Genomic DNA, 56,186 nt, shown 5'->3' with positions numbered 1-56,186 from the left:
TCGCCCCCTGGAACTTCCCCATGCCGATCGCCGCCTGGGGCTCCTTCCCGGCCCTGGCCGCGGGCAACGCGGTCCTGCTCAAACCCGCCGAGACCACCCCGCTCACCGCCCTGCGCCTGGCGGAACTCGCCCTGGAGGCGGGCCTGCCCGAGCACCTGTTCCAGGTACTGCCCGGACACGGCCGCGTCGCGGGCCGCGCGCTGGTCGACCACCCCGGCGTGGCGAAGATCGTCTTCACCGGCTCCACCCGCACCGGCCGCGAGATCATGGAGCGCTGCGCCCGGCACGTCAAACCCGTCACCCTCGAACTGGGCGGCAAGAGCCCCAGCATCGTCTTCGCCGACGCCGACCTGAGGGCCGCCGCCGACCCGTCCTCCTTCCTGGACAACGCCGGACAGGACTGCTGCGCCCGCACCCGCGTCCTCGTCCAGGAGTCCGCCTACGACGAGGTGCACGCGCTGCTCGCCGAGGCGCTGGCCGCCGTCGTGGTGGGCGACCCGGCCGACGAGAAGACCGGGATGGGCCCGCTGATCTCCCGCGCGCAGCGGGACCGCGTACGGGCCTACGCGCCGCCCGGAGCACCGGCGCTGCGCGGCACCGCGCCCGGCGGACCCGGCTTCTGGTTCCCGCCGACCGTGCTCACCGGGGAGCGGCCGGACTCCGCCGCCGCCCGCGAGGAGATCTTCGGCCCGGTCGCCGTCCTGCTGTCCTTCACCGACGAACAGGACGCGATCCGCCTCGCGAACGACACCCCGTACGGCCTGTCCGGCTCCGTGTGGACCCGGGACGTGGGCCGCGCCCTGCGCGTCGCCCAGGGCGTCCGGGCCGGGAACCTGTCCGTCAACTCGCATGCCAGCGTGCGCTACTGGACACCGTTCGGCGGGGCCAAGCAGTCCGGTCTCGGCCGCGAACTCGGCCCCGACGCCCTGACCGCCTTCACCGAGACCAAGAACGTCTTCCTCAGCACGGAGGGGCCCGCACAGTGAGCGAAGAGACAGCGCAAGAGGCAGCGCAAGAAACCGCGGGAGACACAGCGGAAGAGACAGCTCCCGCGGCCGTCTGCCGGCGGCTGGTCGGGCGTACCGCCGTCGTCACCGGCGCGGGCAGCGGCATCGGCCTCGCCGCCGCGCGCCGCCTCGCCGCCGAGGGCGCGCACGTCGTCTGCGGCGACATCGACGAGCGGAGCGGCAAGGCCGCGGCCGAGGCCGTCGGCGGACTGTTCGTCCAGGTCGACGTCACCGACCCCGGCCAGGTCGAGGCGCTGTTCCGGGCGGCGTACGACACCTACGGCAGCGTCGACGTCGCCTTCAACAACGCCGGTATCTCCCCGCCCGACGACGACTCCATCCTGGAGACCGGCCTGGAGGCGTGGAAGCGCGTCCAGGACGTCAACCTCACCTCCGTCTACCTGTGCTGCAAGGCGGCCCTGCCCTACATGCGGCGCCAGGGCCGGGGCTCCATCATCAACACCGCCTCCTTCGTGGCCCGGATGGGCGCCGCCACCTCGCAGATCTCCTACACCGCCTCCAAGGGCGGCGTGCTGGCCATGTCCCGGGAACTGGGCGTGCAGTTCGCCCGTGAGGGCATCCGGGTGAACGCGCTGTGCCCCGGACCGGTCAACACCCCTCTGTTGCGGGAGCTGTTCGCCAAGGACCCGGAGCGCGCCGCGCGCCGCCTCGTGCACATTCCGCTCGGCCGGTTCGCCGAGGCCGAGGAGATCGCCGCCGCCGTCGCCTTCCTCGCCAGCGACGACTCCTCCTTCGTCAACGCCACCGACTTCCTGGTGGACGGCGGCATCTCGGGGGCGTACGTCACCCCGCTCTAGAGGTGCTGTCCGGGGGAAGCGGCCCGGGTGTCGGCCCGGATCCCCGGGCGGGTCCTCGTCGCGCTCACCACCCGGCGGCCACCTGTGACGGCGGGGCGATCCGCCCTACAGTGCCGGGGTGAGCATGACGCCCCCGGCCGGCTGGTACCGCGACCCGTCGGCCCCGCACCTGGAACGCTGGTGGGACGGGACCGCCTGGAGCGAGCACCGGCGCTCACCGGAGACCGTGCCGCTCCCGCTGGTCGTCCCGGCCGCCCGGCGCCCGGCACGCGCCAGGGCGGTGGCGCTGGCCGCCGCCGGGTCCGTCCTGGCCGCCGCGATCGTCACCGGGGCGGTCCTGCTCCACGACGGCGGTGGCGGCGGTGACCGTGGTGACGGCGCGACGCGCACCGCCCCCGGCGGCCCGGCCGCGACGGACACCGCCACCGCTCCTGCCCCGGCCGCCCCGGCCACCCCGCCGGACTCGTCCGGTCCGTCCGACGCGTCCGTGGTGGTCGACCAGCTCAACGGCATCACCCTGCCGCTCCCCACCGGCTGGGAGGCACCGCGCGACGTCTCCCAGGACGACGTCGTCATGACCACCCACGGCGTCTACGACTGTCCGGCGGGGCGAGGCCTGTGCCGCCACGGCTTGGTCAGCACCCTGACCCCCGCCTCGTCCGAGGGCGCCCGGCCGGAGAGCCTGGCCCGGAACGACATCGCCGACGCGGCCGACGCCGCCTACGGGCGGAACGCCGCGGGCGACACCCCCTACGACGGCATCACCGCCCACCAGGACGTCGCCGCCGGGCCGGTGGCCGTCGCGGGCCGGGCGGGCTACTTCGTGCGCCGCCGGGTCCGTACCGCCAAGGGGCCCGGCGGCTATGTGGAGTCGCTGGCCTTCTCCTCCAGCACGGGCGTCGAGGCGCCCGTCGTCGTCCGCTTCGTCCTCGACGCGGGCCCGGACGGGCCGCCCCTGGCCGACATCGACCGGATCACCAAGGGCATCCGGCCGATCGGCGCCACCGGCGCGGACGGCGGTGTCGGCAGCAGCATCGGCCCGTCGTCGGACTGAGCCCGACAGGAGTCCGACCGGACTCGGAGGCAGGAGCCCGGCCGGGCTCAGAGGAAGGTGTGGCCCTCGCCGCGGTACGTCGGCACGGTCGCCGTCACCCGGTCGCCCTCGACGAGGTGCAGCGCGTCGAACCGCTCGCACAGCTCACCGGCCTTGGCGTGCCGGAACCACACCTTGTCGCCGATCAGCAGGTCGTCGGCGGGCGGGCCGAGCAGCGGGGTCTGCACCTCGCCGGGCCCCTCCTGCGGGTCGTAGCGCAGGCCCTCGGGCAGATACGGCACCGGCAGCCGGTCCGCTCCGGCCGCCCCCGACGCGGGGTAGCCGCCGCCGAGCACGGTGACCACCCCGACCCCCGGGCGCCGCACCACGGGCTGGGCGAACAGCGCCGCCGGACGGCCCCGGAAGGACGTGTAGTTGTCGAACAGGCGCGGCACGTAGAGCCCGGAGCCCGCGGCGATCTCGGTCACCGCCGCCTCCGCCGCGGTGTGCTGCACACTGCCCGTGCCGCCGCCGTTGACGAACTCCAGGTCCGGCGCCACCGCGCGGACCGCCCGCACCACGGCGGCCCGCCGCTCGGCCAGTTCGCGGCGCGCCGCCGACTGCATCAGCCGGATCGCCCGCGACCGCAGCGGCCGCCCCGCCACCGCGTCGCCCACGCCCGCGACATGCCCCTCGTACGCCATGATCCCGACCAGCCGGAACCCCGGCCGCCGGGCCACCGCGCGGGCCATCTCGGCGATCTGGGCGGGGGAGTGCAGCGGGGAGCGGAGCGCGCCGACGCGGAACCGGCCGCCGAACATCCGCAGCGACGTGTCCAGTTCCAGGCACACCCGCACGGTCTCGCCGCCGCCCTCGCGACAGGCGTCGATCAGGTCGAGCTGGGCCGGGTCGTCGACCATCACCGTGACGGCGGCGGCCGGCTTGGGATCGGAGGCCAGTTCGGCGAAACCGGCGCGGTCGGCGGACGGATAGGCGAGCAGGACGTCCTCGAACCCGGACCGGGCCAGCCACAGCGACTCGGCGAGCGTGAACGACATGATGCCTGCGAAGCCGTCCTTGGCCAGGGCCCGTTCGAGCAGGGCCCGGCAGCGCACGGACTTGCTGGCCACCCGGACCGGTTTGCCGCCGGCCCGGCGCAGCAGATCGTCGGCGTTGGCGTCGAAGGCGTCCAGGTCGACGATCGCGACGGGGGCGTCGAGATGGGCGGTGGCCCGGTCGTAGCGGGCCCGGTCGGCGGCGCGTGCGGTCATGCACGCAGCCTGCCAGACAGGATTACCGCAGGGTAGGGGGACGTTACGGGCAGATCCCCCCGGGCCCGCGGTCCGGTTCCCGCCGTCGCGCGCCCAGCCCGTAGAGTGACGCGCACGTGCGGCACGGGGGCGGCACGATCCCGGCCGCGCGGGCGAGCCGGGATGGCTCCTCGTCCGTACGGGTATGCGTGTCCGGTGACGACCAGTCGGCGCCGGGCGGGGCGACGAGGACGACGGCCGGGCACGAGAGCACGGCTCCGGCACAGCGAAACGGGGGGTGCATGAGCACGGAAGCACGCCACGCTCCGATACCTCCGCGCCCCGCGCACCCGCCCCGCACTCCGGCGCATCCGGCCGATGAACCCCGCGCCCCCCGAAGCGACGCCACGACGCCCCCGGGCACCCAGCCGGTGCAGCCGGTGCAGTCGGCCCCGACCGCCTCTCCGGCGCCGGGCGCGCGTCCGGCCCAGGGCGCGGCCACGGCCGTGGGCGGGGCCGTGGGCGGTGCCGTGGGCGGTGCCGTCCCGGACAGTCCGCCTCCGCCGCCCGCCTCGGCCCGCTTCCCCGACGCCCCGCCCCGCGTCGGACGCGCGGACGCCGTGCGCGGCGGCGGGGCCGACCCGTCCGCCGGGGGCGGCGCGGGGGCGCGGGCCGCCTCCCCGCGCGCGCCGCATCTCTCGGCGGGCGCCACGACCGGCACCCGCGGCGAGGACGGCCACCCGCGACCGTCCTACGCCCCGCCCCACCCAGCCCGCCCGACGGCACCGTCGACCGCCGTGCCCCCGCACGGCACGCGGCGCGCGGCCGCCGTGCCCCCGGGCTCCGACACCGGCCCGGACCAGGGGCCGCTCCCGGCCGCCGGGCCTCCTCCCGGCGCGGACGCCGCCCCCCGTACCCCGCCCGTCCCGGGCGCCCCCTTCGTGCCGACGACGCCCGGCCACGGCGTACCGCCCGCTCCGGCCGCCCGGCCGTCCCGCCCCGGGCCGCCGCGCCCGGCCGTCCCGCCCGCCCGGTACCCCGGCCGCCCCGGCCCACGACCGGCCCACGACGATTTCCCCGGCACCGGCACCGGCACCGGCACCGGCACCGGCACCGCCACCGGCATCAACAACGGCACCGGCGAGGCCCCCGCCGCGCCCGGCCCCGCGCTGCCGTGGACCACTTCCGGCGCGTCCGGCACACCCGCGGCACCCGGGACACGTACGGCACCCGGGACGCGTACGGCACCCGGGAGGCGTACGGCATCCGCCGCCCCGACCGCCCCCGGCGCGTACCCCGGCCCGGCGCGCCCCTACGTCCTGTTCGGCGAGCCGGAGGGCTACGACGCGCGCGGGCGCGGGCGTGCCCTCGGTGTGCGGATCCGGCCCCGGGCCGCGCTGGCCGCCGCGTGCGTGGTCCTCGGACTCGGACTCATCGGCGGTGCCCTGACCGGCAGTTGGCTCACCGGCGACTCGGGCGACGGCGGCGGCGCCGGTACCTTCGCCGCGGCGGGCACCCTGTGGCACAGCATCCCGGTCGACCGGCTCTTCCCGCCCACCGTGGACGGCCGGGGCGCCGGACCCGGCGGCGCCGACCGCACCTGGACCCGGATCGCCGTCGCCCCCGACAGCGGCTGCGCCGACGCCTTCGACCCGCTGCTGCGCAAGGCCCTCTCCCCGGTCGGCTGCACCCGCCTGCTGCGCGCCACCTACACCGACGCCACCCAGAGCTTCGTCACCACGGTCGGCCTGCTCTTCACCAAGGCCGACGCCCCGGCCATGCGTTCCCTGGCCGTCCGCTTCCGCGACGAGGGGCTCGACCGGCGCACCGACCTGCTGCCCCGCCCCTATGCCGCACCGGGCACCGTCGCCGCCGCCTTCGGCGACCGGCAGCGCGCGTCCTGGACGGTGTCCGTGCTGACGGAGGCCCCCGTGGTGGTGTACGCCGTCTCCGGCTGGGCCGACGGCCGCGCGGCCGACGCACCGCAGCCCGCCGCCGACGCGATGAAGGCGGGCGCCGCCACGCCCGCCGCCCAGGCGGGACTCGGCCACGAGGCGAAGGGCCTGGCCGACCGCATCGAACGCGGCTTCCGCACCACCGCGGGCCAGGCCACGGAGAAGCCCTCGTGAGCCCCGCCCTCCGGCGCCGCGGCGGCGCCCTGAGCCTGTTCCTGGCCGCCGCGCTCGCGCTCGTCCCGGCCACCGCCGCGCACGCGGACGGCATCCGCGCCCAGCAGTGGGCCCTGGACGCCCTGCACACCCAGGACCTGTGGCACCACACCCGGGGCAACGGTGTGACCGTCGCCGTCCTGGACACCGGCGTCGAGGCCGACCACCCCGACCTCGCGGGCAACGTCCTGCCGGTCAAGGACCTGATCGGGTTCGGCGCGCGGCGCGGTGACGGCACCTGGGCCCGGCACGGCACCGCCATGGCCGGCATCATCGCCGGGCACGGACACGGCTCCGGCGGCTCCGACGGCGTCATGGGCATCGCCCCCGAGGCGAAGATCCTCCCCGTCCGGGTGATCCTGGAGGACGACGACAAGGCACGCGCCCAGGCGCGCACCACCCGGGGCAACGCGCTCGCCGACGGCATCCGCTGGGCCGCCGACCACGGCGCCGACGTCATCAACCTCTCCCTCGGCGACGACTCGGACTCCGCGCACCCCGAGCCCGCCGAGGACGAGGCCGTCCAGTACGCGCTGAGGAAGGGCACCGTCGTCGTCGCCTCGGCGGGCAACGCCGGCGACAAGGGCGACCACGTCTCCTACCCGGCCGCCTACCCGGGCGTGATCGCGGTGACCGCCGTGGACCGCTACGGCACCCGGGCCGCCTTCTCCACCCGCCGCTGGTACGCCACCGTCAGCGCGCCCGGCGTCGACATCGTCATCGCCGACCCGGACCACAAGTACTACAAGGGCTGGGGCACGAGCGCGGCCTCCGCCTTCGTCTCGGGCGTCGTCGCCCTCATCGAGGCGGCGCACCCGGGGCTGGCCCCGGCCCAGATCAAGAAGGTCCTGGAGGACACGGCCCGGGACGCCCCGGTCGGCGGACGCGACGACTCCCGCGGCTTCGGCATGATCGACCCCGTCGCCGCCGTCGAGGCCGCCGGCCGGCTGAAGCCCGCGGGCCTGCGCACGGCGGCCTACGGCGGACGGTACTTCGGCCCCGGCCCCGACCCGGCGGGCTCGGACGGCGGGACCGACTGGGCGGGCCTCCTCGCGGGCGGCACAGGCGGCGTGCTGCTGGTCGCGGCGGTCCTCCTGTGGCGCGGCCGACGCGCGCGCGACACCCCAGACTCCGCCGACACCGCCATCGGCTTCCAGCCGTAGGCCCCCCGGCTTCCAGCCGTATACCCCCGGGCTTCCGGCCGCAGGAACCACAGGAACCAGGGGCGAGCCCCCTGACGCGGTCAGCCTGCGACGGACGGCGGGGCGGCCGGAGAAGGGGAAGGGGGAGGAGGAGAGGGAGGTGGGGGAGCACCCGGGGCGAACACCGACACCGCCGCCCGCGCCGCCTCCTCCACCAGCAGGACGCCCTCCTCCTTCGTCGCGTTGCCGTGCGACAGCACCGCCACCAGCCGGTCGGCGCCGCCCGCCGTCACCCGGCCGATGCTGTTGACCACCCACAGCCCGGTGGTGCCGCGCGGCAGCCAGCCGTTCTTCAGGGCCCAGGCGGAGCCGTCGGCCGCGGCGGACACCCCCCAGTCCTGGCCCTGCGCGATCCGCCCCATCAGCTCCTGGACGTACGCGCGCGAAGCGGCGTCCAGGGGCGAGGGCGATCCGGCCGTCCCGAAGACCTGCCGGAGCAGGGTGACCTGGTCGGCGGCGGTGGTCCGGGTCAGCCCCCACAGCGGGCCCTCGCCGCCCGTGGTCCCCGTCAGCCCGAGCCGGCGGTGCGCCGCGTCCAGCCCGGCGGCCCCGCCGATGCCCCGCCACAGCGCCGAGGCCGCGTCGTTGTCGCTGTGCCCGATCATGGCGGCCGCGTACGTCCGCTCCCGCGCGCTCGGCGGCCGTCCCGCGTCCTGCGCCCGCAGCAGCACGGCGGCCAGGATGCCGACCTTGACGATGCTCGCCGTCTCGAACGCCCCGTCCCCGTACCGGGCGCTCTCCCCGGAGGCCGGGTCGCGGACCGCCACCGAGACGGCGGCACCGTCGCCCACCGCCACGGACCGCATCGCCGCCCCCAGCAGCGCGCCGCGGTCCGCCACCGGCTCCCGCACGGCCCCACCTCCGCCCTCCCGCCCGACCCCGCCGCCGACGATACGCGGCCCCGGATAGGCTCGGAGCCGTGGCGAACAAGAACATCCCGGACCCCGGATTCTCCGACGACGACGGCTCGGCCGACCCCGCGCTGAGCGCGGCGCTCGCCGCCTGGGCGCAGGACCGCACCGCCGTGGACGGCGTGCTGCGCGCCCTCAAGGGCGCCCGGCTGCTGGTGCCCGTCGTGGCCGTCCTCGGCGAGGTGGAGGAGGACGAGAACGGGCTGCGCCGCGAGAAGACCAGCGACATGGCCGTACCGACCCTGAAGGCCGGGCACCGCACCGCGCTGCCCGCCTTCACCTCCACCGCCTCGCTGGCCCGCTGGGACCCGGCGGCCCGCCCGGTCGCCGTACCGCTGCACCAGGCGCTCCAGGCCGCCGCGCACGAGAAGGCCGACACGGTGGTGCTGGACCTGGCCGGGCCGGTGGCGTTCGAGCTGACCGGGGCCGCGCTGCGCGCGCTCGCGGAGGGCCGCACGACGGCCGATCCGCTCGCCGACCCGGCGGTCCTGGCGGCCGTACGGGACGCGGTGGCCGCCGAACCTGCGGTGCTGAGCGCCCGCCTGGGGCCGGGGCAGGCGGACGGCACCCTCGCGCTCGTCCTCGACCCGGCCGCCACCCAGGCCCCGGCCGACACCGCCCGCGCGGTCGCCGGCCGCCTGGCCGCCAGCGACGCGCTGAGGGCCCGCCTGGTGCGCGGCCTCGACCTGGCACTGCTGCCGGCCGGGGCGACGCCGCCGGGCGAGCCCTTGTACGTGCGGGGGTAGTCCCCTTGTACGTGCGGGGGTAATCTCCGCTGCCCGCGGGGAAGCCCTGGTACGCCTCCCGCGGCCGCGGCGCGCGGGTCAGCCGTAGACCGGGCCCGTGTACTTCTCGCCCGGACCCTGGCCCGGCTCGTCCGGCACGACCGACGCCTCGCGGAACGCCAGCTGCAACGACTTCAGGCCGTCCCGCAGCGGCGCCGCGTGGAAGGAGCTGATCTCGGTCGCGCTCGCGTCCAGCAGTCCGGCGAGGGCCGTCACCAGCTTGCGGGCCTCGTCCAGGTCCTTGTACGTGTCACCCTCGTCCGTCAGGCCGAGCTTCACCGCGGCGGCGCTCATCAGGTTGACGGCGACCGTCACGATCACCTCGACCGCGGGGACCTCCGCGATGTCTCGGGTCATGGCGTCGAAATCGGGGGTCTCAGGAGGGGTCTCACTCATGCCCCACACGATAGGCGGTCCCGCCCGCCGCGCCCCGATTGGCCCTGGTCCGGCCGGGCTGCTAGTCTGGTGGGCGACCGGCTGGACACGCATGCCCCACGGCGAGCGGGCCCGGCCCACAAGTGGAGGCTTCGAGCTCCCACCCGACCGCCCCCCGGGCGGCGGGTCACCGGTCAGACGGCCCCGTCCCAGTGGCGGCGATCCGTCCGAATGCGCGCCCCGCGGCCATCGCGGCGGTCGCTCCGGTAGTTCGAGGAGCCCCGCCTGTGATCGTCCGGGGCATTTTTGTTGCTGCGGCGCGGTTAGGTCTTACGAACACAGACGTACGCGGCTGTCCGCCAGACCGCCGCGTGGTGCTACCGAGGAGGATCCATCAGCGCCGAGCCCCGCATCAACGACCGGATTCGCGTTCCCGAGGTGCGACTTGTCGGTCCCAGTGGCGAGCAGGTGGGCATCGTCCCGCTGGCCAAGGCACTGGAGCTTGCGCAGGAGTACGACCTGGACCTGGTCGAGGTCGCGGCGAACGCCCGTCCGCCCGTGTGCAAGCTCATGGACTACGGGAAGTTCAAGTACGAGTCGGCCATGAAGGCCCGTGAGGCGCGCAAGAACCAGGCGCACACGGTCATCAAGGAGATGAAGCTCCGGCCGAAGATCGACCCGCACGACTATGACACCAAGAAGGGTCACGTCGTCCGGTTCCTCAAGCAGGGCGACAAGGTCAAGATCACGATCATGTTCCGTGGTCGCGAGCAGTCCCGGCCCGAGCTGGGCTACCGGCTGCTCCAGCGCCTCGCGGAGGACGTCCAGGACCTCGGTTTCGTCGAGTCGAACCCGAAGCAGGACGGCCGCAACATGATCATGGTCCTCGGTCCGCACAAGAAGAAGACCGAGGCGATGGCCGAGGCCCGCCAGGCGCAGGAAGCCCGCAAGGCAGACGCGAAGGCCAACCCCGGCAAGTCGCAGAACGCCGCGGACGCCGAGACGCCTGCCGAGGAGCCCGCCGAGGAGCACGCCGAGGCGTGACCTCCGGGGACCCCGCGTCCCAGGTTGTAACCGAAACAAGAGCGACGCTCCATCGTGCCCGGTTCTCGCGACCGGGCACCGGAGCGCCACCGACGAGGAGAGAACGGCGCTATGCCGAAGAACAAGTCGCACAGCGGTGCCAGCAAGCGCTTCAAGGTCACCGGCTCCGGCAAGGTGCTCCGTGAGCGCGCCGGCAAGCGCCACCTGCTCGAGCACAAGTCGTCCCGTCTGACGCGTCGCCTCACCGGCAACGCCGAGATGGCCCCGGGCGACGCCAAGAAGATCAAGAAGCTTCTCGGCAAGTGATGTCGCGGCGCCCGATCGGCTGATCAGGCGCACCGCACGTCAGGACCGGGACCCAATCGTTTCCGGGCCGTGTGAAGACCCCCACGGCCCCGCTACAAGGAGTCAAACAAGTGGCACGCGTCAAGCGGGCAGTCAACGCCCACAAGAAGCGCCGGGCGATCCTCGAGCAGGCCTCCGGCTACCGCGGTCAGCGCTCGCGCCTGTACCGCAAGGCCAAGGAGCAGGTCACCCACTCGCTGGTCTACAACTACAACGACCGCAAGAAGCGCAAGGGTGACTTCCGCCAGCTGTGGATCCAGCGCATCAACGCCGCTGCCCGCGCCAACGGCATCACGTACAACCGCTTCATCCAGGGTCTGAAGGCCGCCAACGTCGAGGTCGACCGCAAGATCCTCGCCGAGCTGGCCGTGAACGACGCGAACGCGTTCGCCGCGCTCGTCGAGGTCGCGCAGAAGGCTCTGCCCAGCGACGTCAACGCGCCGAAGGCCGCGTGACGCCGCACCGGACCTGAGCCGGTGACCGAAGGACCCGCAGGCTTCACGGCTTGCGGGTCCTGCTGTTGGGGGCCCACGCGCGGCGCATCCGCCACGAGACTTCCTCCGAGAGCGATTCTCCCGAGAGCCATTCGTCCGAAAGCAATTCGTCCGAAAGCAAGAGGATGCCGCCCGCCACTCCCGAGCTGATCTCCCCCCGCTCCGCCCGCGTCAGCGCCGCCCGGCGGCTCGCCAAGCGGAACTTCCGGGGCAAGGACCGGCTGTTCCTGGCCGAGGGACCGCAGGCCGTGCGGGAGGCCGCCGCGCACCGGACACCGGCCGGCGACGCCACGCTCGTGGAGCTGTTCGCCACCGTCGAGGCCGCCGAGCGCTACCCCGACATCGTGGGCGAGGTCCGCGCCGCCGGTGCCCGGGTGCACCTCGCCGCCGACGACGTCATCGCCGACATCTCCACCACCGTCACCCCGCAGGGCCTCGTCGGCATCTGCCGGTTCCTGGACACCCCGTTCGAGGAGATCCTCGCCGCCCGGCCCCGCCTCGTCGCCGTCCTCGCCCACGTACGCGACCCCGGCAACGCCGGTACCGTGCTGCGCTGCGCGGACGCCGCCGGAGCCGACGCCGTCGTCCTCACCGACGCCTCCGTCGACCTGTACAACCCGAAGGCCGTACGCGCCTCCGTCGGCTCGCTGTTCCATCTGCCGGTCGCCGTCGGCGTCCCCGTCGAAGCGGCGGTCGCCGGGCTGAAGGGCACCGGGGTGCGCATCCTCGCCGCCGACGGCGCGGGCGGCGACGACCTCGACGACGAGCTGGACAAGGGCACCATGGGCGGCCCCACCGCCTGGGTCTTCGGCAACGAGGCCTGGGGGCTGCCCGAGGAGACCCGGGCCCTGGCCGACGCCGTCGTGCGCGTCCCCATCCACGGCAGGGCGGAGAGCCTGAACCTCGCCACCGCCGCCGCCGTGTGCCTCTACGCGTCGGCCCGCGCACAGCGCGCCCCCGGAGGATGCCGCTCCGTCACCTCCGGCTAGGGCCTGTCGTCACATTGCCGTCGTCCGCCCGGAGGGCGGGCCTCGCGGCGTCAGGTGCGTGCTCTCGGAGTGCCGGGTCCTGACCCGCGTACTGGACGTACTCGGGTCGGGTCCCGGTGCGGCGAGAGTGCGTGCATGGCGTCGCGGGGCAGGCGGGAATTTGACGACAGGCCCTAGTAGGGTGACCAGCTCGGGGGCCCGCTGCACCATCGGGAAGGTGGGGTAAGGGATGAGTGTCGGCACGAGCGGGGCGATTCCGGGCACACACGGCGTACCCCGGCCGTCCGTGCCACCGGACGCGGCCGCCGCGGGGACGGGACCCGACCCCGACGAGCTGCCCGACGGCCTGGTGATCGCCGACGAAACCGGCCGCGTCACCTGTTTCAACGCCGCGGCCGCCCGCATCACCGCCGTCCCCGCCGACCAGGCCCTCGGCCGGCACCTGGAGAAGGCCCTGCCGCTGGAGGACCTGGAGGGCCGCCGCTGGTGGCAGCTCACCGACCCCTACGGCGGCCTCGCCATCCGGGTCGCCCAGCCCGAGCGCAACCTGCTGCTGCCCGGCGGCCGCGAGGTCCTGGTCTCCGCCCGGTACGTCCGCGACCGCCCCGCCGGACCGGTCCGCCGCGTCGTCGTCTGCCTGCGGGACACCGAGGCCCGCCGCCGCACCGAGCGCAGCCACGCCGAGCTGATCGCCACCGTCGCCCACGAACTGCGCTCCCCGCTGACCTCGGTCAAGGGCTTCACCGCGACGCTGCTCGCCAAGTGGGAGCGGTTCACCGACGACCAGAAGCGGCTGATGCTGGAGACGGTGGACGCCGACGCCGACCGCGTCACCCGGCTCATCGCCGAACTGCTCGACATCTCCCGCATCGACTCCGGCCGCCTGGAGGTGCGCCGCCAGCTCGTCGACATAGGGGCGGCGGTCGGCCGCCACGTCCAGGCGTACGTGGCCGCGGGCCAGCCCGCCGACCGGTTCCTGGTCCGCCTGGAGCAGCCGCTGCCCGTCCTGTGGGCCGACCCCGACAAGATCGACCAGGTGCTGAGCAACCTCATCGAAAACGCGGTGCGCCACGGCGAGGGAACCGTCACCATTGACGTCACGCCCGCGGTGTCCCCCCGAGAGGGAGAGGACGCCGGCACGTCGGTCACGGTGAGCGACGAGGGGCCCGGCATCCCGGAGGAGTCCATGAACCGCGTCTTCACCCGCTTCTGGCGGGGCAGCAAGCGCGGCGGCACCGGACTCGGGCTCTACATCGTCAAGGGCATCGTGGAGGCCCACGGCGGCACCATCACGGTCGGCCGCGCGCCGGGCGCCGGCGCGCGGTTCCGATTTACCCTGCCCGTGGGCACCCCGGCACACCTGCTCTGAGCACCGGCCGAGGACCCACGGGCGCATTCGCTTTCCCCCGCCCCGTTAGACTCGGCCTTTGGCACCTTTGCGTCCCAGAAACGGAGACGATTCGTCCATGGGTCGGTGACGGGGACCGTCAGCCTGGTGGCACCTCCCAGCGGCAGCTGGAAGACAATCGGAAGCACGGGAAGAGATGTCGGCACCGAATAAGTCGTACGACCCTGTCGAGGTCGAGGCGTTGAAACCGGAAGAGATCGAGCGCATGCGGGACGAGGCGCTCGCCGCCTTCGCCGCCGCGGACTCGCTCGACGCGCTCCACGAGGCCAAGGTCGCCCACACCGGCCCGGCCTCGCCGCTGGCGCTCGCCAACCGGGAGATCGGCGCCCTGCCCCCGCACGCCAAGGCGGAGGCGGGCAAGCGCGTCGGCATGGCCCGCGGCGCGGTGAACAAGGCCCTCGCCGCCCGCCAGGGCGAGCTGGAGGCCGAGCGGGACACCCGCGTCCTGGTCGAGGAGGCCGTCGACGTCACGCTGCCCTACGACCGCGTACCGGCCGGCGCCCGCCACCCGCTGACCACGCTCTCGGAGCGCATCGAGGACATCTTCGTCGCCATGGGCTACGAGGTCGCCGAGGGCCCCGAGGTCGAGGCGGAGTGGTTCAACTTCGACGCCCTGAACATCGGCCCGGACCACCCGGCGCGCAGCGAGCACGACACGTTCTTCGTGCGCGGCGCCGACGAGGGCTCCGGCGCCGCCGACTCCGGACTCGTCCTGCGCACCCACACCTCGCCCGTGCAGGCCCGCTCCCTGCTGGAGCGCGAACTGCCGGTCTATGTGATCTGCCCCGGCCGGGTGTACCGCACCGACGAGCTGGACGCCACCCACACCCCGGTCTTCCACCAGGTCGAGCTGCTGGCCGTGGACGAGGGCCTGACCATGGCCGACCTCAAGGGCACCCTGGATCACATGGTCCAGTCGCTGTTCGGCGAGGGCATGAAGACCCGGCTGCGGCCGAACTTCTTCCCGTTCACCGAGCCGTCCGCCGAGATGGACATGGTGTGCTACGTCTGCCGCGGCGAGTCCGTCGGCAACCCCGACCGCCCCTGCCGCACCTGCTCCTCCGAGGGCTGGATCGAGCTGGGCGGCTGCGGCATGGTCAACCCCCGGGTGCTCACCGCCTGCGGTGTGGACCCCGAGAAGTACAGCGGATTCGCCTTCGGGTTCGGCATCGAGCGGATGCTGATGTTCCGCCACAACGTCGAAGACATGCGAGACATGGTCGAGGGTGACGTCCGGTTCACCCGGCCGTTCGGGATGGAGATCTGATGCGGGTCCCGCTTTCTTGGCTGCGGGAGTACGTCGACCTGCCGGCGACGGAGACCGGGCGCGACGTCCAGGCCAAGCTCATTCCGGCCGGCCTGGAGGTCGAGACCGTCGAGCAGCTCGGCGCCGACCTCAAGGGGCCGCTCGTCGTCGGCCAGGTGCTCACCATCGAGGAGCTGGAGGGCTTCAAGAAGCCGATCCGCTTCTGCACCGTCGACGTCGGCCGGGCCAACGGCACCGGCGAGCCGCAGGAGATCGTCTGCGGCGCCCGCAACTTCGCCGTCGGCGACAAGGTCGTCGTCGTGCTGCCCGGCGCCACCCTGCCCGGCGGCTTCTCGATCAGCGCCCGCAAGACCTACGGCAGGGTCTCGCACGGCATGATCTGCTCCGCCGACGAACTCGGCATGGGCGACGACGGCACGCACGGCATCATCGTGCTGCCGCCCGAGCACGAGGTGGGCACCGACGCCATCGAGCTGCTCCAGCTCGTCGACGAGGTCCTGGACATCGCGGTCACCCCCGACCGCGGCTACTGCCTGTCGATCCGCGGCGTGGCCCGCGAGGCCGCCATCGCCTACGGCCGCCCGCTGCTCGACCCGGCCCTGCTGGACGTACCGGCGCCGAACGCCTTCGGGCACCCGGTGAAGATCGCCGACCCGTTCGGCTGCGACCGCTTCACCGCCCGCACGGTGACCGGCCTCGACCCCGAGGCGCGCTCCCCGATCTGGCTGCGCCGCCGCCTCCAGAAGGCCGGCATGCGCCCGATCTCGCTCGCCGTGGACATCACCAACTACGTGATGCTGGAGCTGGGCCAGCCGCTGCACGCCTACGACCGCTCCCGCGTCCAGGGCACCATCGGTGTGCGCCGGGCCGAGCGCGGCGAGCAGCTCACCACGCTCGACGGCGTCACGCGCACGCTGTCCGCCGAGGACCTGGTCATCACCGACGACCGCGGCCCGATCGGGCTCGCGGGCGTCATGGGCGGCGCCAACACCGAGATCGACGACACCGAGGGCACCACCACCGAGGTCGTCGTCGAGGCCGCGCACTTCGACCCGGTCGCCGTCGCGCGCACCGCCCGTCGGCACAAGCTGTCCTCCGAGGCGTCCCGCCGCTTCGAGCGCGGTGTGGACCCGCAGGCCGCCTCCGCCGCCGCCCAGCGCACCGTGGACCTGCTGGTCCTGCTCGCCGGCGGCACCGCCGAGGCGGGCGTCACCGAGATCGTCGCGCCGGCCGCGCCGCGCACCATCACGATCCCGGCCGACCACCCGGACAAGGTCGCGGGCGTCGCCTATGGCCGGGAGACCGTCGTAAGGCGGCTCCAGCAGGTGGGCTGCGACGTGTACGGGCAGGACGAGCTGATCGTGACCGTGCCGTCCTGGCGGCCCGACCTGACCGATCCGAACGACCTGGCCGAAGAGGTCATCCGGCTGGAGGGCTACGAGAACCTGCCCTCCACGCTGCCCCGCCCGCTGCCCGGCCGCGGCCTGACCGGACGTCAGCGGCTGCACCGCCGCGTCGGCCGCGCGCTGGCCGGGGCCGGTTACGTCGAGGCGCTGAACTACCCGTTCATCGGCGAGGCCGTCCTCGACCAGCTCGGCCTGGCGGCCGACGACCCGCGCCGCCGCCGGGTCACCCTCGTCAACCCGCTCTCCGACGAGGAGCCCGCCCTGCGCACGACGCTGCTGCCGGGGCTGCTCGGCGCGCTGCGCCGCAACGACGGGCGCGGCAGCCACGACCTGGCCCTGTTCGAGACCGGCCTGGTCTTCCGGCCCACCGGCGAGGAGCCGGCGGCAGCCGCGCTGCCCGCCGACCGCAGGCCCACCGACGAGCAGCTCGCCGCCCTGGACGCGGCGCTGCCGCGCCAGCCCCGCCGGGCCGCCGTGGTGCTCGCCGGAGCCCGCGAGCAGACCGGCTGGTGGGGCAAGGGCCGCCCGTCCGACTGGGCGGACGCCGTCGAGGCGGCACGCACCGTCGCCCGCGAGGCCGGGGTGGAACTGAGCGTCCGCGCCGACCAGCACACCCCCTGGCACCCCGGCCGGTGCGCCGCGCTGTACGCCGAGGTGGACGGCGCCGAGACGCTCGTCGGCCACGCCGGCGAGCTGCACCCGCGGGTGGTCAAGGCGATGCACCTGCCGGAGCGCACCTGCGCGACGGAGATCGACCTGGACCTGCTCCAGCGGGCCGGGGAGGGCCTGTTGCAGGCGCCGCGGATCTCCACGTTCCCGGTGGCCACCCAGGACGTCGCCCTGGTCGTGGACCGGCCGGTCCCGGCCGCCGAGGTCGAGGCCGCGCTGCGCGAGGGCGCGGGTGAACTCCTGGAGTCCCTGCGGCTGTTCGACATCTACGAGAACGCCGAACAGCTCGGCGAGGGACGCAAGTCGCTGGCGTACGCCCTGCGCTTCCGCGCCCCCGACCGCACCCTGACGGTGGACGAGGCGTCCGCCGCCCGCGACGCTGCGGTGGCCCTGGCCGCCGAGCGCACCGGTGCGGAGCTGCGGAGCTAGGCCCCGGCCCCCGGCTCACTCGTTCGGGTGGCAGGGCCGGTGATCCGGCCCTGCACCCTTTCGAGATCGACAGAATCGGACCGGCCCCCTCGGGGCCGGTCCGCGCTGTCAGCGCCTCTTGGGGGGCCATGGTCATGATCCGCATCAGGGCTGGCTCTCCGCGCGGGGTGCGCTCCGGCGCCGTCTTCCTGGCCGTGGGCACCTGCACCGGCCTCTTCCTGCGCGCCCGGCGGACCATGCTGCGCGAGCTGCGCCAGGCGCGCGCGGTCGCGGGCGCCGCGCAGAGCGCGCTGCTGCGCCCCCTGCCGCCCCGGATCGCCGGGCTCGATGTGGCGGCGGCCCAGCTCTCCGCGGACCGGGGCGCGGCCGTCGGCGGCGATCTGTACGAGGTGAGCGCCACCGAGCACGGCGTACGCCTGGTCATGGGCGACGTCCGCGGCCACGGCCTCGCCGCCCTCGGCACCGCCGCCATCGTGCTCGGCAGCTTCCGTGAGGCCGCCCACGACGAACCCGACCTCGCCGGGGTGCTGCGCCGCCTGGACCGGGCGCTGGCCCGCCACCGGCGCGACCGGGACGATCCGAGCCGACCGGCCGCCGAGGACTTCGTCACCGTGCTCCTGGCGGAGATCGCCGAGGACGGCTCCCTGCGCGCCCTCAACTGCGGGCACCCGTGGCCGTACCGGCTGAGCGGGACGGCGGCCGAGCCCGTGTCCCGGGCCGAACCGCTGCCGCCGCTGGGCCTGTTCCCGCTGCCGGCCGCGCTGCCCGCGGCGGACCTCGGCCCGCTGCGGCCCGGCGAGACCCTGCTCCTGCACACCGACGGAGTGGCGGACGCCCGGGACGCCCGGGGCCGGTTCTTCCCGCTGCGGGCGGTGCTCGCGCAGACCGCCCGCCTCGGCCCGCTCCCGCCGCCCGTGCTGCTGCGGGCCGTCTTCACCCGGCTGCTGGGACACACCGGCCCCCGCCCCGCGGACGACGCGGCCGTCCTCGTGATCCGCAACGGCCGGGGCGACGCAAGCGGTACGACTCCGCCGTAGCGCCGCGCCGTTGGCCGCCGCCCGCCCCGCCTCGGAGCGTCGGGCAGACGGCGGGGCGGGCGGCGTGTGGCGGGCCACCGCACTGTACGAGGGGGAGGCGGCGGCCCGGCCGGCCTCTTGACGAGGCATCTCAGTCAACCGGCCGGCCACGCCGAGCGACAGCGCGCGCACCGTGCGGATGCGCGCACTCCGTTCACACCCCGTGTGAAGCGCCGCGCACTACGCTGTCCGCACCGAGCCATCCGGGGGGCCGACATGCAGCCCAACACACTGCTCGACGCGATCCTCGACGAGGCGGGCGTCTCGCACGCAGGTCTCGCCGCGCACGTCAACCAGGCCGGCCGGGCGCGCGGTCTCGCGCTCCGCTACGAACACACCGCCGTGGCGCGCTGGCTGAAGGGCCAGCGGCCCCGGGGCCAGGTGCCCGACCTGATCTGCGAGGTGCTGGCCGCCCGGCTGCACCGCACCGTCACCCTCGACGACATCGGCCTGGGCGTGCCCGGCGAGCCGTCCGCCGCGCACGGCACCTCCCTGTCCGGCTTCGTCGAGCGGGCCACCGCCCTGTGGCGCTGCGACGAGCAGCGGCGCCCGCACCTCCTGGGCGCACCCGCCGTCACCGGCACCCCCGCGGTGATGCCGGTGTGGGAGTGGGAGAACCCGCCCGAGGACGTCGACGTCTCCCGGGGCGGCCGGCACCGGGTCACCGCGGCCGACATCGAGATGCTGCGCGCGGCCCGCGCGCACTACGAGCAGATGTACCGCAAGACCGGCGGGGTGGCGACGCACGGCCGGATCGTGGGCTTCCTCACCGCCGAGGCGGCCCCGCTGCTGCGCGGCGGCTACACCGACGCCACCGGCCGCCTGCTGCACCGGGCCACCGGCGGCCTGGTGGCCGTCGCGGGCATCTGCGCCTACGACTCCGACGCGCACGGCCTGGCCCAGCGCTACTTCCACCAGGCGCTGCGCCTGGCCAAGGCCAGCGGGGACCGGGGCCTGGGCGCGTACGTGATAGCGCTGCTGGTCAACCAGGCGCTGTTCATGACGGAGTACCGGCAGGCCGTCGCCTTCGCCGAGGCGGCGCTGCGCACGGCGGGCCGGCACATCACGCCCGCCCTCGCCTCCGACCTCCACGCGATGCAGGGCAAGGCGTACGCCCACCTCGGGGACGGCAGCGGCGCGCTGTCCTGCATCGCCCGCGCCGAGCAGGCCGCCGAACGCATCCGGCGCGGACACGAACCCGACGAGACCGGCTATGTCCAGCCGGGTCTGGTCAATGTGCAGGTGGCGGAGGCGCTGCTCAGCCTCGGGGAGCTGGCCGCCGCCGAGGAGCACGCGGCGGCGGCCGTGCACAACCCGGCGCACGACCGGGGCCGGGTGCACCGGCTCGCCATGCTGAGCACGGTCGAACTGCGCCGCGGGGACGCGGACAAGGCGGTGGCGACGGCGGTGCTGATGACCGAGCAGGCCCGCGGGATGGAGTCCCAGCGGCTGCGGGACCGGCTGCGGGCGGTGCGCGGGCATCTGCTGCGCAGCGGCTGCGCGGGCACCGCCGAGGCGGCCGAACTCATCGACGGGGCGCTGCGCGTGCCCCTGTCCACCGGGGTCACGGCCCGCTGACCCTGCGCCCGCCGCTGCTCCGCGCGCGGCTCGCCGTGCGCCTGCCTGCCGTAGGAGCCCGGCTGCGATATTGCCACTGACCCGACGGAAGGTGGTAGAACCGTGCAGTGGACGAAAGAGAACGAACAAACGGTGTATGAAAACCGCTGGTTCACCGTCAACCTCGCGGATGTGGCGCTGCCGGACGGCCGGCATCTCGACCACTTCCTGATACGGCTGCGGCCCGTCGCCGCCGCCACCGTGGTGAACGAGGCGGGCGAGGTCCTGCTCCTGTGGCGCCACCGCTTCATCACCGACAGCTGGGGCTGGGAACTCGCGGCGGGCGTCGTCGAGGACGGCGAGGACATCGCCCGCGCCGCCGCCCGGGAACTGGAGGAGGAGACCGGCTGGCGGCCGGGCCGTCTGCACCATCTGATGACCGTCGAACCGTCCAACGGCCTCACCGACGCCCGGCACCACATCTACTGGTCCGACGAGGGCGAGTACACCGGAGAGCCGGTGGACGCCTTCGAGTCCGAGCGCCGCGAATGGGTCCCGCTCAAACTCGTCCCCGACCTGATCGCCCGCGGCGAGGTCCCGGCCGCCGGGATGGCCGCCGCGCTGCTCCTGCTGCACCACCGCGCGGGCGGCTGAACGCCACGGGCCCGGCAGCCTTCCCGGTGCCGGGCCCGCATCCGGCCCCGCGGCTCGCGTGGGCCCGCCGCAGAGGTACGTACGTCAGCCGTAGGTGTAGAACCCCGACCCGCTCTTGCGCCCGAGCCGGCCCGCGTCCACCATCCGCTGGAGCAGCGGGGGAGCGGCGTACAGGGGCTCCTTGTACTCCTCGTACATCGAGTACGCGACGGAGGCGACCGTGTCCAGGCCGATCAGGTCGGACAGCTTCAGCGGGCCCATCGGGTGGGCGCAGCCCAGCTCCATGCCGTTGTCGATGTCCTCGCGGCTGGCGATGCCCGACTCGAACATCCGGATCGCGGAGAGCAGATAGGGGATCAGCAGCGCGTTGACCACGAAGCCGGAGCGGTCCTGGGCGCGGATCGCGTGCTTGCCGAGCACCTTCTCGGTGAACAGCTGCGCCCGGCTCAGGGTGCCCTCGGAGGTGGTGAGCGCCGGGATCAGCTCGACCAGCTGCTGCACGGGGGCCGGGTTGAAGAAGTGGATGCCGATGACGTGGTCGGGGCGGGCGGTGGCGACCGCCAGCTTGACCAGCGGGATCGAGGAGGTGTTGGACGCCAGGATCGCGTCCGGGCGGGTCACCACCTGGTCGAGGACCTGGAAGATCTCGGTCTTGACCTGCTCGTTCTCCACCACGGCCTCGATCACCAGATCGCGGTCGGCGAACTCGCCGAGGTCGGTGGTGAAGGAGAGGCGCGCCTGGGTGGCGTCCCGCTCCTCCTCGCTGATCTTGCCGCGCTCGGCCGCCTTGGCCAGGGAGTTGAACAGCCGGGTCCGGCCGATCTCCAGGGCCTCGCCGGTGGTCTCGGCGACCTTCACGTCCAGGCCGGCCCGTGCGCACACCTCGGCGATGCCCGCACCCATCTGGCCGCAGCCCACCACTCCGACGCGTTCGATGTCGGTCACATCGTCCCTTTCGCTGCTGATCTTCGGCGTGTGGCAGGCGGCCCATGTGTGCGGTGCCTGCTCCGATCGAGCACGTTACCCCCGTCGTGCCGCCGATCGGCGGGCCGGGTCGTGCATGCTGTCCCGGTGCACGGTCCGTGACGGCGCGGATCCACGGCGTACTGGGGGTTTCCGGATGGGCCGAGTGACACGGAGGGCGTTCACCGTGGCCGCCCTGTCGACGCTGGCGGTGTCGCCGGGCGCGACGGCGGCGCCCCAGCCGCCCGGCACGCCCGCGGGCGCCCGCGGCGGGCGCGGCACCACCGAGATGCGCGGCATGTGGCTGGCGACCGTGGCCAACCGGGACTGGCCCTCGCGCACCGGACTGACCGTGGCCCGCCAGCGCGGCGAGCTGACCGCGCTGCTCGACGCGGCGGTGCGCCGCCGGCTCAACACGGTGATCTTCCAGGCGCGGCCCGCCGCCGACGCGCTGTGGCCCTCGCCCTACGAGCCCTGGTCGCGGTTCCTCACCGGCACCCAGGGCAAGGACCCCGGCTGGGACCCGCTGGGCACCGCGGTCACGGAGGCGCACGCCCGGGGGCTCCGGCTGCACGTCTGGTTCAACCCGTACCGGGTGGCGCTGGAGGAGGACCCGTCCCGGCTCGCCGCCTCCCACCCGGCCCGCAAGCACCCCGGCTGGACGGTGCCCTACGGCGGGAAGCTCTACTACAACCCGGGGCTGCCCGAGGTGCGGGCCTTCGTGCAGGAGGCGATGCTCGACGCGGTCCGCCGCTATCCCGTCGACGGCGTCCACTTCGACGACTACTTCTATCCGTACCCGGTGGCCGGGCGGACCTTCGACGACGCCGCCGCGTACGCCCGCCACGGCGGCGGCTTCGCGAGCAGGGCCGCCTGGCGGCGGGACAACATCGACCGGCTGGTGCGGGAGATGGCGGCCGGCGTCGCCCGGACCAGGCCCGGCACCCGGTTCGGGATCAGCCCGTTCGGTGTCTGGCGCAACGGCTCGACGGACTCACGCGGTTCGGCCACCAGGGCGGGCGTCCAGACGTACGACGACCTGTACGCGGACACCCGCCGCTGGGTGCGCGAGGGCTGGATCGACTACATCGTCCCGCAGCTGTACTGGAACATCGGCCAGAGCGCCGCCGACTACGCCGCGCTGGTGCCCTGGTGGGCCGAGGTGGCGCGGGGCAGCCGCACCCAGCTGTACGTGGGCGAGGCGCTGTACAAGGAGGGGGACGCGAGTCAGGGCACCGCCTGGCGGGACCCGGACGAGCTGTCCCGGCACCTCACCCTGGCGAAGAAGTACCCGCAGGTGCGCGGGCATGTGTTCTTCTCCGCCAAGGAGGTCGCCGCCGACCCGGCCGGGGCGATGGCGCGGGTCGTCGCCGGTCACTACCGGCAGTCGGCGCGGCCCCCGCACTGAGCCGGGGCCGTCCGGCGGGACTGCCCGGACCCGAGCCCGCCCGGACCGGACTCGGGCCCGGCCCGGCTCTGGGTCCGGGCCGCGTCCGGGCGGCCGGGCTCGCGCGGCGGATCCGCGCCGGTCACCGCTGGTGCTGGTACTGGTGCTAGTGCTGGTGCCGGGGTTCCTCGTGATGACGGATCTGGCAGTCGGGGCCCGGTGACATCACGGCCTCGTGCCCGTCCTCGAACCGGACGCGGTAGGGCGGGCTGCCCTCCGTGCCCATCACTTCGACCACTTCGCTGACCTGGTCGTGCTGGCCGACCACCCGGCCGTGCTGCACGAGGTGGTCGCCTTTGGCTGCGCGCATCTGCGGGCCTCCTCACCATGCGGGGGAGCTGCGGTCCTCGTTCCCGAGTCTACGGCGCGGAGCGCGGCCGGAACCTGGTGTGCGACCGGCACCGGTACGGCCCGGTCAGCCGCGCGCCCGCTGGGTGACGGCGATGCACACGAGCACGGCGGCGGCCGTCAGGGGGGCGGCCGGCGTCAGATGCTCGCCGAGCAGCAGCACCGACCACACCAGTGTGAGCAGCGGCTGGGCCAGCTGCAACTGGCTGGCCTTGGGAATGCCGATCGCCGCCATGCCCCGGTACCAGACGACCAGCCCGAAGAACTGCGAGCCCAGCGTCACCCACAGCAGCCCGGCCACCGCGTGCGCCCCCAGCCGCACCGGCTCGTGCGCCAGCGCCAGCGCGGCCCCCGGCACGGTCACCGGCAGGCACAGCACCAGTGCCCAGCCGATCACCTGCCAGCCCGGCATGATCCGGGCCAGCCGCCCGCCCTCGGTGTAGCCCGCCGCGCACACCAGCAGCGCCCCGAACAGATACCCGTCGGCGGCCGACAGCGCGCCGCCGCTCTGCTGCACGGTGAAGGCGACCACGGCCGCCGCGCCCGCCAGCGCCGCCGCCCAGAACGTCCGCGAGGGCCGGGCGCCGACCCGCAGGGCCGACAGCAGCGCCGTGGTGAGCGGGAGCAGGCCCACGACGACCGCCGCGTGCGCCGTCGTCGACGTCCGCAGGGCCAGCGTGGTCAGCAGCGGGAAGCCGAGGACGACCCCGGCACCCACCACCGCGAGTCCCGGCCAGTGGCGGCGCGCGGGCAGCGGCACCCCCGTCGCGAGCAGGCAGCCGCCCGCGACGAGCGCGGCGAGCACGCTGCGCACGGCCACCAGCGACCACGGCCCGAAGCCCTCCAGGCCCCACGCGGTGGCCGGGAAGGTGAGCGAGAAGGCGACGACGCCGAGGCCCGCCTGGAGGAGACCGGACCGGGGCCCGGAGGAGGCCGGCGAAGCGGCCTGGCCGTCGACCGCTATCCGGTCGCGCGCGGTAGCGCTACTCTGTGCTTCCATGCATGAGCGTAGCAGTGTGGGAGAACTGGCCCAGCGCCTCCGGCAGGAGCTGGACCGCTACTCGCCCGGTGGAAAGCTCCCGTCCAGCAGGGCGCTGGTGGAGCGCTACCGGGTGAGCCCGGTGACCGTCTCCCGCGCCCTGGCGCACCTGGCGGCCGAAGGTCTGGTCGTCACCCGCCCCGGCGCCGGGGCGTTCCGCGCCGCGCGGCCGGCCGCCCCCGCCGCCGTCGGGGACACCTCCTGGCAGGCCGTCGCGCTCAGCGCGGACGGCGCCGCCGACCTCGTACCGCGCACGGTGGACGCCTCCGGTGTGACCGCCACGCTCGCCGTGCCGCCGCCCGGCGTGATCGAGTTCAGCGGCGGCTATCCGCACCCCTCGCTCCAGCCCGAACGGGCCATGTCCGCCGCGCTCGCCCGCGCGGGCCGCCGCCCCGGCGCGTGGGGACGGCCCCCGCTGGAGGGCCTCCCCGAGCTGCGCGAGTGGTTCGCGCGGAGCATCGGCGGCCCCGGCGGCACGGTCACCGCGGCCGAGATCCTGATCGCGGCGGGCGGGCAGTCGGCGCTCACCACCGCCCTGCGCGCCCTGGCGCCGCCCGGCGCGCCGGTGCTGGTGGAGTCGCCGACCTATCCGGGCATGCTGGCCATCGCCCGGTCGGCGGGGCTGCGGCCCGTCCCGGTGCCGGTGGACGCCGACGGGGTGCGCCCCGAGCTGCTGGCCGACGCGTTCCGGGCGAGCGGCGCGCGGGTCTTCGTCTGCCAGCCGCTGTTCCAGAACCCCACCGGCGCGGTGCTCGCCCGCGACCGGCGCGCCGCGGTGCTGCGGACCGCCCGCGCGGCCGGGGCGTTCGTCGTCGAGGACGACTTCGTACGGCATCTGGTGCACGAGGACGCGGGACCGCCGCCGCCCCCGCTGGCCGCCGACGACACGGACGGCGTGGTGGTGCACGTCGCCTCGCTGACCAAGGCGACCTCGCCCAGCTTCCGGGTGAGCGCGCTGGCCGCGCGGGGCCCGGTCCTGGAGCGGCTGCGCGCGATCCAGGTGGTCGACGCCTTCTTCGTGCCCCGGCCGCTCCAGGAGGCGGCCCTCGAACTGGTCGGCTCGCCCGCCTGGCCGCGCCATCTGCGGGCGCTGTCGGCCGAGTTGCGTGCCCGCCGGGACGCCATGGTGAGCGCGCTGCGGCTGCACCTGCCCGAACTGGCCCTCGACCACGTCCCGTCCGGGGGCTACCACCTGTGGCCGCGCCTGCCGGACGGCGCGGACGAGGCCGCCCTGACCGCCGCCGCGCTGCGGGCGGGCGTCGCCTTCACCCCGGGGCGCCCCTACTTCTGCGCCGAACCCCCGGCCGGGCACGCCCGGTTGAGCTTCGCCGCGGTCGGCGGGAGCGCCGAGATCGCCGAGGGCGTACGCCGCCTGCGGAGCGCCTGCTCCGAAGTGCTCGGCTGACCGCGCGTGCCGTGAAACCCGCTCGACACCCGGGGACCCGCGCTGGCAGCCTCTCGCCATGACCGACATCCCACGGCCGGCCGACGGCTACGAGATCTCCGCCGACCCCGCCCGCATCGACGCCGCCCGCGTGCACCGCTGGCTCTCCACGGACGCGTACTGGGCGCTCGGCCGCCCGCGCGAGACACAGGACCGGGCCATCGCGGGATCCCTGAACTTCGGGGTGTTCGACACGGCCCGCGACGAGCAGGTCGGCTACGCCCGGGTCGTCACCGACCTGGCGACCTTCGCCTGGCTGTGCGACGTGTACATCGATCCGGCCGTGCGCGGCAAGGGCCTCGGCAGTGCGCTCGTCGCCGCCGTGCGCGAGCACCTGCGGCCCCTCGGGGTGCGCCGGATCGTGCTGGCCACGGACGACGCGCACGGCGTCTACGAGAAGGTCGGCTTCCGGCCGCTGGAGCGGCCCGGCCAGTGGATGCTGCTCGCCCTGGGCTGACCGGCGCCCTCAGTCCGCGCCCGCGCCCGGAGCGGCCCGGGTGTAGTCGGTGGTGAGCACCAGGTCCTTCGCCGGGCCGCCCACCCGCCACACCGTGCGCCAGTGGTCGGCGTCCCGGACGGTGAACTCGCCCCGGTAGAGGTCCGCCGCGCAGGGATGGTCGGCGACGTACCGGCCCGAGGACAGGTCCAGGTCGTGGAAGGGCCGCCCGTCCGCGAACCGCACGTCCGCGCCGCCCGGCGCGGCGCCGGGCAGGAAGCGCAGGGTGCGCTCGGCGGGGCGGGCCGTGCCCCGCCACTCGAACGTGCCCGACTCGTGGTGCAGCAGCCCGCCGCCCTCCAGCGGACCGAAGTCGGTCACCCCGGTGAAGGCGCCCTCGTCGCCGGTGGCCAGGTCGCGCACCGCCCGCTCGACCCGCCACCGCCCGGCCAGATAGGCCAGCGCGTCCGGCACCGGCCAGTACTCGCCCATCGTCCCCGCCTCCGTCCGCGCGCCGCCGCGCTCCGCCTGGGTCATCCCCTTCAGGATGCGGCAGGGACGGACGCGGATCCTGACCGCCCCTCGCCGAGCGGCAGCAGCCCCCGCTCGGCGAAGACCTTCTTGGCCACGAAGGTGGCGTTGAGGGACTTGGGGAAGCCGCAGTACCCGGCCGCGTGCAGCATCGCCTCGGTGATCTGCTCCGGGGCGAGGCCCACGTTGAGGGCCGCGTTCACGTGCACCTCCAACTGGGGCTCGCAGCCGCCGAGCGCGGTCAGCATGCCCAGCGTCACCAACTGGCGGTCGCGCGGCGCCAGTTCCTCGCGGGCATAGATCTCGCCGAAGCCCCAGGAGACGATCTGGTGGCCCAGCTCGGGGCTGATGTCGGCGAGCGAGTCGATGACCCGCTGCCCCGCCTCGCCGTCGATGCTCCGCAGTACCCCGAGCCCGTGGGCGAAGCGCTCGTCCCGGGTGGTGTGCTCGCTCATGTCCGCTCTTCCGTCCCCGTCCGCCGCTCGTGCAGCAGCCGTTCATAGTGATCGATCTTGTCGTCCAGCGTGTGGGCGTTGCGCCGCAGCGCCCGGATGCGGTCGGCCAGGCCGGTGCGGTGCTCGCGGAGCATCGCCAGCCGCTCGGGCACCGTCGCGTCGCCCTGGGCCCGCAGCGTCGCGAAGCGCTGCATGTCGGCGATCGACATGCCCGTCTCGCGCAGCCGCAGCAGGAACTCCAGCCAGGCCAGGTCCGCCGCCTCGTACCGCCGCTGGTTGCCGGTGGTGCGGCCGACCCGCTGGATCAGACCGGCCCGCTCGTAGTAGCGCAGGGTGTCGTGCGAGAGGCCCGTGCGCTCGGCGACCTGGGCGATGGTCAGAGTCGTTCCCCGTCCCGCCGGGACGGGCTGTCCGCTGGTCATGGAAGAACCGTAGAACCTGGAGCGCGCTCCAGGTCAAGCATGGCCTCGGGGGCGTCCGCGGCGGTCCCGCCGGGTGCCGGGCACGGCCCCGTCGGCCCGCGCCGATTCAATTAACCCCCGGATCATTTTCCTGACGGTTCGAGTTTCCCTGACGGAAACAGGATGCCGGAGAATACTGCTGCGCATTCGAGTTCGCGGCACCATTTCCGGGCGACGGTACAGCCGACGGGAAGTCCGGGTGTCCGGCCGGCGAATCACCGACGCGCGGAGAGTCAACTCCCCTCCTCCGACGAGACGCCGCACGTGCCGAATTCCCCGGGAGCCTGCCGAGAATGGACCGCCCAACCCTGCCGAGCAGCCCTCGCGGAGCCGCGCGGCGACGAGCGGACGGGAACGGCGCCCCGGTCTCCGTACGCCGGTGGCGGCGCCCCGGGCAGTCCGCCGCCCTGCTCGCCGCCCTGCTCACCGCCGTCGTGTGCTGCGCCGCCGACGCCGTCGCGGGCAGCTACCCCTTCGGGCCCCGCACCCGCGACGTCAACGACCTGGGCAACCAGTACGTGCCCTTCCACGCCCACCTGTGGGACCTGCTGCACGGCCGGGCCGACGGCGGACTGCTCGTCAACTGGCAGTCCGGCTACGGCTCCAGCTTCCTGCCCGACCTGGGGACCTACCTCAGCAGCCCGTTCGCGCCGCTGGTCGCGCTGTTCCCGCGCGACGAGATCGACCTCGCCGTCTACACCGTCACCGTCCTGAAGACCGCCGCCGCCGGTGCCGCCATGGCCTGGCTGCTGCTGCGCCTGCGCCCCGGCCGCTGGTGGACCGCCGGGCTGCTGGGCGCCGCCTACGCCCTGTGCGGCTGGTCCCTGGCGGACGCCTCCTACAACCCGATGTGGCTCGACGGTCTGGTCGCGCTGCCCCTGCTGTGCCTGGTCGGCGAGTGGGTGCGGGCCGGACGGCGCCGGCTGCTGGGCGTGGTGATCGTGGCGCTCGCCTGGACGGCCAACTTCTACACCGCCTACATGGCCACGCTCGGCGCCGGACTGGTGCTGCTGCTGCGCCTGTGGCTCGGCGGCGTGCCGCGACGGCGCGCGCTGACCGCCGCGGGCCGCGCCGCCGCCACCGTCGTCCTCGGCGTGGGCCTGTCCGCGCCGCTGGTCGCGGTGGTCTACCTCGGCACCAAGCACGCCTACCCGGGCCGGGTCACCCATTTCTCGCCGGTGCCCACCGAGGACGTGCTGGCCCGGCTGCTGCCCACCACGTACGGCTTCGGCAGCCCCGCCCTGTTCGTGGGCACCACGGCCCTGCTGCTCGTCCTCGCGCTGCCCTTCCACCGCGCGGCACCCCGGCGGGTGCGCGTCGGCTGGCCCGCGCTGGTGGCCGTCGTGGCGCTGTCGATGCAGTGGACGCCGACCCATCTGGCCTGGCACGCCTTCGCCACCCCGAACGGCAGCCCGTACCGCCAGGCGTTCGTGCTCTGCGCCCTGCTGGTGACCGCGGCCTGGTACACCCTGTCCTACGGCGTCCCGGCCCCGCGCGCGCTGGGCGCGGCGGCGGCGCTGCTCGCCCTGATCGCCGCCGTGGCGAGCGGCAGCGGCCTGGTGCGCCCCTTCGCCTGGCCGATCCTGCTCACGGCCGCCGTCGGCGCCCTCGGCGGCCTCCTGCTGCTCGGCCGCGCGGAACGGGCGGAGCGAGCGGACGCGGCGGCGGCCGAGACGGACGAAGCCGCGACCGCCGCCGCCACCGCCGCCGACGACGCCGCCGCCGGGCCCCCCGCGCCCGCGCCCGCGACGGCCGCCGCCGCGAGGCGCCACCGCGCCGTCCTCGTCGGCCTCGCCGTGGTGCTGCTGACCGGCGCCCAGCTGGGCGAGGCCACCGCGACCTCCGCCGTGGCGACCCGGCTGCGCCTGGGCCACCTGGACGACTACGCGCCCTGGGGGACCCGGCAGCAGCGGCAGGCGGACGTGATCGCGCGGGCCGAGGACTGGCCCCGCTACCGCACCGACCCGGGCCGCGAGCAGACCGTGGGCAACGACCCGATGATGGTGGGCGGCCAGGGCGCCCAGTACTACAGCAGCCTCACCGCGGACGTGCTCAGCCGTATGCTCACCGCCCTCGGCGACGGCTGGACCTCGCGCGGCCGCAACCTCCAGAGCCTGGACAACGCCGTCACGGACGCGGTCTTCTCCGTGGGCGCCCGGGTGCACTCCCCGCCCGACCAGCACCAGCGCTGGAACCCGCGCGACCGCGGTGCGCCGACCGTGTCCCGCCAGGACGTGCCCCCGCTGGTCACCGTCCGCCCGGCCGGTGCCGCCGCAGCCGCCCGCGCCGGTGTCGCGGCCTTCGGTCCCTCGCCGTACCGCAACCAGGAGCGGGTGCTGGGCGCCCGCGTCTACACCGTGCCGGGCTTCACCGTACGCACCGCGGCGGGGGAGCGGCAGGCCCCCGGCGGCGGCGCGGGCGGCGGCGACGTACGGATCGAGGCGGCGCGCCGAGGCACCGCCGGGACGGGCCGCGCGGCGAAGCCGTCGATCACCGCGAGCTGCCCGGCCGGCAGCGAGGTCTATCTGTGGGCGCCGCACTTCTCCGGCACCGCCCGGCTCACCGCCGCCCCGGCGGGCGCCGCCGGACCGGGCGCCGCGTACGGCCCGACCGGCCGGTTCGCGTCGGACGGCGCCAAGATCGCCGCCATGCAGCGGCTCGGCCGGGTCCCGGCGTCCGGGCGGCTGCGCGTCGAACTGGCGCCCAGCAGGACCGGGACCGTCCCGGACGGCGCGGTCGGCTGCCTGGACACCGCCCGGCTGGCCGCCGCCGTACGGCACCTCAAGGCCACCGGCGCGAGCGAGGTGAGCGTCTCCGGCGGCACGCTGCACGCCCGGCTCCCGGCCGGCAGCACCGGCACCGCCGTCGTCGCGGCGCCCCGGATCGCCGGCTGGCGGTGCGCCGCCGACGGGAAGGCCGCGGTGCCCGCCGAGCAGTACTACGGCCTGATCGCCGTGCCGCTGGACGGCTCCGCGACCGGCCTCACCTGCACCTTCCATCCGCCGGGCCTGCGTCTGGGGGCCGCCGTCGGCGGTGTCTCGCTGCTGGTCCTGGCCCTCCTGGGCGTCCTCGGCGCCGTCCGCCGCAGGCGGCCCGCCCACCGTCCCGCCCCGCCCCGTACGCCCACCCACCCGCGCGAGCGCACGACCAGCGCTCTGTGACACCGTCCTCCCTGGGGGGAGAACCATGCTCATCTCGATCGTCGCACCCTGCTACAACGAGGAAGACGTCATAGAACGCTTCCACGAGGCCGTCCAGCAGGTCGCCGACGACCTGCTGCCGCTCGGCCACGACATGGAGTTCGTGTACGTCGACGACGGCAGCCGCGACCGCACGCTCCCGCTGCTCCAGCAACTGGCCGCCGCCGACCCGCGGGTGCGCTACGTCTCCTTCAGCCGCAACTTCGGCAAGGAGGCTGCCCTGCTGGCGGGCCTGCGCCACGCCACGGGGGACTCCGTGGTCGTCATGGACGCCGACCTCCAGCACCCGCCGGAGCTGATCCGCCGCATGGTCGAGCTGCGCGGCCAGGGCTGGGACCAGGTCCTGGCCCGGCGCAGCCGGAAGGGCGACCGGGTCACCCGCACCCTCACCGCCCGCCTGTACTACCGGCTGGTCAACCGCCTGGTCGACGTGGAACTCAAGGACGGCGTGGGCGACTTCCGGCTGCTGTCGCGGCGCGTGGTGGACGCGGTGCTGGAGCTGACCGAGTACAACCGTTTCTCCAAGGGCCTGTTCGCCTGGGTGGGCTTCCCCACCACCACCTTCGAGTACGAGAACGCGGTGCGTGAGCACGGCAGCAGCTCCTGGACGCTGAAGTCGCTGCTGAACTACGGTCTGGACGGGCTGCTCTCGTTCAACAACAGGCCGCTGCGCGCAGCCCTGCACCTGGGCATGTGGCTGCTGCTGTGCGCGGGCGTCTACACCGCGTGGATCGTGGGCGCGGCGCTCGTCAACGGCGTGCAGACCCCGGGCTATGTCACCATCATCGCGGCCGTCACGGCGCTCGCGGGCGTGCAGATGGTCATGCTGGGGGTCATCGGGGAGTACACCGGCCGCATCTACTACGAGGTCAAGGGGCGCCCGCACTTCCTGGTGAAGGAGAGCAACGTGGAGCGGACGAAGGATCTCATTCCCTGATGCGTAACCCGATGGCGAGGCAGGTCGTCACTTTCGCCGTGGTCGGCGCCCTGAACACGGCGACGTACTACCTTCTCTATCTGTTGTTCCTCACACGCCTGCCGTATCTCCTCGCGCATGTCCTGGCGTTCTTCCTCAGCATGATCGGCTCTTTCTTCCTGAACGCGCGTTTCACTTATCGCACCCGGCCGACCTGGCGGAAATTCCTGCTGTTCCCGCTCACCAACGCGGCCAATTTCGTGATCACCACGGCGGGGGTCTATGTGATCGTCGACGTGCTGCACGCCGGGAGCCGGTTCGCGCCGCTGCTCGCGTCGGCGGCGGCGATCCCGGTGACGTTCGTCGTCTCCCGGTGGATCATGCTTCCCAAGGGGGACCCGGTCCAGGAAGGCCGGATTGCATAAACGTGCATCGCTACGTATAGTCATGCCATCGAGGAGGAGGGCTCATGGCTGTACGTGTGGCGATCGCCGGAGCGAGTGGATACGCGGGCGGAGAAGCGCTGCGTCTGCTGCTCGCGCACCCCGGGGTCGAGATCGGTGCCCTGACCGGCAACTCCAACGCCGGCCAACGGCTCGGCACGCTCCAGCCGCACCTGCTGCCGCTGGCCGACCGGGTGCTCGCGCCCACCACGCCCGAGGCGCTGTCCGGCCATGACGTCGTCTTCCTCGCCCTGCCGCACGGCCAGTCCGCGGCCGTCGCCGAGCAGCTCGGCCCGGATGTCCTCGTCATCGACATGGGCGCCGACTTCCGGCTGAAGGACCCGGCCGACTGGGAGCGCTTCTACGGCTCCGCGCACGCCGGGACCTGGCCCTACGGCCTCCCCGAACTGCCGGGCGGCCGCGCCGCGCTGGAGGGGTCCAAGCGCATCGCGGTGCCCGGTTGCTACCCCACCGCCGCCTCCCTCGCCCTGGTCCCCGCCTACGCGGCCGGACTCGTGGAGAACGAGGCCGTGGTCGTCGCCGCCTCCGGCACCTCCGGCGCGGGCAAGGCCCCCAAGGCGCACCTGCTCGGCTCCGAGGTCATGGGCTCCATGTCCCCCTACGGCGTGGGCGGCGGCCACCGGCACACCCCCGAGATGATGCAGAACCTCGGCGCGGCAGCGGGCGAGCCGGTCACGGTCTCCTTCACCCCGACCCTCGCCCCGATGCCCCGCGGCATCCTCGCCACGTGCAGCGCGAAGGCCCGGGAGGGCGTCGGCGCGGAGTCGGTGCGCGCCGCCTACGAGAAGGCGTACGCCGACGAGCCCTTCGTCCGCCTCCTGCCGGAGGGGCAGTGGCCCGCCACCGGCGCGGTGTACGGCTCCAACGCGGTGCAGATCCAGGTGGCGTACGACCCCGCCGCGCACCGCGTCATCGCGATCAGCGCCCTGGACAACCTGACCAAGGGCACCGCGGGCGGCGCGGTGCAGAGCATGAACATCGCCCTCGGGCTCGATGAGTCCACAGGACTTTCCACGATCGGAGTCGCACCGTGAGCGTCACGGCAGCCAAGGGATTCCAGGCGGCGGGCATCGCCGCCGGGATCAAGGAGAACGGCAACCCGGACCTGGCCCTCGTGGTCAACACCGGGCCGCGCCGCGCCGCCGCGGGCGTCTTCACCGCCAACCGCGTCAAGGCCGCCCCGGTGCTGTGGTCCGAGCAGGTCCTGAAGTCCGGCCGGCTCTCCGCGGTGGTCCTCAACTCCGGCGGCGCCAACGCCTGTACGGGTCCCAAGGGCTTCCAGGACACCCATGCCACCGCCGAGAAGGCCGCCGAGGTGCTCGGTGTCGGCGCCGGTGAGGTCGCCGTCTGCTCCACCGGCCTGATCGGTGTGCTGCTGCCGATGGACAAGCTGCTGCCGGGCGTCGGGAGCGCGGCCGCGGCGCTGAGCGAGCACGGCGGCGAGAAGGCCGCCATCGCCATCAAGACCACCGACACGGTGCACAAGACGTCCGTGGTCTCCCGCGCGGGCTGGACGGTGGGCGGCATGGCGAAGGGCGCGGGCATGCTCGCGCCGGGCCTCGCCACCATGCTCGTCGTCCTCACCACCGACGCCGACCTGGACAGCGCCGCCCTGGACCGGGCGCTGCGCGCGGCCACCAAGGTCACCTTCGACCGGGTCGACTCCGACGGCTGCATGTCCACCAACGACACCGTGCTGCTGCTCGCCTCCGGTGCCTCCGGGCTCACCCCGGCCGAGGACGACTTCGCCGACGCCGTGCGCGCCGTCTGCGCCGATCTCGGCCGTCAGCTCATCGGGGACGCCGAGGGCGCCAGCAAGGACATCCAGGTCGAGGTGGTGGGCGCCGCCACCGAGGAGGACGCCGTCGAGGTGGGCCGCTCCATCGCCCGCAACAACCTCCTCAAGTGCGCCCTGCACGGCGAGGACCCCAACTGGGGCCGTGTCCTGTCCGCGATCGGCACCACCCGGGCCGCCTTCGAGCCCGACCGGCTCAACGTCGCCATCAACGGCGTGTGGGTGTGCAAGAACGGCGGCGTGGGCGAGGACCGCGACAAGGTCGACATGCGCTACCGCGAGGTGCACATCGTCGCCGACCTCGCGGCGGGCACCGAGACCGCCACCATCTGGACCAACGACCTCACCGCGGACTACGTCCACGAGAACAGCGCGTACTCCTCATGACCACGACCCGCAGGCACACGGCCCTGCCGAAGGCGAAGATCCTCATCGAGGCACTGCCCTGGCTGACCCGCCACCACGGCAGGACGGTGGTCATCAAGTTCGGCGGCAACGCGATGGTCGACGAGGAGCTGAAGGCGGCGTTCGCCCAGGACGTGGTGTTCCTGCGGCACGCCGGCCTCAAGCCGGTCGTCGTGCACGGCGGCGGCCCGCAGATCAGCGCGGCCCTGGACCGGCATGGCATCGTCAGCGAGTTCAAGGCGGGCCTGCGCGTCACCAGCGAGGAGGCCATGGACGTCGTACGGATGGTGCTGGCCGGGCAGGTCCAGCGCGAGCTGGTCGGCCTGCTCAACCAGCACGGTCCGCTCGCCGTCGGCCTCACCGGCGAGGACGCGCACACCATCACCGCCACCCGGCACGTCCCCGAGATCGACGGCGAACCGGTCGACATCGGACGGGTCGGGGAGATCACCGCCATCGACACCGGCGCGATCGAGGCCCTGCTCGCCGACGGCCGTATCCCGGTCGTCTCCTCGATCGCCCGCTCCGAGGACGACGGACATGTCTACAACGTCAATGCTGATACGGCGGCTGCGGCACTCGCTGCGGCACTGGGCGCCGAGACCCTCATGGTCCTCACCGACGTCGAGGGCCTCTACGAGGACTGGCCGCACTCCGACGAGGTGATCAGCCGGCTCACCGCGAGCCAGCTGGAGAAGCTGCTGCCGGACCTGTCCGCCGGCATGGTGCCGAAGATGCGGGGCTGTCTGCACGCCGTGCGCGGCGGGGTGAACACCGCCCGCGTCATCGACGGCCGGGTCCAGCACTCGATCCTGCTGGAGATCTTCACCGACGAGGGCATCGGCACGATGGTCGTGCCGGACGAAGAGGGGGAGTCGTGAGCAACGCGGAACTGACCGCCCGCTGGCAGGGCGCGCTGATGAACAACTACGGCACGCCGCGCCTGCCCCTGGTCCGCGGCGCGGGCACCCGGCTGTGGGACGCCGACGGCAAGGAGTACGTGGACTTCGTCGGCGGCATCGCCGTCAACGCGCTCGGCCACGCCCACCCCGCGGTCGTCGAGGCCGTGAGCCGGCAGATCGCCTCGCTCGGCCATGTCTCCAACCTGTTCGTCGCCGAGCCGCCCGTCGCCCTCGCCGAACGGCTCCTCCAGCACTTCGGCCGCGACGGCAAGGTGTTCTTCTGTAACTCCGGCGCCGAGGCCAACGAGGGCGCCTTCAAGATCGGCCGGCTCACCGGGCGCACCGGCATGGTCGCCACCGAGGGCGGTTTCCACGGCCGCACCATGGGCGCCCTGGCGCTGACCGGCCAACCCGGCAAGCAGGAGCCCTTCCTGCCGCTGCCCGGCGACGTCGCCCATGTGCCCTACGGCGACGCGCAGGCGCTGGCCGCCGCGGTCACCGAGGACACCGCCCTGGTGATCATCGAGCCGGTCCAGGGCGAGAACGGCGTGGTCGTCCCGCCCCCCGGCTATCTGAAGGCGGCCCGCGCCATCACCGCCGCCACCGGCGCGCTGCTCGTGCTGGACGAGGTGCAGACCGGCGTCGGCCGCACCGGGCACTGGTTCGAATACCAGGCCCACGAGGGCGTCCTGCCGGACGTCGTCACCCTCGCCAAGGGGCTGGGCGGCGGGCTGCCGCTCGGCGCGACCGTCGCCTTCGGCCGGGCCGCCGAGCTGCTCCAGCCGGGCCAGCACGGCACCACCTTCGGCGGCAACCCGGTGGCCTGCGCCGCCGGACTCGCCGTCCTGGACACCATCGCGGGCGAAGGGCTGCTGGACAACGTCAAGCGGCAGAGCGAACGGCTGCGCGAGGGCGTCGAGTCCCTCGGCCACCCGCTCGTCGACCACGTCAGGGGCGCGGGCCTGCTCCTGGGTATCGTGCTCACCGGGCCGCACGCGCCGCGGGCGCAGCAGGCGGCCCAGGAGGCCGGCTTCCTCGTGAACGCGCCCGCACCCGACGTCGTCCGGCTGATGCCGCCGCTGAACCTCGGCGACGACGACGTGGACGCGTTCCTGCGGGCGCTGCCCGGCATCCTGGACACCACCGACGGGGACGCATGATCCGGAGAATGGGACGACGATGAGTCAGGCACAGGACCACGGGCACACCGACGCGTCGGGCGCCGGGCCCGCCCTGCCGCAGACCCGCACCGCACGCCACCGCCGGATCGTGGACATCCTCAACCGGCAGCCGGTGCGCTCGCAGAGCCAGTTGGCGAAGCTGCTGGCGGACGACGGGCTGAGCGTCACCCAGGCGACGCTCTCCCGCGACCTCGACGAGCTGAACGCGGTGAAGATCCGCAACAACGAGGGCGACCTCATCTACGCGGTCCCCAGCGAGGGCGGCTTCCGCACCCCGCGCGCGCCGCTGGGCGAGTCCGCCAAGGAGGAGCGGATGCGGCGGCTCTCCCAGGAGCTGCTGATCTCGGCGGAGGCGTCGGCGAACCTCGTGGTCCTGCGCACCCCGCCGGGCGCCGCCCAGTTCCTGGCCTCCGCGATCGACCAGGCCGAGCTCCAGGACATCCTGGGCACCATCGCGGGCGACGACACCCTCATGCTGATCAGCCGCGACCCGACCGGCGGCCAGGCGCTCGCCGACCATCTGCTGCGCCTGGCCCAGAACGGCCACTGACGGCCGGTGCCGCTCAGCCCGCCTGCGCGGGCGTGGGCGGCAGCGGCAGCGGGAGCCCCGGCAGCCCGTCCAGGCTGGTGGCGATGTGCTCCTTCTTGGTGAAGTACGCGTCCAGCGACTCGTCGTCCTCGCGGGCGAACCGCCTGCGGTGCAGGTCGCGGTCCTCGTCGTAGGTCATGAAGGGCACCGCGTAGCCGCAGGTGTCCCGGATCAGCGAGGCGTGCACGACGACGATCGCGCGCAGTCCGTGCGACGCCGGGTCGATGCCGGGGAAGCGGGCGAGCAGGTCCGTGAAGCGCGGATCGTCGCGGAAGACGGGCTCGCCCCTGCCGTGCACCCGCACGATGTTGGGCGGCCCCTGGAAGGCGCACCACATCAGGGTGATGCGGCCGTTCTCGCGCAGGTGCGCGACGGTCTCCGCGTTGGACCCGGCGAAGTCCAGATACGCCACGGTGTGCCCGTCGAGCACCGCGAGGGAGCCCTTGAGGCCCTTGGGGGAGAGGTTGACCGTGCCGTCGCCGGAGAGCGGCGCGGTCGCGGTGAAGAAGAGGGGCTGCTCCTCGATGAAGGTGCGCAGCCTGCCGTCGATGCGCTCATACGTCTTTCCCATGTCCACCCATTATCCGGGCAACTCTTTCGACTGTCTAAGGAATTGTGGGCTCCGGGCCGCCCCGGCCCCGCCGGACCGGCCTGCCGCGATTGACTAGCCATGCGGAGATCTGCATAATCATGCATGCCGAGTACGGCTCGTCCACCCACCCTCTCCCTAGGAGCAGCGCAAGTGAGCAGCAACAGCGGTGACGTACGGCTCTGGGGCGGCCGGTTCGCCGACGGACCCGCCGAGGCCCTGGCGAAACTGTCCGCGTCCGTCCACTTCGACTGGCGGCTCGCGCCCTACGACATCGCCGGTTCGCGCGCCCACGCGCGCGTGCTGCACCGGGCGGGCCTGCTCACCGAGGACGAGCTGACCCGGATGACCGCCGGACTCGACCGGCTGGAGGCCGACGTCGCGGACGGCTCCTTCACCGGCACCGTCGCCGACGAGGACGTCCACACCGCCCTGGAGCGCGGCCTGCTGGAGCGCCTCGGCCCCGACCTCGGCGGCAAGCTGCGCGCCGGCCGCTCCCGCAACGACCAGGTCGCCACCCTCTTCCGCATGTACCTGCGCGACCACGCCCGGATCATCGGCGGCCTGATCGCCGACCTCCAGGACGCGCTGATCGGCCTGGCCGAGGCCCACCCGGACGTGGCGATGCCCGGCCGCACCCACCTCCAGCACGCCCAGCCGGTCCTCTTCGCCCACCATGTGCTCGCCCACGCGCAGTCCCTGTCCCGGGACGCCGAGCGGCTGCGCCAGTGGGACGAGCGGACCGCCGTGTCGCCGTACGGCTCGGGCGCCCTGGCCGGTTCCTCCCTCGGCCTGGACCCCGAGGCGGTCGCCCGCGACCTCGGCTTCGAGCACGGCAGCGCGGCCAACTCCATCGACGGCACCGCCTCGCGCGACTTCGCCGCCGAGTTCGCCTTCGTCACCGCCATGATCGGCGTGAACCTCTCCCGCATCGCCGAGGAGATCATCATCTGGAACACGAAGGAGTTCTCCTTCGTCACGCTGCACGACGCGTTCTCCACCGGCTCCTCGATCATGCCGCAGAAGAAGAACCCCGACATCGCGGAGCTGGCGCGCGGCAAGTCCGGCCGCCTCATCGGCAACCTGACCGGGCTGATGGCCACCCTCAAGGCCCTGCCGCTCGCCTACAACCGCGACCTCCAGGAGGACAAGGAGCCCGTCTTCGACTCCTGCGACCAGCTGGAGGTCCTGCTGCCCGCCTTCACCGGCATGACGGCCACCCTCACCGTCCACCGCGAGCGCATGGAGGAGCTGGCCCCGGCCGGCTTCTCGCTGGCCACCGACATCGCGGAGTGGCTGGTCAAGCAGGGCGTGCCGTTCCGGGTGGCGCACGAGGTCGCCGGTGAGTGCGTGAAGGCCGCCGAGGCCGAGGGCAAGGAACTGGACGAGCTGACCGACGAGCAGTTCGCCGGGATCTCCGCCCACCTCACCCCCGAGGTGCGCACGGTCCTCGACGTGCCCGGCGCCCTCGCCTCCCGCGACGGCCGCGGCGGCACCGCCCCGAGCGCGGTCGCGGTCCAGCTCGCCGAGATCAAGGCCGACGTGGCCGCCCAGCACGCCTGGGCCGACGCCAAGAAGTAGCCGGTACGTGCCCGAGGGGGCATCGCGGGTACGTTGGGTCGCAGTACGGAGCCGACCCGAACGGAGCCCGCGATGCCCTTCGCGCGACTGGCCGCAGCCACCACCCCCACCTGCCACCTCGGCCTGGGTCTGGCCGCCGTGGGGCGCCCCGGATACATCAACCTCGGCCGGGACCGCGACCTCGGCGCGGACCGCTCCGTGGACGCCCTGCGCGCCCGTACGCACGAACTCCTGGACGCCGCCTACGCCCAGGGGGTGCGCTATCTTGACGCCGCCCGCTCCTACGGCCGCTCCGAGGAGTTCCTCGCCGACTGGCTGCGCGCCCGCCCGGAGATCGACGACGTCGTCGTCGGCAGCAAGTGGGGCTACACCTACACGGCCGACTGGCGCACCGACGCCGAGCAGCACGAGGTCAAGGACCACAGCGCGGCCACCTACGCGCGCCAGCGCGCCGAGAGCGCCGCGCTGCTCGGCGACCGGCTCGACCTCTACCAGATCCACTCGGTGACCCCGGACAGCCCCGCCCTGACCGACAAGGAACTGCACGCCCGGCTCGCCGAGGCCGCCGCCTCGGGGCTGACCGTCGGCTTCTCCACCAGCGGCCCCGCCCAGGCCGACGCGATCCGGGCCGCCCTCGCCGTGACCGTGGACGGCGAGCCGCTGTTCCGTACCGTCCAGTCGACGTACAACGCCCTGGAGACCTCCGCCGGGCCCGCCCTCGCCGAGGCGCACGACGCGGGGCTCACCGTGATCGTCAAGGAGGGCATGGCGAACGGCCGACTGGCCGGCCCCGACGCGCCCGAGGCCCTGCGCGAGGTGGCCCGGAGCACCGGTCACGGCTGCGACGCGGTCGCCCTCGCCCTGATCCTGCGCCGCCCCTGGGCGGGCGTGGTGCTCTCCGGCGCCGCCACCGTCGACCAGCTCGTCTCCAACCTGCACGCCCCGGCCGTCGACCTGGACGACGAGCAGGCGGCCCGCCTCGACGCCCTGGCCGAGGACCCGCAGGCGTACTGGCGCCGGCGTGGCCGGCTGCCCTGGCACTGACCTCCCACGGCCCACAGCCCCCGACCCACAGCCCACAGCCCCCGGCCACAGCCCCGGGGCCGGACTGCTGAGACGCGCATGCCGCCTGTGAGACATCAACGTCTCATTCGGTGTATGGTTGTCTCATGGCTGTCGATCGTGACCACGTGCTGCGCACTGCCGCGGCCCTGCTGACCCGCAAGTCCACCGCGACGATGGACGAGGTCGCCAGGGCCGCCGGGATCAGCCGCGCCACGCTGCACCGGCACTTCGCCGGACGCGACGCGCTCGTGCGGGCACTGGAGGCGCTCGGCATCCAGGAGTGCGAGGCCGCGCTGGACGCGGCCCGCCCGGACGAGGGGCCCGCGCGCGACGCGGTGCACCGGCTGGTCCGCGCGATCGAGCCCGCGGCCGGCCTGCTGTCCTTCCTCTACACCGAGAACCAGCTGTTCGAGGGCGGGGAGGTGAACGCGGGCTGGGCCCGGATCGACGAGCGGATCGAGACCCTGTTCCGGCGCGGCCAGGACAGCGGGGAGTTCCGCATCGACCTCACCCCGGCCTGGCTCACCGAGGCACTGTTCGGCCTGCTGGCCTCCGCCGCCTGGGCGGTGGCCGAGGGCCGGGTGGCCCCCAAGGACTTCACGTACATGACGGTCGAGCTGCTGCTCGGCGGCGCGCTGCGCGCGGACGCACCACGGAGAGAGGAACCATGACCAGCACCCTGCGGCCGGCCCGCACGACGGAGACGGAGAAGCGACCGGGCCGCTGGCTCGCGCTCGGCGTCCTCGTCCTGGCCGTGCTGCTGGTGGCCGTCGACGCGACCGTCCTCGGTCTCGCGACCCCGTACATCAGTGAGGACCTCAAGCCCTCCGGCACCCAGCTGCTGTGGATAGGCGACGTCTACTCGTTCGTCATCGCCGGTCTGCTCGTCTCCATGGGCAGCCTGGGCGACCGCATCGGACGCAAGCGCATCCTGCTCTGCGGCGCCGTCGCCTTCGGCCTGATCTCCGTGCTCAACGCCTACGCGACCTCGCCGGAACTGATGATCCTGGCGCGGGCGCTGCTCGGTGTCGCCGGTGCCACCCTGATGCCGGCCACGCTCGCCCTGATCCGCAACCTCTTCCACGACCCGCGCGAGCGCAGCCTCGCGGTCGGCATCTGGGGCGCGGCCGCCTCGGCGGGCATGGCCGTGGGCCCCATCGTCGGCGGGTTCCTGCTCGAACACTTCTGGTGGGGCTCGGTCTTCCTGATCAACCTGCCGGTGATGGCCGTGCTCGTCCTGGTCGGGATCCGGCTGCTGCCCGAGTCCCGCAACCCGAATCCGGGCCCCTGGGACCTGGCCAGCGTCGTGCTGTCACTGGTCGGCATGATCGCCACCGTGTACGCGGTCAAGGAGGCCGCGGCGCACGGGTTCACCTGGCCGGTCCTCGGCGCGGGCCTGCTCGGCGTGGCCGGGCTGTACGGCTTCGTCCGCCGCCAGCTCACGATGCCCGTGCCGCTGCTCGACATGCGGCTGTTCCGCAGCCGCGGCTTCAGCGGCGCGGTCCTCGCCGACCTGCTGACCGTCCTCGGCATGTCCGGGCTGGTCTTCTTCCTCTCCCAGTATCTGCAACTGGTCCAGGGCAGGCGGCCGTTCGAGGCGGGCCTGGCCGAGCTGCCGGCCGCCGTCGGCGCGGTGGCGGCCGGTCTGGTGGCGGGCACCGCGGCCCGGCGCTTCTCGGTGCGGGCGGTGGTCTCCGGCGGGCTGGCCGCGGTCGGCCTGTCCCTGGCCGCGCTGACCACGCTCAGCGGCGCGACCGGTTATCCGCTGCTGGGCGCGGCGCTGCTGGTGGTCGGCGTCGGCGCCGGACTCTCCTTCACGGTGACCGCCGACGTGATCCTCTCCAGCGTGCCCAAGGACCAGGCGGGCGCCGCCTCGGCGGTCTCGGAGACGGCGTACGAACTCGGCGCGGCCCTGGGCATCGCCCTGCTCGGCTCCATCGTGACCGCCGCCTACCGCGGCTTCACCGGCCCGGCGGGCACACCCCCGCAGGCCCACGAGTCCCTGGGCGGCGCCGTGGAGGCGGCGGCCGGTTTGCCCGCCCCCACCGCCGAGGCCCTGCTGTCCGCGGCCCGCGACTCCTTCGTCCACGGCCTCCACCTGGCCTCGGGCGCGGGCGCGGCCGTCCTGCTGACAGCCGCGGCAGCAGCGTGGTTCCTCCTGAAGAACCAGAAACTCTGACCACTCCGACAAGGGCGGACGCCCCGCCGGGGGCGCGGGGAACGGCGCGAGCAACCCCCACACCCCCGCACCCGGCGGCGAACCGAGCCCCCTACGGCGCCCACCCGCCCGATCGCCGAAGGCTCACGCCGCCTTCGCCTTGGTGGCGTACATGTCCACGTACTCCTGCCCCGACAACCGCATGACCTCGGTCATCACCGAGTCCGTCACCGCCCGCAGCACATACCGGTCACGGTCCATGCCCTCGTAGCGGGAGAACTCCATCGGCTCACCGAACCGCACGGTGACCTTGCCCGGCCGGGGCAGCCCCGTGCCGCCCGGCTGGAGCTTGTCGGTGCCGATCATCGCGAACGGCACGACAGGCGCGCCGGTCATCAGCGTCAGCCGCGCGATACCGGTGCGCCCCCGGTACAGCCGCCCGTCGGGGGAGCGGGTGCCCTCGGGATAGATGCCGAAGACCTTCTGCTCCTCCAGCACCCGGCGGCCGGTCATCAGCGCGGCCACCCCGCCCCGGCCGCCGTCGCGGTCGACCGGGATCATGCCGACACCGGTGAAGAACCAGGCCATCAGCCGGCCCTTGAACCCCTTGCCCGTGACGTACTCGTCCTTGCCGATGAAGAAGACCTGCCGGTCGCAGACGACCGGCAGGATCATCGAGTCGATGAACGTCAGGTGGTTGCCCGCCAGGATGACCGGACCGTCGCCGGGAATGCGCTCCGCGCCCTCCACTCGCATGCGGAACACCAGGCGCATGATCGGACCGAGCACTGCCTTGATGAACGCGAAGCGGGACAACGGGCCCTCCGGTGCCAAGGGATGCGGTATGTGTCTGTGCAGGTGAGGACGATACTCGCGGCGCGGCCCGGAATGCACATCGGGCGCACCACCTCTTACCCACTGTTGACGTGCGTTCACCTGCGCGGGAGTCGTGTTGCGACGCGGTGAACGGCGCATGGCGGTGTGACCGAGGTTACGGGGTGTCATCCCGCGTCACCCGCGTGTTCCGCTCGGCGTCTCCCGTCCGTCACCCCCGCCCCCCTACGATCGGCGCGCACCGACGGGACGAGACCAGGAGGCGGTTCATGGGCAGGCAGCAGCCGGAACGGCAGGCGGACACGCGCGAGTCCGGCGAGCGCACGGGCGGGACCGGGCGCCGGGCGCTGCTCGGCGCGGCGGTGCTCGGCGCGGGCGGAGCGGTCCTCGGCATGCCGGGCACGGCGAGCGCCGCGCAGGGCGGACCGGAGCGGGGCGCGGCCGCGCGGCCGGCCGGCCACCGGGGCGGCCTGAAGAGCCTGCCCGTGCCGACGATCATCGGCCACCGCGGCGCCAGCGGCTACCGGCCCGAGCACACCTTCGGCTCCTACGAGCTCGCCCTCGACCTCGGCGCCCATGTCGTCGAGGCCGGTGACCTGGTGCCCACCCGCGACGGCCACCTCGTGTGCCGGCACGAGCCGGAGATCGGCGGCACCACGGACGTCGCCGACCACCCGGAGTTCGCCGGACGCAAGACCACCAAGGTGCTCGACGGGGTGCCCACCACCGGCTGGTTCACCGAGGACTTCACCCTCGCCGAGCTGAAGCGGCTGCGCGCGGTCGAGCGCATCCCGGCCAACCGCCCGCACAACACCCTCTACAACGGGCGCTGGGAGATCCCCACCTTCGAAGAGGTCCTGAAATGGCAGGACGAGCAGACCCGGCGCCGCGGCCGGCAGGTGTGGATCTACCCCGAGACCAAGCACCCCACCTACTTCCGCAAGCTGGGCCTCGGCCTGGAGGAGCGGGTGGCGAAGCTGCTGCGCAAGTACGGCAAGGACGGCCGGAACTCGCCGGTCATCCTCCAGTCCTTCGAGCCGACCAGCATCCAGCGGCTCAACCGGCTCGTGGACAACCCGCTGGCCGTGCTGCTGTCGGACGCGGGCAGCCGCCCGTACGACTTCGTCGAGGCGGGCGACCCGCGCACGGTCGCCGATCTCATCACCCCCAAGGGCCTGCGGGAGATCGCCGGCTACGCGCAGGGCATCGGCCCGACCGTGGACCTGATCATCCCCAAGGAGGCCGACGGCAACCTCGGCCGGCCCAGCACGCTGGTGCGCGACGCGCACGCCGTGGGTCTGGTCCTGCACCCCTACACCATGCGCAACGAGAACCCGTTCCTGCCGCCGAAGTTCCGCAAGGGCACCGCCAAGGACGCCTACGGCGACTCCTTCGGACTGTTCCAGGCGTACTTCGCGACCGGTATCGACGGCATCTTCACCGACAACGCGGACACCGGCCTCCTCGCCCGCGAGGACTTCCTGGCCGGACGGTCCGTCAACCGCTGACCCGGCCCGCCCTCGTCGGTGTGAACGCAGGCCGCCCCGGCAACCCGCCGCCGGGGCGGCCGCGTCGTGCCGCATATGACAGACGACCTGCTCGCCGCCCTGCGCCCCCTGCTCGTCGCCGAGGCATCGGCGGAGGCACATGCCGCCGGTACGGAACCCGGCGACCTGGAACAGGCGGTCTGGCTCAGGCTGCTGGAGCACCTGGAGGCGGACGGACCGCCCCGCGACCCCGGGAACTGGCTGCGTCGCGCGGTCCGCTCCGAGGCACGCAGGACACGACGCACCGTCAGCGTCGAGCGGCCGTACGGTCCGGAGCCCGCCGAGGACAGCGAGCGCGGCCCCGAACCCATGGCGCTGGCCGCCGCGCGGGAGCGTGCCCTGCGCGAGGCGGTGCGCCGGCTGCCCGGCCGCTGCCCCCGGCTGCTGGAGGCGCTGCTGTCCCCGCGGGACCTCACCTACCGGGAGATCGCGGGGGAGTTGGGTATCTCACAGGGCAGTCTCGGACCGGAACGTTCCAGATGTCTGGGATGTCTACGGCGTTTGCTGGCACCGGAGGTTGCGGCGCGACAAGCCCGGGGATAGGAGTGGGGGACGACAGGTGATCAGGTGAGCGGGAGGCGTGCGCACATGGGCATGAGCGTGACCATCTCGGAGGCGGCCGAGCAGGACGCGGAGCAGATCTTGAAGCTCCAGTACCTGTGCTTCCAGAGCGAGGCGGCGCTGTACGGCAACTACCGCATCGACCCGCTCGTCGAGACCCTGGACGCGCTGCGCCACGAGGTCGCCGCCGAGTGCGTCTTCGTGGCCCGCCTCGGTGACGAGGTGGTCGGCTCGGTGCGCGGGCGGGTGACCGAGGACGGCGCCGCCGACATCGGCAAGCTCTGCGTCCACCCCCGCCTCCAGGGACACGGCATCGGCGCCCGGCTGCTCGGCGCGGTCGAGGCGGCCCTGGCCGAGGAGCGCCAGGTCACCCGGTTCCGGCTGCACACCGGCCGCCGCAGCGAGGGCAACCTGCGGCTGTACCGGCGCGTCGGCTACCGCACGGTGGGCGCCTTCGACGCCCCCGACGGCGTACCGATGATCCTCCTGGAGAAGGCGGCCGGTACCTACGTGGCGACCGCCTAGGACAGCTCCTGGCCGCCCGGCACCGGGCGGTGTCGGCGGTTCAGGCGGTGGCGGTGGCGGCCGCCTGCTCCTGCCTGCGGGCCTTGCGCAGCCAGTACAGGGCCGACAGCGGGAGCAGCACCGGGATGAAGAGGTATCCGGCGCCGTAGTCGGACCACACGGTCGCGTCCGGGAACGCGGACGGTTCGGCCAGCGTCCAGGTCCCGACGGTCAGCACACCCACCAGTTCGGCGGCGCAGCACACCAGCGCCGCCGTACGGGCCTTCTCGCCGCCGCGCACCAGCGAGTACGTGATGAAGCCGTACACCAGGCCCGCCACCGCCGACAGCGAGTACGCCAGCGGCGCGCGGCCGAAGTCGGTCGCGATCTGGTAGGCGGAGCGGGACACCGCGCCGACGACCATCACGCCGTACAGCCAGACGAGCAGGATGCCCGGTCCGCTGATCAGCCGGGTCCGCGCGGGCCCGGACTGCTCCTCCCCGGTCCGCTTCTCCTCGGCCGTGGTCATCTCAGCCTCCCCAGATGTCGTAGAGCCGTACTTCCAGGACGGCGAGGACCACACCGCCGGCCGCGACCGTCACCGAACCCCAGCGGGTGCGCTCCGTCAGCGACATGAACCCGGCCGCCGGGACGCAGGCGAAGGCGCCCAGCAGATACGCCACGAAGATCGTCGTCCCCTGGTCCGGCTTCTCGCCCCGCGCCAGCGCCACGATCCCGATCACCAGCTGGACCAGGGCCAGCAGTGTGACCACGGCCATGCCGATGAAGTGCCAGTCCTTCGTCGGCTGGTCACGGTGGGCGGCCCAGCCGCACCAGGCGGCGAGCAGCAACGCGGCGACGCCGGTCACCAGCGTCAGGGCAGCAAGCATGCTGTGACCCTATTACGGGGCGAAGACCCCACCGCGCCCGCCCCGGCGCCCCCGCCCGGGGCCGGTCCCGGTGCCCCGCCCGCGCGGCCGTGGCGTTGGCCACAGCGCACCGGGCGCACCGGCCGGCACGCCGTCCCGCATGACCTCGGGCCGAGCCCGTCCCCGCTGGTCACAGACGTGCGCCGGGCCCGATCCGGTCGCCGCCGGAGGGCGTCCATGAACGTCCACGATGCGGACGAGGGTGCCGTGTCAGCAGCGTCGGTCTGGTTTACTGATCGCATGACCACGACGAGCTGCCGCATCCCTGCGACCGAGGCGACGATGACGCCCGGTGCTCGTTGTATGTGTCCCGCGCGTCGAATGTGCGCCTTCTAGAGGGCCCCCGCACCACCTGAGCCTCGCGCCCCGAAGCGAGCGCCCGCTCCTGTCCTCCGCCCGCCCCTGGGCGCGGACGGCCGAGCCCGTGCCCCCGTGCGCACGTTTCCCTCGCCCAGAGCGGGGCAAGTGCCGCGTTCCGGCCGCACCCGACCATGAACGCCGTGCCCGGCGCCCACGACGCGCCGCGCACTCGACAGTGACGGAAACACTCGTGATCACCACATCGGGCCTCACCAAGGTCTACCGCTCACGCGGACGCGAGGTCACCGCCCTCGACGGCGTCGACCTGCACGTCCGCGAAGGCGAGGTGTACGGCGTCATCGGCCAGTCCGGCGCCGGCAAGTCCTCGCTGATCCGCTGCGTCAACCTGCTGGAGCGGCCCACCTCCGGCACGGTCACCGTCGCGGGCCAGGACCTCACCGCCCTCGCCGGACGCGGACCGCGGGCCGGCAAGGAGCTGCGCCGGGCGCGCAGCCGGATCGGCATGGTCTTCCAGCACTTCAACCTGCTCTCCTCGCGCACCGTGCGGGACAACGTCGAACTGCCCCTGGAGATCCTCGGCAGGACCGGCAAGGAGCGCACCCGCCGGGCGCTCGAACTGCTCGACCTGGTCGGCCTCGCCGACAAGGCCGGGGCCTACCCCGCCCAGCTCTCCGGCGGCCAGAAGCAGCGTGTCGGCATCGCCCGCGCCCTGGCCGGCGACCCCAAGGTGCTGCTCTCCGACGAGGCCACCAGCGCGCTCGACCCGGAGACCACCCGCTCCATCCTCCAACTGCTGCGCGACCTGAACCAGCAGCTCGGCCTGACCGTCCTGCTGATCACCCACGAGATGGACGTCGTGAAGTCGATCTGCGACTCCGCCGCGCTGATGGAGCGGGGCCGCGTCGTCGAGTCCGGCACCGTGAGCGAACTGCTCGCCACCCCCGGTTCCCAGCTCGCCTCCGCGCTGTTCCCGGTGGGCGGCGAGGCCACCGGCGAGGAGCGCACCGTCCTGGACGTCACCTTCCACGGCGAGGCCGCCACCCAGCCGGTCATCTCCCAGCTGTCCCGTACCTACAACATCGACATATCGATCCTCGGCGCCGCCATCGACACCGTCGGCGGTCTCCAGGTCGGCCGGATGCGCATCGAGCTGCCGGGCCGCTACGAGGACAACGTCGTACCGGTCGGCTTCCTGCGCGAGCAGGGTCTGCAGATCGACGTCGTCGGCCAGGCCGACCCGCTGGTGAAGGAAGGCGTCCGATGACCTGGTCCGAGATGCACCCGCTGCTGACCCAGGCGTGTTGGGACACGCTCTACATGGTCGGCTGGTCCACGGTGATCGCCGTCGTCGGCGGCCTCCCGCTCGGCGTCCTGCTGGTCCTCACCGACCGGGGCGGCCTGCTCCAGAACCTCCTCGCCAACAAGGTGATCGGCCAGGTGGTGAACGTCGCCCGCTCGATGCCGTTCATCATCCTCATCGTCGCCCTGCTGGACTTCACCCGCTGGATCACCGGCACCACCATCGGCCGCGACGCCGCCATCGTGCCGCTGGCCATCGGCGCCATCCCGTTCTTCGCCCGGCTGGTGGAGACCTCCGTGCGCGAGGTGGACGGCGGGCTCGTCGAGGCCGTGCAGTCCATGGGCGGCAACACCTGGACGGTCGTGCGCAAGGTTCTCGTGCCCGAGTCGCTGCCGTCCCTGATCTCCGGCACCACCACCACGGTCGTCGCCCTCATCGGCTACACCGCGATGGCCGGCACGGTCGGCGCCGGCGGCCTCGGCGACATCGCCATCCGCTACGGCTACCAGCGCTTCGAGACCCAGCTGATGTGGATCACCGTCGGCATCCTCGCCGTGGTCATCTCGCTGATCCAGTTCGCCGGCGACCTCGCCGCCCGCTCCCTGCACCGGCGCGGCGGCCGGTCCGGACCGGCGCCCCGGCTGCGGCTGCTGCGCTCCGGCGGCTCCTCCACGGCCGACGTGAGCAAGGCGGCCTGACCCCTCGGCCGCCGCCGCACCCGTACTCGTACTCGCACCCGACTCCCCGTTCACCCCCTACGGGGCCGCACCACCCAAGGAAAGGCACTTTTCGTGCGTAACACCGCCAAGATCACCTCTGCCGTCCTGGCCGCCGGAGCCCTCACCCTCGGGCTCACCGCCTGCGGCGGCTCCGACTCCGACTCCGGCAAGAGCGACGCGAACGCCACGCTGACCGTCGCCGCCACGCCCACCCCGCAGGGCGAGATCCTCACCTACGTCAAGGACCACCTCGCGCAGAAGGCCGGCCTCAAGCTGGAGGTCAAGGAGTTCACGGACTACGTGACCCCCAACACGGCCGTCCAGCAGGGCCAGGTCGACGCCAACTACTTCCAGCACAAGCCGTACCTCGACGACTTCAACAAGAAGAACGGCACCGACATCGTCCCGGTCCCCGGCGGCTCCGTGCACCTGGAACCGCTCGGCGTCTACTCCAAGACCTACAAGAAGCTCACGGACCTCAAGCAGGGCGCCAGCATCGCGCTGCCCAACGACACCACCAACGAGGCCCGCGCGCTCAAGCTCCTGGAGGCCAACGGCCTGCTCAAGCTGAAGGCGGGCGCCGGGTACGAGGCGACCCCCAAGGACGTCACCGACAACCCCAAGGGCCTGAAGTTCAAGGAGCTGGAGGCGGCCCAGCTGCCCCGCTCCCTCGGCGACGTGGACGCCGCGGTGATCAACGGCAACTACGCCCTGGAGGCCAAGCTCAGCCCGGCCAAGGACGCGCTGGCCGCCGAGTCCGCCAAGGGCAACCCGTACGCCAACTTCCTCGCCGTGAAGAAGGGCAACGAGGACGACCCGCGGGTCAAGAAGCTCGCCAAGCTCCTCACCTCGCCCGAGGTCAAGAAGTTCATCGAGGACAAGTACGACGGCGCCGTCGTCCCGGCGTTCTGATCCGTCCCGGCACCGCCGCACCCGGGGTCCGCTTCCGCACAGGGGGCGGACCCCGTGGTGCGTCCGGGGGCGCCGATGCTGCATGCTGGGCAGTTCAGCAGGCCCTGACGGTATTTCCGAAGGTTACGGAGCGGCGCCATGACTAGCACCTTCCCCAACATCTCCATCAGCACGGAGCGGTTGGTGCTGCGCCCCCTCGACGAGGACGACGTCCCCGCACTGGCCGCGATGATGAACGACGAACAGGTCGCGGCCTGGACCGACATCCCCCAGCCCTTCACCGAGGCGTCCGCCCGCCACTGGATCGGCCGCTACGCCCCCGCCGAACGCACCGCGGGCCGCGGGCTCGACCTCGCGGTCACCGAGTTCCTCACCCAGCGCCTGGTCGGTGTCGTCCAGCTGGCCAAGACCGACTGGCACGTCCGCGCCACCGAACTCTCGTACATCATCGCCCCCTGGGCGCGCGGCGAGGGCTACGCCTCCGAAGCCGCCCTGGCCACCGCCCAGTGGCTCTTCGGCGACCAGAAGTTCGAACGCATCGAACTGCGCACCGCCGCCGACAACACCGCCTCCCAGCAGGTCGCCCAGAAGATCGGCTGCATCAGCGAGGGCGTGCTGCGCAACGCCTGCATAGCCCACCTGCGCACCCAGGACGGCACCTGGACCGACGTACGCACCGACTTCATCGTGTGGAGCCTGCTGCCGGAGGACCTGGACGGCACCGACGAGGAACTCGCCGACAGCAGCGGATTCACGTCGTTCCCTGACTGGAACTGACCCGGCCGCGCCGCACCGCCCCGCCGCCCACCGCGCGGTCCCGGCGCCGCACCAGGTAACCTCACGGAGCCCGCACACGGGCGTCGCCCGTGACGACCCGCTTCACCCCCTGGAGACTGACAACGATGGCCGACCGGGTCACGGTGATCGGCTGGGACGGTACGCCGCTGACCGAGGCGGCGCGCGGCGCGCTCGGCGCCGCCACCCTCGTGGCGGGCGCGGCGCACCACCTGGCGCTCCCTGAAGTACCCCCCGCCGCCGAGCGCATCCGCCTCGGCAGCGTCGCCCTGGCCGCCCGCCGCATCGCCGGGCACCGCGGCACCGCCGTCGTCCTCGCCGACGGCGACCCCGGCTTCTTCGGCGTCGTCCGCACCCTGCGCGACCCCGAGTTCGGCCTGGAGGTCGAGGTCGCCCCCGCCGTCTCCTCGGTGGCCGCCGCCTTCGCCCGCGCCGGTATGCCCTGGGACGACGCCCAGGTGGTCGTCGCCCACAAACGCACCCTGCGCCGCGCGGTGAACGTATGCCGCGCCCACACCAAGGTCGCCGTACTGACCGCACCCGGCGCCGGCCCCGCCGAACTGGGCCTGCTCCTCGACGGGGTGCACCGCACCTTCGTCATCTGCGAGGAACTGGGCACCGAGCGCGAACAGGTCACCGTCGTCACCTCCGACAAGGCCGCCGACCACACCTGGCGCGACCCGAACGTCGTCATTGTCATCGGCGGAATCGCCGGAATCGGCGGCACCGGCGGCAACGGGGCCCGCATCGGCGCCGGGGACGGCGGCTGGATCGCCGGACGCGACCCGGCCGACCCGGTGCGCGGCTGGACCCGGCCCGCCGACGCCTACGACGGACCCCTCGGCGAGGGCGAGACCGAGCTGCTGCGCGCCGCGCAACTGGCCCGGCTCGGCCCGCGCGTCGGCGACCTCGTGTGGGACATCGGCTGCGGCGGCGGCGCGTTCGCCACCGAGGCCGCGCGCGCCGGCGCCGCCGTCATCGCCGTCGACCGCGACCCGGAGGCCTGCGCCCGCACCGAGGCCGCCGCCCGCCGCTTCGGCGTCCAGGTGCAGGTGGTGCACGGCACCGCCCCGCACGTCCTGGAGAACCTGCCCGAACCGGACGTCGTACGGGTCGGCGGCGGGGGAGCGGCCGTCGTCGACGCGGTCGCCGACCGGCGCCCGCAGCGCATCGTCGCGCACGCCGCCAACCGCGACACGGCCGAACGCGTCGGCCGCGGGCTGACCGAACACGGGTACCAGGTCGAGTGCGCCCTGCTCCAGGCCGTCGAACTCGACACCCGCGCCTGGACGGAGACAGAGCGGAGCGTCGCGTTCCTGCTCAGCGGGGTCGCGGACCACGCCCCGTGATCGGATTGTCGGACCGCGCGCGGTAGGCTGGCCGATCGTTGTACCGCACTGGGGGCTCCGGAGCTTCGTTCTCAATGTCCGGAAAACCCACCCGTTGTGCGGGGGGTGCGGTACGGCACAACCGGAGGACGCGCAACGTGGCGCAGTCCACAGCGGGCCGTGGCGGAAGACGCTGTCACGGCGGGCGGACGACCGCGACAATGCCACTCAATGGCTTTGTCGCCTTTTTTGGGTGGGTCGTTCGTGCCGCTGGGCACGGACGCTCGTTCTTCACTGGGGGGCGGTCGGTGCGCCGTTCCCGGTGAGCTGGTCGTAGGAGCACTAACCGATGGGCGAGGGGTACGCATGACCGACACCGGCCAGGTCCCGGGCGAGGGACTGCCGGAGAGCGCAGGCATGGTGGAACAGCCGGGCGTCCCCGCACACGGCGCGTACACCTACCTCTCCGAGTCTCCCGCCGAGGACGAAGACCTGCTGCTGCCGGGCTCCCAGGGCGCGTGGGGCAACGAAGTGCCCCCGCCCGCCCCGGAACCGGTCGTCGAGGCCGTCCACCAGCCGGGCCCGCACGAGACGTCCGGCCGCGACAGCGGCTCGGTCGACCTGAGCGGCGTCCTGCACCCCGCCCCCCTGGCGACCCAGCCGGCCGCCCCGGCACCGGCCCCGCGCCGGCCGCTGCACCTCGGCCCGCCGACCCCCGACGCCTCCGCCAGCCCGGTGCGCTCGCTGGCCGACCGCGGCCCGGCCGACGCGCCGGTCCGGCAGCCCGGCCCGGCCCCCGCTGTTCCGGGACCCGAGTACCTCGACGCGGCGCAGGCGGCTCCGGCCCCCGCCGTGAGCCTGCACGGCGCCCCGCAGGGCGCCGCCCCCTGGGGCGCCCCGGCCGCGCCCACCGCCGCTCCTACGGCACCGCAGGCGCCCGCGGCGGCCCCCGCCGGTGACACGGTCGCTCCGGACGCCGAGCCGGTCGGCCCGGCCCAGGCCGCCGTCGCCCGGCTCACCGCCCAGGCGGGCGCACCAGCCCCGGACGCCGCCGCGGAGGCGGGGCACGCCCCCGAGGCGCAGCAGCCGGAACAGCACGGACCCACCGAACAGCACGAGGCAGCGGCCGGGGCGGCGCCCGAGCCCGTCGCCGTCACGCCGGGTCCCGGCGCGGAACCGGCGCCCGAGGGCGAGCCCGCGTCCGTACCGGAGTCTCCCGGGGCCGCCGAGGACACCGCCGCCGAGGGCGTACCGGCGCAGGAGGCCGTCGCCGTCCCCGCCGGGACGGACCCCGCCGCGCCGGACGCACAGGTCCGGACGACCGGTCAGGCACCCGAGCCCGCCGGGACCGAGGAGGCCGCGCAGCCTCAGCAGCCGGCCGAGGCCCAGCAGGACGAGACGCAGCAGGCCGCGCCCGCCGCTCTGGTGGCGGACAGCGTGCCCGCGCCCGAAGCGGCGGCCGGGCAGCCTGCGCTCGACGAGCCCGCCGTGCCCGAGCAGACCGCTGTACCCGAGCAGGCCGCCGTGCCCGAGCCCGGTCGGCACGTAGAGGCTCCCGCCCCCGCGCCGGTGGCCGCCGCAGAGCCGGTCCCCGCGCCCGAGCAGGCGCCCGCCCCGGATCAGCCCGTCCCCGCCGAGGCGGCCCCGGAGCCCGAGCAGGCCGTCGAGCCCGCACCGGCACCGGCGCAGGCCCCGGCCGCTCCCGTCGAGGCCGAGGCCGTACCTCCGCAGGTACCGCAGCCCGGTGCTCCCGAGGCGTCCGCAGAACAGACGGCTGAGCAGACGGCAGAACAGACGGCCGAGCACACGGCCGAGCAGGAACAGCCGGTCACGGCCCCCGCCCCGCAGCCCGCCGATGCCGCCACCCCGAACCCGGAAGCCGAGACCGGCGCCCAGACCCCGGAAGCCCGGATCCCCGAGGCAGCCGAGGCGCCTGAGGACACCCAGGCGCCCGAAGCCGTCGACGGACCCCCGCAGCCGGTCCCCGCCCCCGAGGAGACCGCCCAGGTCCAGGCCCCGGCCGACGCCTCCGCCGTCGCGCCCACCGCCCGACCGGACCAGGCCCAGGCCGCCCCGGTCGCCGACGCCCCGGCTCCCGGGGCCGTCACCGAGCCGGTCACCCCCGAGGCGCCCGCCGTGCCTGAGGCCCAGGCAGTGCCTCAGACACCGGAAGCCTCCCAGGCCCCGGAACCCACCCAGGCTTCGGAACCCGACGCCGCCCCCACCGCAGAGGCCCCGGCCCCGGCCCCGGATGTCCAGCTCCCGTCCACCGGTGAACCCGAGTCCCTGTCGGCCGCCCCCCACGCCGAACAGCCCCCCGCCGCCCCGCAGCAGCCGCCCGTCGCCGCCCCGGAGCAGGAAGCGACCGCTGCGGCGCAGCCGGTCCAGGTGCCGGTTCCGCAGCCTGTCGCCGAGATCCCGCAGGAACCCGTGGTGGCGGTCCCGGCACCCCGTTCCGGTGACACCGAGCCCGTGGCCACCGCCGCCCCCGCCGAGCCCGACCCCGAGGTGGTCCAGCAGGCGGACGACCTGGAGACCCGGGGCGCCGGTCAGGAAGAACACGAGGAGCACGAGCACCGGGCTGCCGAGGTCGCCGAGGCCGCCGAGGGGCAGCCGGAGGACGGCCCCGCCCCCGAGGCGGAGGCCCCCCGGCACGTGGGACCGGCCGCGCCCGGCTACGACGACGCCGAGCGCGAGGCCGTGCTCAAGGTGATGCGCGAACGCCGCGACATCCGCAACGGCTTCCGCGACGACCCCATCCCCCACGAGGTGCTGCTCCGGGTGCTGGAGGCGGCCCACACCGCGCCCAGCGTCGGCCACTCCCAGCCCTGGGACTTCGTCGTCATCCGCTCCGCCGACACCCGCCGGGCGATGCACGAACTGGCCGAGCGGCAGCGCGAGGCGTACGCCAAGTCGCTGCCCAAGGGCCGCGCCAAGCAGTTCAAGGAACTGAAGATCGAGGCCATCCTCGACACCCCGGTGAACATCGTCGTCACCGCCGACCCCACCCGCGGCGGACGGCACACCCTGGGCCGCCACACCCAGCCGCAGATGGCGCCGTACTCCGCCGCGCTCGCCGTGGAGAACCTGTGGCTCGCCGCCCGCGCCGAGGGCCTGGGCGTCGGCTGGGTCAGCTTCTTCGACGAGCGGGAGATGGTCCGCACCCTCGGCCTGCCCGAGCACCTGGAGGTCATCGCCTACCTGTGCGTCGGGTACGTCGACGAGTTCCCGGACGAGCCCGAGCTGATGCAGGCCGGCTGGTCCAAGCGGCGCCCGCTGTCCTGGGTGGTGCACGAGGAGACGTACGGGCGGCGCGCGCTGCCCGGCGAGGACCCGCACGACCTGCTCGCCGAGACCGTCGCGCAGATCCGGCCGCTGGACGCCAAGGCGCTCGGCGAGGCATGGGAGCGGCAGAAGCGCATGACCAAACCGGCCGGTGCGCTCGGCATGCTGGAGATCATCTCGGCCCAGCTGTCCGGCCTGTCCCGGCAGTGCCCGCCGCCGATCCCGGAGCCCGCGGCCGTCGCCGTCTTCGCCGGTGACCACGGGGTGCACGCCCAGGGCGTCACGCCCTGGCCGC

General features: G+C 74.0%; 53 protein-coding genes (2 of these 53 cut by a window edge). 40 read left to right on the top strand and 13 right to left on the bottom strand.

Going from position 1 to position 56,186, the window contains the following annotated elements; genetic code table 11:
• The 3 genes from ACWDYF_RS15875 to ACWDYF_RS15865 form a co-directional block, all read left to right on the top strand.
• Positions 1–986: the 3' portion of an aldehyde dehydrogenase family protein gene (locus tag ACWDYF_RS15875; protein ID WP_381737020.1), read on the top strand. 406 nt of this gene lie to the left of the window's left edge; only the last 986 of its 1,392 coding nucleotides appear in the window; its start codon lies beyond the left edge, outside the window; the stop codon is at positions 984–986.
• 83 nt (positions 987–1,069) lie between these two features.
• Positions 1,070–1,825, top strand: coding sequence for a 3-oxoacyl-ACP reductase (locus ACWDYF_RS15870; RefSeq protein WP_381737143.1), 756 nt, complete (start codon positions 1,070–1,072; stop codon positions 1,823–1,825).
• Positions 1,826–1,949: 124 nt separating this feature from the next.
• Positions 1,950–2,879, top strand: a complete 930-nt coding sequence (locus ACWDYF_RS15865; RefSeq protein WP_389464288.1) for a DUF2510 domain-containing protein — start codon at positions 1,950–1,952, stop codon at positions 2,877–2,879.
• 47 nt (positions 2,880–2,926) lie between these two features.
• Here the strand turns inward: ACWDYF_RS15865 and ACWDYF_RS15860 are convergent, their stop codons facing one another.
• Complete coding sequence (locus tag ACWDYF_RS15860; protein WP_381737021.1) at positions 2,927–4,129, bottom strand: amino acid deaminase/aldolase; 1,203 nt, start codon at positions 4,127–4,129, stop codon at positions 2,927–2,929.
• Positions 4,130–4,548: 419 nt separating this feature from the next.
• On the opposite strand from ACWDYF_RS15860, the gene ACWDYF_RS15855 reads away from it, so the two are divergent.
• The gene (locus ACWDYF_RS15855; RefSeq protein ID WP_389464108.1) at positions 4,549–6,237 is read left to right on the top strand and encodes a hypothetical protein; all 1,689 of its coding nucleotides are present in this window, start codon (positions 4,549–4,551) and stop codon (positions 6,235–6,237) included.
• A complete protein-coding gene (mycP, locus tag ACWDYF_RS15850; RefSeq protein WP_389464110.1) occupies positions 6,234–7,439 on the top strand; it encodes a type VII secretion-associated serine protease mycosin in 1,206 nt (401 codons plus the stop codon). The genes ACWDYF_RS15855 and mycP overlap by 4 nt, the downstream gene beginning before the upstream one ends.
• Before the next feature lie 80 nt (positions 7,440–7,519).
• Here the strand turns inward: mycP and ACWDYF_RS15845 are convergent, their stop codons facing one another.
• Positions 7,520–8,329, bottom strand: a complete 810-nt coding sequence (locus ACWDYF_RS15845) for a serine hydrolase (RefSeq protein WP_389464112.1) — start codon at positions 8,327–8,329, stop codon at positions 7,520–7,522.
• A 68-nt stretch (positions 8,330–8,397) separates the two neighbouring features.
• On the opposite strand from ACWDYF_RS15845, the gene ACWDYF_RS15840 reads away from it, so the two are divergent.
• Positions 8,398–9,135: an SseB family protein gene (locus ACWDYF_RS15840; RefSeq protein ID WP_381737025.1), complete on the top strand. Its 738-nt coding sequence runs from the start codon at positions 8,398–8,400 to the stop codon at positions 9,133–9,135.
• 78 nt (positions 9,136–9,213) lie between these two features.
• Here ACWDYF_RS15840 and ACWDYF_RS15835 read toward each other — a convergent pair whose 3' ends face one another.
• A complete protein-coding gene (locus ACWDYF_RS15835; RefSeq protein ID WP_026252942.1) occupies positions 9,214–9,570 on the bottom strand; it encodes a DUF1844 domain-containing protein in 357 nt (118 codons plus the stop codon).
• A gap of 372 nt (positions 9,571–9,942) precedes the next feature.
• On the opposite strand from ACWDYF_RS15835, the gene infC reads away from it, so the two are divergent.
• The 10 genes from infC (at position 9,943) to ACWDYF_RS15785 (ending at position 20,887) form a co-directional block, all read left to right on the top strand.
• Entirely contained in the window at positions 9,943–10,593 is a 651-nt protein-coding gene (gene infC, locus ACWDYF_RS15830; protein ID WP_381737145.1) for a translation initiation factor IF-3, read from the top strand.
• A gap of 111 nt (positions 10,594–10,704) precedes the next feature.
• On the top strand, positions 10,705–10,899 hold the full coding sequence (rpmI, locus tag ACWDYF_RS15825) for a 50S ribosomal protein L35 (RefSeq protein WP_007829094.1): 195 nt from the start codon (positions 10,705–10,707) through the stop codon (positions 10,897–10,899).
• 110 nt (positions 10,900–11,009) lie between these two features.
• A complete protein-coding gene (gene rplT, locus ACWDYF_RS15820) occupies positions 11,010–11,393 on the top strand; it encodes a 50S ribosomal protein L20 (protein ID WP_006141703.1) in 384 nt (127 codons plus the stop codon).
• Positions 11,394–11,557: 164 nt separating this feature from the next.
• Complete coding sequence (locus tag ACWDYF_RS15815) at positions 11,558–12,421, top strand: TrmH family RNA methyltransferase (protein ID WP_381737026.1); 864 nt, start codon at positions 11,558–11,560, stop codon at positions 12,419–12,421.
• Between the two features lie 229 nt (positions 12,422–12,650).
• Positions 12,651–13,790 carry a sensor histidine kinase gene (locus tag ACWDYF_RS15810; RefSeq protein ID WP_381737027.1) on the top strand — a complete coding sequence of 380 codons (1,140 nt, stop codon included), beginning with the start codon at positions 12,651–12,653 and terminating at the stop codon, positions 13,788–13,790.
• Positions 13,791–13,965: 175 nt separating this feature from the next.
• Positions 13,966–15,096, top strand: a complete 1,131-nt coding sequence (gene pheS / locus ACWDYF_RS15805) for a phenylalanine--tRNA ligase subunit alpha (protein WP_381737028.1) — start codon at positions 13,966–13,968, stop codon at positions 15,094–15,096.
• Positions 15,096–17,600: a phenylalanine--tRNA ligase subunit beta gene (gene pheT, locus ACWDYF_RS15800; protein ID WP_389464114.1), complete on the top strand. Its 2,505-nt coding sequence runs from the start codon at positions 15,096–15,098 to the stop codon at positions 17,598–17,600. The genes pheS and pheT overlap by 1 nt, the downstream gene beginning before the upstream one ends.
• Before the next feature lie 134 nt (positions 17,601–17,734).
• Complete coding sequence (locus ACWDYF_RS15795; RefSeq protein WP_389464116.1) at positions 17,735–18,637, top strand: PP2C family protein-serine/threonine phosphatase; 903 nt, start codon at positions 17,735–17,737, stop codon at positions 18,635–18,637.
• 255 nt (positions 18,638–18,892) lie between these two features.
• Positions 18,893–20,254 carry a hypothetical protein gene (locus ACWDYF_RS15790; protein ID WP_018570299.1) on the top strand — a complete coding sequence of 454 codons (1,362 nt, stop codon included), beginning with the start codon at positions 18,893–18,895 and terminating at the stop codon, positions 20,252–20,254.
• A 102-nt stretch (positions 20,255–20,356) separates the two neighbouring features.
• Positions 20,357–20,887: an NUDIX hydrolase gene (locus ACWDYF_RS15785; RefSeq protein WP_381737031.1), complete on the top strand. Its 531-nt coding sequence runs from the start codon at positions 20,357–20,359 to the stop codon at positions 20,885–20,887.
• An 84-nt stretch (positions 20,888–20,971) separates the two neighbouring features.
• On the opposite strand, the gene ACWDYF_RS15780 is transcribed toward ACWDYF_RS15785, so the two are convergent.
• Positions 20,972–21,832 carry a 3-hydroxybutyryl-CoA dehydrogenase gene (locus tag ACWDYF_RS15780; protein WP_018570297.1) on the bottom strand — a complete coding sequence of 287 codons (861 nt, stop codon included), beginning with the start codon at positions 21,830–21,832 and terminating at the stop codon, positions 20,972–20,974.
• 175 nt (positions 21,833–22,007) lie between these two features.
• Here ACWDYF_RS15780 and ACWDYF_RS15775 point away from each other — a divergent pair, with 175 nt between their 5' ends.
• Entirely contained in the window at positions 22,008–23,258 is a 1,251-nt protein-coding gene (locus ACWDYF_RS15775; RefSeq protein ID WP_389464119.1) for a glycoside hydrolase family 10 protein, read from the top strand.
• Between the two features lie 145 nt (positions 23,259–23,403).
• Here the strand turns inward: ACWDYF_RS15775 and ACWDYF_RS15770 are convergent, their stop codons facing one another.
• Positions 23,404–23,607 carry a DUF1918 domain-containing protein gene (locus tag ACWDYF_RS15770; protein WP_389464121.1) on the bottom strand — a complete coding sequence of 68 codons (204 nt, stop codon included), beginning with the start codon at positions 23,605–23,607 and terminating at the stop codon, positions 23,404–23,406.
• A gap of 105 nt (positions 23,608–23,712) precedes the next feature.
• Entirely contained in the window at positions 23,713–24,645 is a 933-nt protein-coding gene (locus tag ACWDYF_RS15765) for a DMT family transporter (protein WP_389464123.1), read from the bottom strand.
• On the opposite strand from ACWDYF_RS15765, the gene ACWDYF_RS15760 reads away from it, so the two are divergent.
• Positions 24,644–26,089: an aminotransferase-like domain-containing protein gene (locus ACWDYF_RS15760; RefSeq protein WP_381737034.1), complete on the top strand. Its 1,446-nt coding sequence runs from the start codon at positions 24,644–24,646 to the stop codon at positions 26,087–26,089. The two genes, ACWDYF_RS15765 and ACWDYF_RS15760, sit on opposite strands and share 2 nt — an antisense overlap.
• A 58-nt stretch (positions 26,090–26,147) precedes the next feature.
• On the top strand, positions 26,148–26,585 hold the full coding sequence (locus ACWDYF_RS15755; RefSeq protein WP_381737035.1) for a GNAT family N-acetyltransferase: 438 nt from the start codon (positions 26,148–26,150) through the stop codon (positions 26,583–26,585).
• Between the two features lie 9 nt (positions 26,586–26,594).
• On the opposite strand, the gene ACWDYF_RS15750 is transcribed toward ACWDYF_RS15755, so the two are convergent.
• The 3 genes from ACWDYF_RS15750 to ACWDYF_RS15740 are packed head-to-tail and all read right to left on the bottom strand — an operon-like array spanning position 26,595 to position 27,972.
• Positions 26,595–27,056, bottom strand: coding sequence for a DUF6314 family protein (locus tag ACWDYF_RS15750; RefSeq protein ID WP_389464290.1), 462 nt, complete (start codon positions 27,054–27,056; stop codon positions 26,595–26,597).
• 50 nt (positions 27,057–27,106) lie between these two features.
• Positions 27,107–27,550: a carboxymuconolactone decarboxylase family protein gene (locus ACWDYF_RS15745; RefSeq protein WP_389464125.1), complete on the bottom strand. Its 444-nt coding sequence runs from the start codon at positions 27,548–27,550 to the stop codon at positions 27,107–27,109.
• Positions 27,547–27,972 carry a MerR family transcriptional regulator gene (locus tag ACWDYF_RS15740; RefSeq protein WP_389464127.1) on the bottom strand — a complete coding sequence of 142 codons (426 nt, stop codon included), beginning with the start codon at positions 27,970–27,972 and terminating at the stop codon, positions 27,547–27,549. The genes ACWDYF_RS15745 and ACWDYF_RS15740 overlap by 4 nt, the downstream gene beginning before the upstream one ends.
• A gap of 332 nt (positions 27,973–28,304) precedes the next feature.
• On the opposite strand from ACWDYF_RS15740, the gene ACWDYF_RS15735 reads away from it, so the two are divergent.
• Genes ACWDYF_RS15735 through ACWDYF_RS15700 form a run of 8 tightly spaced genes read left to right on the top strand, consistent with a single transcriptional unit; the run spans position 28,305 to position 37,424 of the window.
• The gene (locus ACWDYF_RS15735) at positions 28,305–31,172 is read left to right on the top strand and encodes a YfhO family protein (RefSeq protein WP_389464129.1); all 2,868 of its coding nucleotides are present in this window, start codon (positions 28,305–28,307) and stop codon (positions 31,170–31,172) included.
• 25 nt (positions 31,173–31,197) lie between these two features.
• Positions 31,198–32,148: a glycosyltransferase family 2 protein gene (locus ACWDYF_RS15730; protein WP_018570287.1), complete on the top strand. Its 951-nt coding sequence runs from the start codon at positions 31,198–31,200 to the stop codon at positions 32,146–32,148.
• Positions 32,148–32,552 carry a GtrA family protein gene (locus ACWDYF_RS15725; protein WP_018570286.1) on the top strand — a complete coding sequence of 135 codons (405 nt, stop codon included), beginning with the start codon at positions 32,148–32,150 and terminating at the stop codon, positions 32,550–32,552. The genes ACWDYF_RS15730 and ACWDYF_RS15725 overlap by 1 nt, the downstream gene beginning before the upstream one ends.
• Before the next feature lie 44 nt (positions 32,553–32,596).
• Positions 32,597–33,625: an N-acetyl-gamma-glutamyl-phosphate reductase gene (gene argC / locus ACWDYF_RS15720; protein ID WP_381737039.1), complete on the top strand. Its 1,029-nt coding sequence runs from the start codon at positions 32,597–32,599 to the stop codon at positions 33,623–33,625.
• The gene (gene argJ, locus ACWDYF_RS15715; RefSeq protein ID WP_389464131.1) at positions 33,622–34,773 is read left to right on the top strand and encodes a bifunctional glutamate N-acetyltransferase/amino-acid acetyltransferase ArgJ; all 1,152 of its coding nucleotides are present in this window, start codon (positions 33,622–33,624) and stop codon (positions 34,771–34,773) included. The genes argC and argJ overlap by 4 nt, the downstream gene beginning before the upstream one ends.
• Entirely contained in the window at positions 34,770–35,672 is a 903-nt protein-coding gene (gene argB / locus ACWDYF_RS15710; protein ID WP_018570283.1) for an acetylglutamate kinase, read from the top strand. Before argJ ends, argB begins: the two co-directional genes overlap by 4 nt.
• The gene (locus ACWDYF_RS15705; RefSeq protein WP_389464133.1) at positions 35,669–36,853 is read left to right on the top strand and encodes an acetylornithine transaminase; all 1,185 of its coding nucleotides are present in this window, start codon (positions 35,669–35,671) and stop codon (positions 36,851–36,853) included. The genes argB and ACWDYF_RS15705 overlap by 4 nt, the downstream gene beginning before the upstream one ends.
• 19 nt (positions 36,854–36,872) lie before the next feature.
• Positions 36,873–37,424, top strand: coding sequence for an arginine repressor (locus tag ACWDYF_RS15700; RefSeq protein ID WP_018570281.1), 552 nt, complete (start codon positions 36,873–36,875; stop codon positions 37,422–37,424).
• Between the two features lie 13 nt (positions 37,425–37,437).
• Here ACWDYF_RS15700 and ACWDYF_RS15695 read toward each other — a convergent pair whose 3' ends face one another.
• Positions 37,438–38,034: a pyridoxamine 5'-phosphate oxidase family protein gene (locus ACWDYF_RS15695; protein WP_355478621.1), complete on the bottom strand. Its 597-nt coding sequence runs from the start codon at positions 38,032–38,034 to the stop codon at positions 37,438–37,440.
• A 171-nt stretch (positions 38,035–38,205) separates the two neighbouring features.
• Here ACWDYF_RS15695 and argH point away from each other — a divergent pair, with 171 nt between their 5' ends.
• From argH to ACWDYF_RS15675, 4 genes are all read left to right on the top strand, one after another.
• On the top strand, positions 38,206–39,633 hold the full coding sequence (argH, locus tag ACWDYF_RS15690) for an argininosuccinate lyase (protein ID WP_389464136.1): 1,428 nt from the start codon (positions 38,206–38,208) through the stop codon (positions 39,631–39,633).
• Positions 39,634–39,705: 72 nt separating this feature from the next.
• Entirely contained in the window at positions 39,706–40,677 is a 972-nt protein-coding gene (locus tag ACWDYF_RS15685) for an aldo/keto reductase (protein WP_381737043.1), read from the top strand.
• A 125-nt stretch (positions 40,678–40,802) separates the two neighbouring features.
• Positions 40,803–41,369 carry a TetR/AcrR family transcriptional regulator gene (locus ACWDYF_RS15680; protein ID WP_381737044.1) on the top strand — a complete coding sequence of 189 codons (567 nt, stop codon included), beginning with the start codon at positions 40,803–40,805 and terminating at the stop codon, positions 41,367–41,369.
• Complete coding sequence (locus ACWDYF_RS15675; RefSeq protein ID WP_381737045.1) at positions 41,366–42,877, top strand: MFS transporter; 1,512 nt, start codon at positions 41,366–41,368, stop codon at positions 42,875–42,877. Before ACWDYF_RS15680 ends, ACWDYF_RS15675 begins: the two co-directional genes overlap by 4 nt.
• Positions 42,878–43,000: 123 nt before the next feature.
• Here ACWDYF_RS15675 and ACWDYF_RS15670 read toward each other — a convergent pair whose 3' ends face one another.
• Complete coding sequence (locus ACWDYF_RS15670; protein ID WP_381737046.1) at positions 43,001–43,672, bottom strand: lysophospholipid acyltransferase family protein; 672 nt, start codon at positions 43,670–43,672, stop codon at positions 43,001–43,003.
• 287 nt (positions 43,673–43,959) lie between these two features.
• Here ACWDYF_RS15670 and ACWDYF_RS15665 point away from each other — a divergent pair, with 287 nt between their 5' ends.
• The 3 genes from ACWDYF_RS15665 (at position 43,960) to ACWDYF_RS15655 (ending at position 46,323) form a co-directional block, all read left to right on the top strand.
• Entirely contained in the window at positions 43,960–45,198 is a 1,239-nt protein-coding gene (locus ACWDYF_RS15665) for a glycerophosphodiester phosphodiesterase (protein ID WP_389464140.1), read from the top strand.
• 75 nt (positions 45,199–45,273) lie between these two features.
• Positions 45,274–45,780 carry an RNA polymerase sigma factor gene (locus ACWDYF_RS15660; RefSeq protein WP_018570273.1) on the top strand — a complete coding sequence of 169 codons (507 nt, stop codon included), beginning with the start codon at positions 45,274–45,276 and terminating at the stop codon, positions 45,778–45,780.
• 45 nt (positions 45,781–45,825) lie between these two features.
• Entirely contained in the window at positions 45,826–46,323 is a 498-nt protein-coding gene (locus ACWDYF_RS15655; protein ID WP_382846523.1) for a GNAT family N-acetyltransferase, read from the top strand.
• Between the two features lie 40 nt (positions 46,324–46,363).
• On the opposite strand, the gene ACWDYF_RS15650 is transcribed toward ACWDYF_RS15655, so the two are convergent.
• The gene (locus ACWDYF_RS15650; protein ID WP_389464142.1) at positions 46,364–46,831 is read right to left on the bottom strand and encodes a hypothetical protein; all 468 of its coding nucleotides are present in this window, start codon (positions 46,829–46,831) and stop codon (positions 46,364–46,366) included.
• Position 46,832: 1 nt separating this feature from the next.
• A complete protein-coding gene (locus tag ACWDYF_RS15645) occupies positions 46,833–47,192 on the bottom strand; it encodes a hypothetical protein (RefSeq protein ID WP_026252937.1) in 360 nt (119 codons plus the stop codon).
• 589 nt (positions 47,193–47,781) lie between these two features.
• Here ACWDYF_RS15645 and ACWDYF_RS15640 point away from each other — a divergent pair.
• The 6 genes from ACWDYF_RS15640 to cobT all read left to right on the top strand — a co-directional run.
• A complete protein-coding gene (locus ACWDYF_RS15640) occupies positions 47,782–48,816 on the top strand; it encodes a methionine ABC transporter ATP-binding protein (RefSeq protein WP_381737049.1) in 1,035 nt (344 codons plus the stop codon).
• Positions 48,813–49,550 carry a methionine ABC transporter permease gene (locus ACWDYF_RS15635; protein ID WP_389464144.1) on the top strand — a complete coding sequence of 246 codons (738 nt, stop codon included), beginning with the start codon at positions 48,813–48,815 and terminating at the stop codon, positions 49,548–49,550. The genes ACWDYF_RS15640 and ACWDYF_RS15635 overlap by 4 nt, the downstream gene beginning before the upstream one ends.
• A 93-nt stretch (positions 49,551–49,643) precedes the next feature.
• Entirely contained in the window at positions 49,644–50,483 is an 840-nt protein-coding gene (locus ACWDYF_RS15630; protein ID WP_389464146.1) for a MetQ/NlpA family ABC transporter substrate-binding protein, read from the top strand.
• 138 nt (positions 50,484–50,621) lie between these two features.
• Positions 50,622–51,260, top strand: coding sequence for a GNAT family N-acetyltransferase (locus ACWDYF_RS15625; protein WP_026252936.1), 639 nt, complete (start codon positions 50,622–50,624; stop codon positions 51,258–51,260).
• 125 nt (positions 51,261–51,385) lie between these two features.
• Complete coding sequence (gene cbiE, locus ACWDYF_RS15620; protein WP_389464149.1) at positions 51,386–52,627, top strand: precorrin-6y C5,15-methyltransferase (decarboxylating) subunit CbiE; 1,242 nt, start codon at positions 51,386–51,388, stop codon at positions 52,625–52,627.
• Between the two features lie 345 nt (positions 52,628–52,972).
• Positions 52,973–56,186, top strand: the 5' portion of a protein-coding gene (gene cobT / locus ACWDYF_RS15615; RefSeq protein WP_389464150.1) for a nicotinate-nucleotide--dimethylbenzimidazole phosphoribosyltransferase. 812 nt of this gene lie beyond the right edge of the window; the window shows 3,214 of its 4,026 coding nt (coding positions 1–3,214); its start codon is at positions 52,973–52,975; its stop codon lies beyond the right edge, outside the window.

This window comes from Streptomyces sp. NPDC003284 (genome assembly GCF_053589675.1).
This window is presented reverse-complemented; position numbering and strand designations above follow the sequence as displayed.

Bases quoted from the DNA above. Each gene is read 5' to 3' on its own strand.
- ACWDYF_RS15865 (WP_389464288.1), top strand. From the start codon at position 1,950: ATGACGCCCCCGGCCGGCTGGTACCGCGACCCGTCGGCCCCGCACCTG.
- ACWDYF_RS15860 (WP_381737021.1), bottom strand. From the start codon at position 4,129: ATGACCGCACGCGCCGCCGACCGGGCCCGCTACGACCGGGCCACCGCC.
- ACWDYF_RS15835 (WP_026252942.1), bottom strand. From the start codon at position 9,570: ATGAGTGAGACCCCTCCTGAGACCCCCGATTTCGACGCCATGACCCGA.
- rpmI (WP_007829094.1), top strand. From the start codon at position 10,705: ATGCCGAAGAACAAGTCGCACAGCGGTGCCAGCAAGCGCTTCAAGGTC.
- ACWDYF_RS15815 (WP_381737026.1), top strand. From the start codon at position 11,558: ATGCCGCCCGCCACTCCCGAGCTGATCTCCCCCCGCTCCGCCCGCGTC.
- ACWDYF_RS15810 (WP_381737027.1), top strand. From the start codon at position 12,651: ATGAGTGTCGGCACGAGCGGGGCGATTCCGGGCACACACGGCGTACCC.
- pheS (WP_381737028.1), top strand. From the start codon at position 13,966: ATGTCGGCACCGAATAAGTCGTACGACCCTGTCGAGGTCGAGGCGTTG.
- pheT (WP_389464114.1), top strand. From the start codon at position 15,096: ATGCGGGTCCCGCTTTCTTGGCTGCGGGAGTACGTCGACCTGCCGGCG.
- ACWDYF_RS15795 (WP_389464116.1), top strand. From the start codon at position 17,735: ATGATCCGCATCAGGGCTGGCTCTCCGCGCGGGGTGCGCTCCGGCGCC.
- ACWDYF_RS15790 (WP_018570299.1), top strand. From the start codon at position 18,893: ATGCAGCCCAACACACTGCTCGACGCGATCCTCGACGAGGCGGGCGTC.
- ACWDYF_RS15775 (WP_389464119.1), top strand. From the start codon at position 22,008: ATGGGCCGAGTGACACGGAGGGCGTTCACCGTGGCCGCCCTGTCGACG.
- ACWDYF_RS15770 (WP_389464121.1), bottom strand. From the start codon at position 23,607: ATGCGCGCAGCCAAAGGCGACCACCTCGTGCAGCACGGCCGGGTGGTC.
- ACWDYF_RS15760 (WP_381737034.1), top strand. From the start codon at position 24,644: ATGCATGAGCGTAGCAGTGTGGGAGAACTGGCCCAGCGCCTCCGGCAG.
- ACWDYF_RS15765 (WP_389464123.1), bottom strand. From the start codon at position 24,645: ATGGAAGCACAGAGTAGCGCTACCGCGCGCGACCGGATAGCGGTCGAC.
- ACWDYF_RS15755 (WP_381737035.1), top strand. From the start codon at position 26,148: ATGACCGACATCCCACGGCCGGCCGACGGCTACGAGATCTCCGCCGAC.
- ACWDYF_RS15750 (WP_389464290.1), bottom strand. From the start codon at position 27,056: ATGGGCGAGTACTGGCCGGTGCCGGACGCGCTGGCCTATCTGGCCGGG.
- ACWDYF_RS15745 (WP_389464125.1), bottom strand. From the start codon at position 27,550: ATGAGCGAGCACACCACCCGGGACGAGCGCTTCGCCCACGGGCTCGGG.
- ACWDYF_RS15740 (WP_389464127.1), bottom strand. From the start codon at position 27,972: ATGACCAGCGGACAGCCCGTCCCGGCGGGACGGGGAACGACTCTGACC.
- ACWDYF_RS15735 (WP_389464129.1), top strand. From the start codon at position 28,305: ATGGACCGCCCAACCCTGCCGAGCAGCCCTCGCGGAGCCGCGCGGCGA.
- ACWDYF_RS15730 (WP_018570287.1), top strand. From the start codon at position 31,198: ATGCTCATCTCGATCGTCGCACCCTGCTACAACGAGGAAGACGTCATA.
- ACWDYF_RS15725 (WP_018570286.1), top strand. From the start codon at position 32,148: ATGCGTAACCCGATGGCGAGGCAGGTCGTCACTTTCGCCGTGGTCGGC.
- argC (WP_381737039.1), top strand. From the start codon at position 32,597: ATGGCTGTACGTGTGGCGATCGCCGGAGCGAGTGGATACGCGGGCGGA.
- argB (WP_018570283.1), top strand. From the start codon at position 34,770: ATGACCACGACCCGCAGGCACACGGCCCTGCCGAAGGCGAAGATCCTC.
- ACWDYF_RS15700 (WP_018570281.1), top strand. From the start codon at position 36,873: ATGAGTCAGGCACAGGACCACGGGCACACCGACGCGTCGGGCGCCGGG.
- ACWDYF_RS15695 (WP_355478621.1), bottom strand. From the start codon at position 38,034: ATGGGAAAGACGTATGAGCGCATCGACGGCAGGCTGCGCACCTTCATC.
- ACWDYF_RS15685 (WP_381737043.1), top strand. From the start codon at position 39,706: ATGCCCTTCGCGCGACTGGCCGCAGCCACCACCCCCACCTGCCACCTC.
- ACWDYF_RS15680 (WP_381737044.1), top strand. From the start codon at position 40,803: ATGGCTGTCGATCGTGACCACGTGCTGCGCACTGCCGCGGCCCTGCTG.
- ACWDYF_RS15675 (WP_381737045.1), top strand. From the start codon at position 41,366: ATGACCAGCACCCTGCGGCCGGCCCGCACGACGGAGACGGAGAAGCGA.
- ACWDYF_RS15665 (WP_389464140.1), top strand. From the start codon at position 43,960: ATGGGCAGGCAGCAGCCGGAACGGCAGGCGGACACGCGCGAGTCCGGC.
- ACWDYF_RS15660 (WP_018570273.1), top strand. From the start codon at position 45,274: ATGACAGACGACCTGCTCGCCGCCCTGCGCCCCCTGCTCGTCGCCGAG.
- ACWDYF_RS15655 (WP_382846523.1), top strand. From the start codon at position 45,826: ATGGGCATGAGCGTGACCATCTCGGAGGCGGCCGAGCAGGACGCGGAG.
- ACWDYF_RS15650 (WP_389464142.1), bottom strand. From the start codon at position 46,831: ATGACCACGGCCGAGGAGAAGCGGACCGGGGAGGAGCAGTCCGGGCCC.
- ACWDYF_RS15645 (WP_026252937.1), bottom strand. From the start codon at position 47,192: ATGCTTGCTGCCCTGACGCTGGTGACCGGCGTCGCCGCGTTGCTGCTC.
- ACWDYF_RS15635 (WP_389464144.1), top strand. From the start codon at position 48,813: ATGACCTGGTCCGAGATGCACCCGCTGCTGACCCAGGCGTGTTGGGAC.
- ACWDYF_RS15625 (WP_026252936.1), top strand. From the start codon at position 50,622: ATGACTAGCACCTTCCCCAACATCTCCATCAGCACGGAGCGGTTGGTG.
- cbiE (WP_389464149.1), top strand. From the start codon at position 51,386: ATGGCCGACCGGGTCACGGTGATCGGCTGGGACGGTACGCCGCTGACC.